Source organism: Rhizobium sp. AC44/96 (assembly GCF_001692185.1).
Classification (GTDB): Bacteria; Pseudomonadota; Alphaproteobacteria; order Rhizobiales; family Rhizobiaceae; genus Rhizobium.
Genome location: NZ_LXKO01000007.1, coordinates 112838 through 160469 on the forward strand (window position 1 = coordinate 112838; position 47632 = coordinate 160469).

At 61.1% G+C, this 47632-nt stretch carries 45 protein-coding genes; 23 read left to right on the forward strand and 22 right to left on the reverse strand.

Annotated elements, in window-relative coordinates; genetic code table 11:
• Positions 1-91: 91 nt before the first annotated feature.
• The gene (locus A6U87_RS08955; RefSeq protein WP_065690909.1) at positions 92-604 is read right to left on the reverse strand and encodes a TIGR00645 family protein; all 513 of its coding nucleotides are present in this window, start codon (positions 602-604) and stop codon (positions 92-94) included.
• A 155-nt stretch (positions 605-759) separates the two neighbouring features.
• Here A6U87_RS08955 and A6U87_RS08960 point away from each other — a divergent pair, with 155 nt between their 5' ends.
• The gene (locus A6U87_RS08960; RefSeq protein WP_065690910.1) at positions 760-2439 is read left to right on the forward strand and encodes a formate--tetrahydrofolate ligase; all 1680 of its coding nucleotides are present in this window, start codon (positions 760-762) and stop codon (positions 2437-2439) included.
• 78 nt (positions 2440-2517) lie between these two features.
• Here the strand turns inward: A6U87_RS08960 and A6U87_RS08965 are convergent, their stop codons facing one another.
• Both A6U87_RS08965 and A6U87_RS08970 read right to left on the reverse strand, forming a co-directional pair.
• Positions 2518-4875, reverse strand: a complete 2358-nt coding sequence (locus A6U87_RS08965; RefSeq protein ID WP_065690911.1) for a TonB-dependent hemoglobin/transferrin/lactoferrin family receptor — start codon at positions 4873-4875, stop codon at positions 2518-2520.
• A gap of 239 nt (positions 4876-5114) precedes the next feature.
• Entirely contained in the window at positions 5115-5930 is an 816-nt protein-coding gene (locus A6U87_RS08970; protein ID WP_244499454.1) for an extensin family protein, read from the reverse strand.
• A 290-nt stretch (positions 5931-6220) separates the two neighbouring features.
• Between A6U87_RS08970 and A6U87_RS08975 the strand changes: the two genes are divergently transcribed.
• The 7 genes from A6U87_RS08975 (at position 6221) to queF (ending at position 12247) form a co-directional block, all read left to right on the forward strand.
• Positions 6221-8410 carry an anthranilate synthase gene (locus A6U87_RS08975; RefSeq protein ID WP_065690913.1) on the forward strand — a complete coding sequence of 730 codons (2190 nt, stop codon included), beginning with the start codon at positions 6221-6223 and terminating at the stop codon, positions 8408-8410.
• A 216-nt stretch (positions 8411-8626) separates the two neighbouring features.
• On the forward strand, positions 8627-9139 hold the full coding sequence (locus A6U87_RS08980) for a hypothetical protein (protein WP_065690914.1): 513 nt from the start codon (positions 8627-8629) through the stop codon (positions 9137-9139).
• 62 nt (positions 9140-9201) lie between these two features.
• Positions 9202-9612 (forward strand): hypothetical protein, encoded by a 411-nt coding sequence (locus A6U87_RS08985; protein ID WP_244499455.1) that lies wholly within the window; start codon positions 9202-9204, stop codon positions 9610-9612.
• Between the two features lie 108 nt (positions 9613-9720).
• Complete coding sequence (locus tag A6U87_RS08990; RefSeq protein WP_065690915.1) at positions 9721-9960, forward strand: hypothetical protein; 240 nt, start codon at positions 9721-9723, stop codon at positions 9958-9960.
• 12 nt (positions 9961-9972) lie between these two features.
• Positions 9973-10698: a DUF2161 domain-containing phosphodiesterase gene (locus tag A6U87_RS08995; RefSeq protein WP_083199330.1), complete on the forward strand. Its 726-nt coding sequence runs from the start codon at positions 9973-9975 to the stop codon at positions 10696-10698.
• 169 nt (positions 10699-10867) lie between these two features.
• Positions 10868-11782 carry a CDF family cation efflux transporter EmfA gene (gene emfA, locus A6U87_RS09000; protein ID WP_065690916.1) on the forward strand — a complete coding sequence of 305 codons (915 nt, stop codon included), beginning with the start codon at positions 10868-10870 and terminating at the stop codon, positions 11780-11782.
• Positions 11783-12247 carry a preQ(1) synthase gene (queF, locus tag A6U87_RS09005; protein WP_065690917.1) on the forward strand — a complete coding sequence of 155 codons (465 nt, stop codon included), beginning with the start codon at positions 11783-11785 and terminating at the stop codon, positions 12245-12247.
• A 68-nt stretch (positions 12248-12315) separates the two neighbouring features.
• On the opposite strand, the gene A6U87_RS09010 is transcribed toward queF, so the two are convergent.
• The gene (locus tag A6U87_RS09010) at positions 12316-13098 is read right to left on the reverse strand and encodes a DUF2076 domain-containing protein (protein WP_065690918.1); all 783 of its coding nucleotides are present in this window, start codon (positions 13096-13098) and stop codon (positions 12316-12318) included.
• Between the two features lie 213 nt (positions 13099-13311).
• Between A6U87_RS09010 and A6U87_RS09015 the strand changes: the two genes are divergently transcribed.
• From A6U87_RS09015 to leuA, 4 genes are all read left to right on the forward strand, one after another.
• The gene (locus A6U87_RS09015; protein ID WP_065690919.1) at positions 13312-13896 is read left to right on the forward strand and encodes an ATP-dependent Clp protease proteolytic subunit; all 585 of its coding nucleotides are present in this window, start codon (positions 13312-13314) and stop codon (positions 13894-13896) included.
• Between the two features lie 87 nt (positions 13897-13983).
• Positions 13984-14712, forward strand: coding sequence for a bifunctional 2-polyprenyl-6-hydroxyphenol methylase/3-demethylubiquinol 3-O-methyltransferase UbiG (locus tag A6U87_RS09020; RefSeq protein ID WP_065690920.1), 729 nt, complete (start codon positions 13984-13986; stop codon positions 14710-14712).
• Positions 14713-14814: 102 nt separating this feature from the next.
• A complete protein-coding gene (locus A6U87_RS09025) occupies positions 14815-15999 on the forward strand; it encodes a benzoate/H(+) symporter BenE family transporter (RefSeq protein WP_065690921.1) in 1185 nt (394 codons plus the stop codon).
• Between the two features lie 329 nt (positions 16000-16328).
• The gene (gene leuA, locus A6U87_RS09030; protein ID WP_065690922.1) at positions 16329-18044 is read left to right on the forward strand and encodes a 2-isopropylmalate synthase; all 1716 of its coding nucleotides are present in this window, start codon (positions 16329-16331) and stop codon (positions 18042-18044) included.
• 58 nt (positions 18045-18102) lie between these two features.
• Here the strand turns inward: leuA and A6U87_RS09035 are convergent, their stop codons facing one another.
• The 4 genes from A6U87_RS09035 to A6U87_RS09050 form a co-directional block, all read right to left on the reverse strand.
• Entirely contained in the window at positions 18103-18939 is an 837-nt protein-coding gene (locus A6U87_RS09035; protein ID WP_065690923.1) for an anti-sigma factor, read from the reverse strand.
• Between the two features lies 1 nt (position 18940).
• Positions 18941-19447 (reverse strand): RNA polymerase sigma factor, encoded by a 507-nt coding sequence (locus tag A6U87_RS09040; RefSeq protein ID WP_065690924.1) that lies wholly within the window; start codon positions 19445-19447, stop codon positions 18941-18943.
• Between the two features lie 167 nt (positions 19448-19614).
• On the reverse strand, positions 19615-20172 hold the full coding sequence (locus A6U87_RS09045; RefSeq protein ID WP_065690925.1) for a tetratricopeptide repeat protein: 558 nt from the start codon (positions 20170-20172) through the stop codon (positions 19615-19617).
• A 131-nt stretch (positions 20173-20303) separates the two neighbouring features.
• Complete coding sequence (locus A6U87_RS09050; RefSeq protein WP_065690926.1) at positions 20304-21212, reverse strand: metallophosphoesterase; 909 nt, start codon at positions 21210-21212, stop codon at positions 20304-20306.
• Positions 21213-21322: 110 nt separating this feature from the next.
• Between A6U87_RS09050 and A6U87_RS09055 the strand changes: the two genes are divergently transcribed.
• Positions 21323-21760, forward strand: coding sequence for an NUDIX domain-containing protein (locus A6U87_RS09055; RefSeq protein WP_065690957.1), 438 nt, complete (start codon positions 21323-21325; stop codon positions 21758-21760).
• Positions 21761-21780: 20 nt separating this feature from the next.
• Here A6U87_RS09055 and A6U87_RS09060 read toward each other — a convergent pair whose 3' ends face one another.
• Positions 21781-22767, reverse strand: coding sequence for a glutathione S-transferase family protein (locus tag A6U87_RS09060; RefSeq protein ID WP_065690927.1), 987 nt, complete (start codon positions 22765-22767; stop codon positions 21781-21783).
• A gap of 271 nt (positions 22768-23038) precedes the next feature.
• Between A6U87_RS09060 and A6U87_RS09065 the strand changes: the two genes are divergently transcribed.
• Both A6U87_RS09065 and A6U87_RS09070 read left to right on the forward strand, forming a co-directional pair.
• Positions 23039-23539, forward strand: coding sequence for a GNAT family N-acetyltransferase (locus tag A6U87_RS09065; protein ID WP_065690958.1), 501 nt, complete (start codon positions 23039-23041; stop codon positions 23537-23539).
• Positions 23540-23610: 71 nt separating this feature from the next.
• Positions 23611-24924 (forward strand): MFS transporter, encoded by a 1314-nt coding sequence (locus A6U87_RS09070; protein ID WP_065690928.1) that lies wholly within the window; start codon positions 23611-23613, stop codon positions 24922-24924.
• 15 nt (positions 24925-24939) lie between these two features.
• Here A6U87_RS09070 and A6U87_RS09075 read toward each other — a convergent pair whose 3' ends face one another.
• On the reverse strand, positions 24940-26067 hold the full coding sequence (locus A6U87_RS09075; RefSeq protein ID WP_065690929.1) for an NAD(P)/FAD-dependent oxidoreductase: 1128 nt from the start codon (positions 26065-26067) through the stop codon (positions 24940-24942).
• Positions 26068-26136: 69 nt separating this feature from the next.
• Between A6U87_RS09075 and A6U87_RS09080 the strand changes: the two genes are divergently transcribed.
• Complete coding sequence (locus A6U87_RS09080; protein ID WP_065690930.1) at positions 26137-26817, forward strand: TetR/AcrR family transcriptional regulator; 681 nt, start codon at positions 26137-26139, stop codon at positions 26815-26817.
• Between the two features lie 42 nt (positions 26818-26859).
• On the opposite strand, the gene A6U87_RS09085 is transcribed toward A6U87_RS09080, so the two are convergent.
• Genes A6U87_RS09085 through A6U87_RS09105 form a run of 5 tightly spaced genes read right to left on the reverse strand, consistent with a single transcriptional unit; the run spans position 26860 to position 34118 of the window.
• Positions 26860-27285, reverse strand: a complete 426-nt coding sequence (locus A6U87_RS09085; protein ID WP_065690931.1) for an N-acetyltransferase — start codon at positions 27283-27285, stop codon at positions 26860-26862.
• A 4-nt stretch (positions 27286-27289) separates the two neighbouring features.
• Positions 27290-29359, reverse strand: coding sequence for a hypothetical protein (locus A6U87_RS09090; RefSeq protein ID WP_065690932.1), 2070 nt, complete (start codon positions 29357-29359; stop codon positions 27290-27292).
• Position 29360: 1 nt separating this feature from the next.
• Complete coding sequence (locus tag A6U87_RS09095; protein ID WP_065690933.1) at positions 29361-32177, reverse strand: DUF4159 domain-containing protein; 2817 nt, start codon at positions 32175-32177, stop codon at positions 29361-29363.
• On the reverse strand, positions 32174-33094 hold the full coding sequence (locus tag A6U87_RS09100) for a DUF58 domain-containing protein (RefSeq protein WP_065690934.1): 921 nt from the start codon (positions 33092-33094) through the stop codon (positions 32174-32176). The genes A6U87_RS09095 and A6U87_RS09100 overlap by 4 nt, the downstream gene beginning before the upstream one ends.
• A 13-nt stretch (positions 33095-33107) precedes the next feature.
• Positions 33108-34118 carry a MoxR family ATPase gene (locus A6U87_RS09105; RefSeq protein ID WP_065690935.1) on the reverse strand — a complete coding sequence of 337 codons (1011 nt, stop codon included), beginning with the start codon at positions 34116-34118 and terminating at the stop codon, positions 33108-33110.
• A gap of 158 nt (positions 34119-34276) precedes the next feature.
• On the opposite strand from A6U87_RS09105, the gene A6U87_RS09110 reads away from it, so the two are divergent.
• Genes A6U87_RS09110 through A6U87_RS09120 form a run of 3 tightly spaced genes read left to right on the forward strand, consistent with a single transcriptional unit; the run spans position 34277 to position 36797 of the window.
• Complete coding sequence (locus A6U87_RS09110) at positions 34277-34900, forward strand: DUF1285 domain-containing protein (RefSeq protein WP_065690936.1); 624 nt, start codon at positions 34277-34279, stop codon at positions 34898-34900.
• On the forward strand, positions 34897-35547 hold the full coding sequence (locus tag A6U87_RS09115; protein WP_065690937.1) for a CoA pyrophosphatase: 651 nt from the start codon (positions 34897-34899) through the stop codon (positions 35545-35547). The genes A6U87_RS09110 and A6U87_RS09115 overlap by 4 nt, the downstream gene beginning before the upstream one ends.
• Positions 35544-36797, forward strand: a complete 1254-nt coding sequence (locus A6U87_RS09120; protein WP_065690938.1) for a CCA tRNA nucleotidyltransferase — start codon at positions 35544-35546, stop codon at positions 36795-36797. Before A6U87_RS09115 ends, A6U87_RS09120 begins: the two co-directional genes overlap by 4 nt.
• A 1-nt stretch (position 36798) precedes the next feature.
• Here the strand turns inward: A6U87_RS09120 and A6U87_RS09125 are convergent, their stop codons facing one another.
• The 3 genes from A6U87_RS09125 to hemF form a co-directional block, all read right to left on the reverse strand.
• The gene (locus A6U87_RS09125; protein ID WP_065690939.1) at positions 36799-36984 is read right to left on the reverse strand and encodes a DUF1059 domain-containing protein; all 186 of its coding nucleotides are present in this window, start codon (positions 36982-36984) and stop codon (positions 36799-36801) included.
• Between the two features lie 113 nt (positions 36985-37097).
• Entirely contained in the window at positions 37098-37358 is a 261-nt protein-coding gene (locus tag A6U87_RS09130) for a hypothetical protein (RefSeq protein ID WP_065690940.1), read from the reverse strand.
• A gap of 102 nt (positions 37359-37460) precedes the next feature.
• On the reverse strand, positions 37461-38375 hold the full coding sequence (gene hemF / locus A6U87_RS09135; RefSeq protein ID WP_065690941.1) for an oxygen-dependent coproporphyrinogen oxidase: 915 nt from the start codon (positions 38373-38375) through the stop codon (positions 37461-37463).
• 177 nt (positions 38376-38552) lie between these two features.
• Here hemF and A6U87_RS09140 point away from each other — a divergent pair, with 177 nt between their 5' ends.
• Complete coding sequence (locus tag A6U87_RS09140; RefSeq protein WP_037058665.1) at positions 38553-38813, forward strand: hypothetical protein; 261 nt, start codon at positions 38553-38555, stop codon at positions 38811-38813.
• A gap of 6 nt (positions 38814-38819) precedes the next feature.
• Here A6U87_RS09140 and A6U87_RS09145 read toward each other — a convergent pair whose 3' ends face one another.
• Positions 38820-40466 carry a Na/Pi cotransporter family protein gene (locus A6U87_RS09145; RefSeq protein WP_065690942.1) on the reverse strand — a complete coding sequence of 549 codons (1647 nt, stop codon included), beginning with the start codon at positions 40464-40466 and terminating at the stop codon, positions 38820-38822.
• A gap of 199 nt (positions 40467-40665) precedes the next feature.
• A complete protein-coding gene (locus A6U87_RS09150; protein WP_065690943.1) occupies positions 40666-41127 on the reverse strand; it encodes a tRNA (cytidine(34)-2'-O)-methyltransferase in 462 nt (153 codons plus the stop codon).
• A 385-nt stretch (positions 41128-41512) separates the two neighbouring features.
• Here A6U87_RS09150 and A6U87_RS09155 point away from each other — a divergent pair, with 385 nt between their 5' ends.
• A complete protein-coding gene (locus A6U87_RS09155; protein WP_065690944.1) occupies positions 41513-43366 on the forward strand; it encodes an ABC transporter ATP-binding protein in 1854 nt (617 codons plus the stop codon).
• Between the two features lie 56 nt (positions 43367-43422).
• Here A6U87_RS09155 and A6U87_RS09160 read toward each other — a convergent pair whose 3' ends face one another.
• A complete protein-coding gene (locus tag A6U87_RS09160; RefSeq protein WP_065690945.1) occupies positions 43423-43665 on the reverse strand; it encodes a hypothetical protein in 243 nt (80 codons plus the stop codon).
• Positions 43666-43826: 161 nt separating this feature from the next.
• Here A6U87_RS09160 and A6U87_RS09165 point away from each other — a divergent pair, with 161 nt between their 5' ends.
• On the forward strand, positions 43827-45746 hold the full coding sequence (locus A6U87_RS09165; protein ID WP_065690946.1) for an ABC transporter ATP-binding protein: 1920 nt from the start codon (positions 43827-43829) through the stop codon (positions 45744-45746).
• On the opposite strand, the gene A6U87_RS09170 is transcribed toward A6U87_RS09165, so the two are convergent.
• Positions 45702-46634: an endonuclease/exonuclease/phosphatase family protein gene (locus tag A6U87_RS09170; RefSeq protein ID WP_065690947.1), complete on the reverse strand. Its 933-nt coding sequence runs from the start codon at positions 46632-46634 to the stop codon at positions 45702-45704. The two genes, A6U87_RS09165 and A6U87_RS09170, sit on opposite strands and share 45 nt — an antisense overlap.
• Before the next feature lie 285 nt (positions 46635-46919).
• On the opposite strand from A6U87_RS09170, the gene petA reads away from it, so the two are divergent.
• Positions 46920-47498, forward strand: coding sequence for a ubiquinol-cytochrome c reductase iron-sulfur subunit (petA, locus tag A6U87_RS09175; protein ID WP_065690948.1), 579 nt, complete (start codon positions 46920-46922; stop codon positions 47496-47498).
• Positions 47499-47632: the final 134 nt, after the last annotated feature.

Genomic DNA, 47632 nt, shown 5'->3' on the forward strand with positions numbered 1-47632 from the left:
CGGTTTGGTCGGTTGCATTGTTGCGCGATTGGCAACAATGCAACCGAGCTGGCTCGGAATCGAATTCGGCAGTGGGCCGAATCAGAAGCTGTCAGCTCTTGTCCGCTGGCTTGGGCTTCTTCATCAGCTGCTCGAGGAAGCCGAGCATCACCGCCGAGACGACGAAGGCAAGGTGCATGACCGTCAGCCACATGATCTTGCCGTCGCTGAACTGGTTGACGTTGAGGAACACCTGGAGGAGGTGGATCGACGAAATCGCGACGATGGAGGAGGCGACCTTGATCTTCAGGCTCCCGGAATCCAGCTTGCCGATGAAAGAGACATCTGCGTCGGTCTCATCGAAGCGGCTGACGAAATTCTCGTAACCGGAGATCATCACCATCACGATCAGACTGGCGACCAGCGCTGCGTCGATCAGGCCGAGCATGGCGAGGATCATTTCGCCCTCATCGAGGACGAAGACGTTGCCTGCGACCTTCAGGAACTTGTAGCCGAAGGAGACGGCATAAACGGCCAGCGACAGCGCCAGCCCGATATAGAAGACGACCAGGATCCAGCGGCTGGAAAGGATGATCCGCTCCACCAGGAGCTCAAGTGATTTCATGTCTTATCCTCGTAATTTCAGAATCAGTGGCTGACAGATAGGCATTGGCTAGGCCCCTGGGCAACGGTGCCGCGCTTCACACTGCCACTGTATTTCGCTGATCGGTTGAAATAAACGTGAAGTCGATACGGCGCAGATGATGGGAGCACAGGGTCATGCAAGCATTCAAGTCCGACATCGAGATTGCCCGCGCGGCGGACAAGAGGTCGATCATCGAGATCGGCGGCAAGCTTGGCATCCCGGCTGCGCACCTGGCGCCCTATGGTCACGACAAGGCCAAGGTCAGCGCCGAGTTCATTGCCGAACAAGCAGCCAAGCCGGACGGCAAACTCATTCTGGTGACGGCGATCAATCCGACGCCTGCCGGCGAAGGCAAAACGACGACGACCGTGGGTCTGGGTGACGGACTGAACCGCATCGGCAAGAAGGCGATCGTCTGCATTCGCGAGGCCTCGCTCGGGCCGTGCTTCGGCGTCAAGGGCGGCGCGGCGGGTGGCGGCTATGCGCAGGTTATTCCGATGGAAGACATCAACCTGCACTTTACCGGCGATTTTCATGCCATCACATCGGCGCACAATCTGCTGGCGGCGATGATCGACAATCACATCTATTGGGGTAACCAGCTGGACATCGACCTGCGCCGCGTGACCTGGCGGCGGGTGATGGACATGAACGACAGGGCGCTGCGCGAAATCGTCTCCTCGCTCGGTGGCGTTTCGAACGGCTTTCCGCGCCAGAATGGCTTCGACATCACAGTTGCATCCGAAGTGATGGCCATTCTCTGCCTCGCAAACGATCTTGAGGATCTCGAGCGGCGGTTGGGCAATATCATCATCGGCTATCGGCGCGACAAGACACCGGTCTATGCCCGCGACCTGAAGGCGGATGGGGCGATGGCGGTGCTGCTGAAGGACGCGATGCAGCCCAACCTGGTGCAGACGCTGGAGAACAATCCGGCTTTCGTGCATGGCGGTCCCTTCGCCAACATCGCCCACGGCTGCAACTCCGTGGTCGCGACCAAGACGGCGCTGAAGCTCGGCGACTATGTGGTGACGGAGGCAGGTTTCGGTGCGGACCTCGGCGCCGAGAAGTTCTTCGACATCAAATGCCGCAAGGCCGGTCTGAAGCCTGACGCAGCTGTCATCGTTGCAACGGTGCGGGCGCTGAAGATGAACGGCGGCGTGAAGAAGGACGAGTTGGGTACAGAGAACGTCAGTGCGCTGAAGAAGGGCTGCTCCAATCTCGGCCGCCACGTCGCCAATGTGCGCAAATTTGGTGTGCCGGTCGTGGTCGCGATCAATCATTTCGTCTCGGATACCGAGGCGGAGATCGCCGCGGTCAAGGAATACGTCTCGCGACTCGGAGCGGAAGCCATCCTTTGCCGCCACTGGGCGGAAGGCTCGGCCGGCATCGAGGAACTTGCCTACAAGGTCGTGGAGATGGCCGAGTCCGGGCAGGCGAAATTTGCGCCGCTTTATCCCGATGACGTGCCGTTGTTCGAGAAGATCGAAGTGATCGCTTCGAAGATCTATCATGCCGGCGAGGTGACCGCTGACAAGGCTGTCCGCGACCAGCTGCACGTCTGGGAAGAGCAGGGCTACGGCAACCTCCCTGTTTGCGTGGCCAAGACGCAGTATTCCTTCTCCACCGATCCGAACCTGCGTGGCGCGCCGGAAGGGCACATCGTGCCGGTGCGTGAGGTTCGCCTCTCTGCCGGCGCCGGGTTCATTGTGGCCATAACAGGGGAGATCATGACAATGCCGGGTCTCCCGAGCTCGCCTGCGGCGGAGCGGATCTATCTCAACGAGCAGGGATATATTGAGGGGCTGTTCTAGGCGGCTCAAAGCAAAAACGCCGCGCTCTGTCGAACGCGGCGTCTGGTGTTTCAAGCTCTTCAGCCTGATCGGCTGGTGTTAGAACTTCTTGGTGAGCGAGATACGGAATGAGCGACCGGTTTCCGTATAGTAGTCAGCATCGGCAACCGTGACGCCGTCCGGCACGTCGATTGCGTTCCAGTACTTCTTGTCGAAGATGTTGAAGACGCCAGCCTGGACCTTCAGGCCTTCGATCTGTTCCGGTTCCCACCAGACAGTTGCGTCGACAAGGCCATAGCCCGGAGCCTTGAAGCCGCCGTCGCTGACTTTGTTGCGTGCCGCAGCCATGGTCACCGAAACATCCGAGCCCCAGGTTTCCGCAGCATATCCGAGGCCGGCGATCGCGCGCAGAGGTGCAACGGAGTTGAGGTAATCACCGGTGTCGGTATTTTCGCCGTGCGCCCAGGCGAACGAACCCCAGGTGCGCCACTTGTCGGCAAAGCGCCATTCGCCAGAGAGTTCGACGCCGTAAATGCGGACGTGGTCAAGGTTTTCGTAGCCCGTGACGCCACCAATAGGGAACTCCGTGCTGGCGCTGGCGTCGACCAGCGTGACGGCTTCGATGAAGTTGCGATAGTAGTTGTTGAACACGGTGCCGGACACTGTGTAGTCCGGGGCATCGTATTTGGCGCCGATTTCGAAGCCGTTGCTTGTTTCCGTCTTCAGGTCAGGGTTGCCGATGACCGCGTAGGAGCCCGGCGAGCCGTAGGTCTGGTAGAGTTCAGTTGCGCTAGGTGCGCGGAAGCCTTGCGACCATTGTGCGAAAAGTTCCAGCTCCGGGGTTGCCTTCCACGCAGCGCGCAGCTTTGGCGAGAAGCGTGAATCGCTGGTGCCTTGGAGATACGCCGTGTCGTAGAGCGGGCTGTCTTCGTAAGCTGCCGTCGATTTCGGCGAATGCTTGTAGTAGTCGAAGCGCAGGCCGGGCGTAATGGTGAGCCTCTCGTCCATCAACTTGATGTCGTCCTCGAGATACATACCGAACACCACGCTGTTGACGTCGGGCATGTCGGAAGCATTGCTGTGGAGCATGCGGCATGCTTGCGGACCGACACTTACGCCGCCAGGAAAGGTGTAGATCGGGACCGTCGACCAGTCGACGTCCGGGCAATTGTCCTTGCCCCAGGAGTATTGATGGGTCTTCTGCCCGTAGAGCTCGCCGCCGAACCTCAACCCATGCTCGACGCCGCCGAGTTCCACGTCCTTGGAGGCATTTCCGCTGACGCCATAGGAGGTCTGCTCCAGCATGTTGTCGCGCTTGTACACGCCCGTCGGCAGACCATAGAACAAGTCCTCACCGCTGGCAGTGCCAGGGTAGCCGATAAACGGAATTGCCGGGATGGCCGGCAGATCGGCTCGACCGTCGCGCAAGCGGATGGCATTGGTCGTGTTGTTCAGGCGCTGCTTCTGCCAGTAGGTTACGATGTTTGCCTGATCGACCCAGTCCGTGTTGTCTGGCGAGATATAGTCGTAGGAGGCGGAAACGCGCTTGCGGTCGACTTCTTCGCCTGACTGCAACGAGCCGGGCTCGTAACTGGACGTCGTACCGCGCATGTTGTCGATGTCTTCGTCGCGGTTGAACAATTCCCCGGTCAGTCCGAAGCGGTGGCCGCCGTCGATGTCCTGGTAGAGCTTTACGAGGGCATTTTTCTGATCGAAGTCGGCCGGATTGGCTTCTGTTCGTGTCGTTGTGTAGCCGCCGATGTCGCCTTGGTTTCCAGTTTCATGGCCTTGCTTGTAGCCGCCCTGGAAGAGCAGCCAGGTGTCTTCGATGTGGCCAGCAACTGCAGCGTTTCCGTTGATGCTCTTGTCGGCGCTGTCATAGCCGGTCTTCACGAGCGCACCGAATTGTTTACCCTCGTCAATCAGGTCCTGGGGGTCGAGCGTTCGCAACTGAACAACGCCGCCCAATGCGCCCGATCCATAGCGGCTTGAATCAGCGCCCTTTGTGATGTCGATCGACGAAAGGCCATCGAAGTCGAACGCGTTCAGGCCGCCCTGCGCCGAGCCGCGCGGGTCTACCAGCCACGGCACGCGGATGCCGTCCAGCGTTGTCAGAACACGGTCATCCTGGAGGCCGCGGATGTTGATGCTGTTGTTCTGTGTGTTGAAATTGACACCTGCATCGATGCGGCGCCCAAGATCCTGGAAATCGGTGACCATGCGCTCCTGGATTTCGGTGCGCTCCACCGTCTCCGTGAGAGGCGACGTTGCCGTCCGCGCGCCCTTGCCTGTCACCGTAATCGGCTTCAGTGGCGTGGCCTGGTCGGCCGACTGTTCAGTTTTCGTCTGTTCCGTCGTTTCTGCCTCCTGTGCAAAGGCAGGCAGGGCGACGCTCATGGCGATCGCGACGGCGGTACCGGCCAGCAAATGCCTGGTCAGCGGTGAATTCGAAGTCATCTAAAAACCCCTCTAAAAAATGCACGCAGAAAATCAGCACGCGTGGCATTGGTGCACATGCGATCGACCTTCAAATTTGTAGATTCCGCTTTGGCAGAAGCCCCGTTGGCGACTGTTAAAAATATAGACAAAAGGAGTCAAGTTTGAAAATGAGTGATTTAGTCAAGTTTTTAAAAGTGTGACAAAACTGTCGTTTTTGGGCGGCGATGGCCGGTGCGCCAAAGCATCTACCTGTGCGGTCAACGGCAGTATCTGTAGCCGTTTGTCCTTTGCAGCACGTCGAGATGAAGATGGGTTTCGTGCGCGGCGTCGCTGCCGGGGGAGAGGACGGTGGTGAAGTAGAGACATGCTGCGGCCGTTGCCGCGCGCTGGAAGGCGCCCTCGAGCGTCGAGTATTCATCGCGCGGCTTCATCGTCAGGCTTTGGCCGTTGTCCAGTTTGAAGTCAGCGATGTCGATGGCATTGCCGTGAGCGTGTTCCGAGATCTTGCCAGTGGAGGCGCCGTTGCGCAGGCGGCAGACATAGGTCGAAGCGTGGGTGATCCCGACGATCTTTCGGCCGGGCATGGCGACGTTCAGAGCGGGCTGCACCATATCCTTCATCCATCGCGCCAAGGCTCGTGCCGTGTCGCAGCGCATGTCAGCGCCCGCGGAGACCGTCACGCCGTCAGCGATCGCCTTCACTTCGACAGGGTGTTCGATGCCGCAACCTTCGCCTTCGGTGACCGCGGGCTTTTCCTCAAACTGAACACCCAGCGTGCGCAGGTCCGCGAGGCAGGCCTTCAGCTTTTCCGGATCCTCCTTCTCGATCGGCGGCGGTGGTGGGGAAGCAACGCTTTCCTTTTGCGTTTCTGCCGGGGTGTTTTCGCCATCCGGTGTGTTCTCGTTCAGCGCCGGCTTCGGTTCGGGCTTGGGAACCTCTTCCGCTTCAGGGCGCGGAGGACCTTGAAAGGGAGCGACGGGGGCGGCTTCGGCGGAGGGTTTCATGGCTGGAAGAGGGCCCGTGGGGGGCAGGGTTGGGCTCATGAGAAGAGCCGCGCTGATTAGAGATGCCATGCCATATCGCCGCATTTTCCACTGCTCCTTGAGATGTTCGCAAAGACGGAACGCATTTGCCCCCGGTTCGGTCGCATCGCTGCGAAGAAATTCGCTTGCGCGCCCAAACGCTTCACGCTAACAATTCCGGCCATGAACATGTCCTTGAACATCGCAATCTGGTGGTGGGCTCGCTAAGGCGGCCTCGACCAATCGTGTCCAAAGACGACGATGAGCCGCCCGGAAAAACCCAGGCGGCTTTTTTTGTTTTAAGGCTGCCTGTCATCCGGGCCCGATAACGGAGTGGAACAATGGTAACGATCCTTCGGGATGACGGAGCGGAAATCTACGAGACCAAGGGTGGCATCACGGTCACGCGGCAGCGCCGGGCGATCCCTTATGGCGACGCGGTCTCCTCCTATATCGACAAGCTCGATGAGCGCCGCGGGGCGGTGTTTTCGTCGAACTACGAATATCCGGGCCGTTACACCCGTTGGGATACCGCCGTCGTCGATCCGCCGCTCGGCATTTCCTGCAACGGTCGCAAGGTCTGGATCGACGCCTATAACGAGCGCGGCGAGGTCATCCTTGGCTTCGTCACCGAACGGCTGAAGACGATCTCCGATCTCGAACTCGGCGCCTCGACGGCACGGCGGCTCGATCTGACGGTGAAGACACCGGATCGCGCCTTCACCGAGGAAGAGCGCTCGAAGATCCCCACAGTGTTCACCGTGCTGCGCGCCGTCACCGATCTCTTCTATTCGCAGGCGGATGCGAGCCTCGGACTTTACGGTGCCTTCGGCTATGACCTTGCCTTCCAGTTCGATGCCATCAACCTGAAGCTCACGCGCCCGACTGACCAGCGCGATATGGTGCTCTACCTGCCGGATGAGATCCTGGTCGTCGACAACTATTCGGCCAAGGCCTGGATCGACCGCTACGACTTTGCCAAGGGCGGTGAGACCACCGAAGGCAAGGCCGGCGATATTCCGGCCGAACCGTTCCAGCGCACCGATGCCATTCCGCCGAAGAGCGATCATCGCCCGGGCGAGTATGCCGAGCTGGTGGTGAAGGCCAAGGAGAGCTTCCGCAAGGGCGATCTCTTCGAGGTCGTTCCCGGCCAGAAGTTCATGGAGCGCTGCGACAGCAAGCCGTCCGACATTTCAAAGCGGCTGAAGGCGATCAATCCGTCGCCCTATTCCTTCTTCATCAATCTTGGAGACCAGGAATATCTGGTCGGCGCATCGCCTGAGATGTTCGTGCGTGTGTCCGGCCGTCGCATCGAGACCTGCCCGATCTCCGGCACGATCAAGCGCGGCGACGATCCGATTGCAGACAGCGAGCAGATCCTGAAGCTGTTGAACTCCAAGAAGGACGAATCCGAGCTCACCATGTGCTCGGACGTTGACCGCAATGACAAGTCGCGCGTCTGCGAGCCGGGTTCGGTGAAGGTCATCGGCCGCCGGCAGATCGAAATGTACTCGCGCCTCATCCACACGGTCGATCATATCGAAGGCCGCCTGCGCGACGACATGGACGCCTTTGACGGCTTCCTCAGCCATGCTTGGGCGGTTACCGTCACCGGTGCGCCGAAGCTGTGGGCGATGCGTTTCATTGAAAGCCACGAAAAGAGCCCGCGCGCATGGTATGGCGGCGCGATCGGCATGGTCGGCTTCAATGGCGACATGAACACGGGACTGACGCTGCGCACCGTTCGCATCAAGGACGGCATCGCCGAGGTCAGGGCAGGGGCGACCTTGCTCAATGATTCCATTCCCGATGAAGAAGAAGCCGAAACCGAACTGAAGGCCTCCGCCATGCTTTCCGCCATCCGCGATGCCAAGGCCGGAAATTCCAGCAAGGTCAGCCGCGACGTTGCTGCCGTCGGTAAGGGCGTCAACATTCTGCTGGTCGATCACGAAGACAGCTTCGTGCACACGCTCGCCAACTACTTCCGCCAGACGGGGGCAACGGTCTCGACTGTGCGTTCTCCTGTTGCCGAAGAGATCTTCGATCGGCTGAACCCGGACCTCGTCGTGCTGTCGCCGGGACCGGGCAACCCCAAGGATTTCGACTGCAAGGCGACGATCAAGAAGGCGCGGGCACGAAACCTGCCGATCTTCGGCGTCTGCCTCGGCCTGCAGGCAATCGCCGAAGCCTATGGCGGCGAGCTTCGCCACCTGGCTTTGCCGATGCATGGCAAGCCGTCGCGTATCCGCGTGCTCGAGCCCGGCCTGGTGTTTTCAGGCCTCGGCAAGGAGGTCACCGTCGGCCGCTACCACTCGATCTTTGCCGATCCCGCAACGCTCCCGCGCGAGTTCATCATCACCGCGGAAAGCGAAGATGGCACGATCATGGGCATCGAGCATGCCAAGGAGCCGATCGCTGCCGTGCAGTTTCACCCGGAATCGATCATGACGCTCGGCGGCGATGCCGGGATGCGGATGATCGAGAACGTGGTGGCGCACCTTGCGCGCAAGGCGAAGACCAAGGCGGCCTGAGGGTGGACGCTGGGCGAGGCCGATTCGACCTCGTTCAGCGTGTCGACCGTCAAGCTAGGGGTCGATCATCGCTTTGGCGGTGTTCCCCCTGTCAACGCCACGACAACGCCTGACCATTTTTGGGTTGGCCCGGCTTTGCCGCGCCTTTCCGTTGACAATCCATCACCCAGACAAGCAACGCTGCCGTCATCTGCTAGATGATGGATCGACGGTTCAATGGCTATGTTCGACTGGTTGACGGGAAACAGATCGGCGCCGCGCGGCGTTGAACGTCAGTCGGTTGTCGCGCTTCGGAAGCAGCTTCTTGCCGTCAATCGGGACAGTGCGCCGTTCGTTGTCCGCGATGGTGCACCGGAAGGAGTCGACCTCGTGGCGGAGTGGAAGATCGTCGATGCCCGGTGGTATGAGATCTTCGCCAAGGCCGCGTTGAATAGCGTCTTCAAGGTCCTGATGAGGTTTGATGAAGCCAGGGGCGAGGTGCGCGCCGTCGACCAGGAGTGGACGGTCGAATGGCGGGCAGGGATACCGTCGCTTTCCCTTTCGGCTGACGCATTTCGCGGTCAGAAATGGGAAATGAGTTTCGGCACCGCCTTCGCATTCCGGGAAGATCTCAGCTACGGCAAGGTCTACGAGTACCGTTTCAAGACGCAAGAGATCAAGACGCCGCTGCGGGCGGCAACCGCGCAGGCTGGATGGGGCTGGAAGGGTGTCGCCTTCGCAAAGCTGTGAAGCGCGGGCAAATTCCGGATCGGGCAGTTGATGCGGTTCGGCTGATGACGAGGGAGACAACATTGAAACTCAAGGTGCTTGGCTTGGCTCTGGCTGTCTCCTCGATATGGTCGTTTGCGGCCTATGGCGATGACTATACGGCCTACAGTAACACGGCGGAGAGCGTGACAGGCGATATCTCCTTCGATGATTTCGGTATCACGTTCGCTTACGGGGAAAGCCTAGCCTTTTCCGATCTTGTGGCCGATCATTTTGTTGTCGACGGCAAGCGGGTCCCGGCATCGGTCTATCGGGTTGAGGAGCCCGGTGATCCGGTGCTTCTCAATGGCAATGCGCTTTGCGGCGCTGGCGATGTCACCTATGTGGCGTCGTGGACTGCAGGCGATGGGCTTTCCGCCATCGCGGTGTTCACGGGCAACCGACCTCCTCGCAGATCCGACGAGATGTGTGCTTCCTACATCTTCCAGGATTGAAGCACAGGGCTGGTCGCGGCGGGTTGCGAAGAGCGATCGTGCAGACGTCGGTTGACTTATGGGGTCAAATCAGAACATTTCGGGAACGATAAATCGGGAAACATTGTCGTGGCAAATGCTGAAAAGTTCATCGTTCTTCCTTATCGCAAGAACCGAGGCAATCTCGTGCCGGGTGAAATGCGCCAGGCGTCGAACCCGATCAGTGCGGAGAAGATTGCATTGTCGATGTCGCAGCGGTTCGTCGGCGTGGCCGCTTACGCGGTCATGGTGGACGAGGAGACAGGTGACATGTCTTCACCTCGACTTCTGGCCCAACACGGCGAGATCGCCGACCTGAACGCTGCGTAGTCTCGCGTTTCCATGGAGACATCGCTTTATCTGCCGGTCAAAGCTTTTCTGGAGGCGGCAGGTTATGTCGTCAAGGGAGAGGTGAGCGGGTGCGATATCGTCGGGCTCAGCGATGCGGAGCCGCCCGTCGTGGTCGTCTGCGAACTCAAGCTTTCCTTCAACCTCGAGCTCATTCTTCAGGCGGTTGATCGCGCGGCGATGAGCGACGAAGTCTGGATTGCTGCGCGCGTTTCGGCCAAGGGGCGGGGACGAGAGGCCGACAAGCGTTATCGCGACCTCTGCCGCCGGCTTGGCGTCGGCATGCTCGGTGTCTCCGATGCCGGCGAGGTCAGCGTGATCGTCAGTTCGGTTTCGCCGATGCCACGCACCAATCCAAAGCGCCGGTCGCGTCTGGTGAAGGAGCACCAGAGGCGGCGCGGCGATCCCGTGGTCGGCGGCGGTTCGCGGGCCCCGATCATGACGGCATATCGGCAGCAGGCATTGCTTTGCGCATCTGCGCTTCAGGACGGGCTGATGCGCCCGCGAGACATGAAATCGCTTGTGCCCAATGCCGGGAGGATCCTGCTCGACAACGTCTATGGATGGTTCGAGCGGAAGGACAAGGGGATCTATGCTCTGACACCGGTGGGAAAGGACGCGTTGTTGCGCTGGCCGCAATCGACGGCCGATCGATCCGTTGTCGAGGACGTCGTCCAAGCGGATGCAATCGAGAGGCAGTCGGCGGCGGGGGATAAGTGAAGCGACAAGCCGCAGCTTTAGCGCCGCCCCTTTGACAAATCGCATATTCTTGCCCATATGGCCCTCATTGACCGCCTGCGCGATTTTCGCGCGGGCGGTTTTGCGTTTGAATGGCATAGTTTCTGCAATTCGTTCGCATCCGCACTGAGACTGGCGCAGAGGGATCGATATGGACAAACAGGGCAATCTCACGGTTCGACGGCTGGCGTTTTGGGGTATTCCCGTTTCGCTCGGCATCATGGGATTGAAGATGGTGGCGTGGTGGGTGACCGGTTCGGTCGCGCTGCTTTCGGACGGGTTGGAATCAACCGTCAACGTCGTTGCGGCGTTCATCGCCTTTTTCGTCATTCGCTATGCGCAGAAGCCGGCCGACCACGACCATCCTTTCGGGCATCACAAGGCCGAGTATCTTTCGGCGGTGACGGAGGGGGCGCTCATCGTTGTCGCGGCGTTGCTGATCGTCAACGAGGCAGTCAGCCATCTTGCGGATCCGCGGATGCTCGAGGCGCCGGTGCTCGGCCTTGCAATCAACTTCGGAGCTGGTGTTCTCAACGCGATATGGGCGCGCCTGCTGATCAGGACAGGGCGCAAGTACCGCTCGGCGGCGCTGACGGCCGATGGCCAGCATATCATGTCGGATGTCGTGACATCGGTCGGCGTTCTCATCGGCTTGCTGCTGGCACTTGCGACCGGCTACGCAATCTTCGATCCGATCCTGGCTATCCTCGTTGCCATCAACATTCTCTATCAGGGCTGGAAGGTGATCAGCCATTCCATCGGCGGTCTGATGGATCGTGCCGTCGAGCCTGAAGAAGAGGAAGCGATCAAACAGGCAATCGCGACGCATGCGACGGGCTCGCTAGGTGTTCACGACCTCAAGACACGCACGGCTGGTGCGGTTACCTTCGTCGATTTCCACCTTGTGGTGCCGGCGGCCATGTCTGTAAGGCAGGCGCACGATATCTGCGACCGCCTTGAAGATGCCATCCGCGCCGTGCATCCGGGCTCCAGCATCGCCATTCACGTGGAGCCGGAGGGCGAAAAAGCCCATGGCATCCGCGTCAAAGTCATCAAGGAGGCTTGAATGCCCAACACAGACGTTTCCAACCTCTCCATGCTGGGCAACCAGACGGAGGCTCCGAAATCGCCCGAGGAGGCGGTGCTGGAGAAAGTGCCGTCGAACCATGCGGGCACCGACTATGTCGTGCGCTTTACCGCGCCGGAGTTCACGTCGCTCTGCCCGATGACGGGCCAGCCGGATTTCGCGCATATCGTCATCGACTATATTCCGAACGAGTGGCTGGTGGAATCGAAGGCGCTGAAGCTCTTCCTGCATTCCTTCCGCAATCACGGCGCTTTCCACGAGGATTGCTCGATCTACATCGCCAAGCGCCTCGTCGAGCTGCTCGATCCGAAGTGGCTGCGCATCGGCGCCTACTGGTATCCGCGCGGTGGCATTCCGATCGACGTGTTCTGGCAGACGGGCAAGCCGCCTGAGGGTGTCTGGCTGCCGGATCAGGGCGTTGCGACCTATCGCGGTCGCGGCTGAGGATGAAAAGAAACGGCGGCCATTCGGCCGCCGTATCTTTTTCCATTCATTGCCGTCGGCTGAGAGCGTCAGACGTCGAAGGTGTCGTCGTTGCCGAAATCCGACTGGTCGTCATCATCGTCCTGATAGTCGGCCTGTTGGAGGCCGGCGTTGTCGTCATCATTGTCGGCGTTGACGTCTTTGTCGTCGGCCACGGTCTGCGTCTTGTCCTTGTCGTCACCAAAATAGTTGTTGATGACGGTTTCCTCGACCGGGCTGCTGCCTAAGGGGTTTGAGCCTGCCAAGGGCGAGCCCAATCCGAGAGACGACATGTGACTGCCGAAGATGCCGCTCAGCGAATTGGCAAGCAACATGCCGCCTGCCACACCTGCGGCCGTTCCAAGGGCACCCTGCAGAAAGCTGCCGCCGGCGGACGGTGCGGATGGCTGCGGATTCCACGGGCCTGCCTGCTGCTGCGGCATGGCGCGCGGGTTTCCGTCAAAGCCACGCTCCTGCTGGATGGCCTGGCGCGGCGCGTTGCCCCACGGGCCGGAAGACTGGGCCGGTGGCGGGGCGGACGCGCTGCCGAAGATCGAACTCAGGAAGCCGCCGCCCTGTTCGGCCTGATGGTGCTCGCTTTCGGCGGCTTCGAGCTGGTGGACACGGCTTTCCAGCTCCTTGATGCGATTGGCGGCGGCCTCCAGCCCCTTTTCCTGGATGATGACGGCCTGCGCCAGATAGTAGGACGCGTAGGGCTGTTCGCGTGAGGCCTGTGCAATCAGGCTTTCGGCGTCCGGGTCACGCGCGGTGGCTGAGGCGGTGCGGACGCGGTCGAAGAGGGAGGTCAGCAGTTGGCGTTCTTCGGGTGACATGGCGCGTCTCCTTGATGGGCACAGGTGGGTCCGTACTGAAGTGAGGTAGGTAGCGATTTGGGCATTTCAAAGCCATGCGGCGTTACATTTCGGTAAGTCCCGGCACCCTAACCATATGTTCACCCGTTCCGTGGCTTGTCTTTTTCTCGCATTGTTTTACGCATTGAGTCGCACTATGTGCGGGGAACCCGAATTCACGTGAGAGAGGTTCGAATGAACGACGAAGACCAGGACGACAAGACGAAGGAACTGCCGCTCGGCAAGGAAACGGAGGCGAACCTTTTCAAGTCGCGTTCCATCTTCATCTATGGACCGATCAATCAGGAACTGGCGCAGAAGGTCTGCTCGCAGCTCGTGGCACTCGCCGCAGCCAGCGACGACGACATTCGCATCTACGTCAATTCGCCCGGCGGCCATGTCGAGTCCGGCGATTCGATCCATGACATGATCAAGTTCATCAAGCCAAAGGTCTGGATGATCGGAACGGGCTGGGTCGCATCGGCCGGCGCGCTGATCTATGTGGCGGCTCCGAAGGAGCAGCGTCTTTGCCTGCCGAACACACGCTTCCTGCTGCACCAACCGTCCGGCGGCACGCGCGGCATGGCGTCCGACATCGAGATCCAGGCTCGCGAGATCATCAAGATGAACGAGCGCCTGAACAAGATCATGGCTGCGGCCACCGGTCAGTCCTACGAGAAGATCGCTGCCGATACCGATCGCGACTACTGGCTGTCTGCTGAAGAAGCGAAGGCCTATGGTCTCGTTTCGCGGATCGTCACGTCGCAGAGCGACATCTGATTTTGTGCTATGAGAAGCGCCCTTGCTTGCCAGAAGGCGGGCGAGGGCGCTTTTTTATTTTCGGCAACCTGACTGCGGAGTTTCATCGTGCCCGATTTGCACTACGACCATCCGCGTCTGGCAATTCTCTATGATCTCCTCTGTGGTTGGTCTGCAGACGGCGACTTCTATCTTTCGCTGGCAGACGGCGAGCCGAAGTCGATCCTCGATCTTGGCTGCGGAACCGGACTGATCTGCGATGCCTATGCAGCACGCGGGCACGATGTCACGGGCGTCGATCCGTCGTCGTCGATGCTCGATATCGCCAGGCAAAAGCCACATGGCGGCAGGATTGAATGGGTCGAGTGTTACTCTCAGGATTTCCGATCTGATAAGCGCTTCGATTTGATCATCATGACAGGTCATGCCTTTCAGGTGTTGCTTGATGAGACCGCCGTCCTTGCCGCTTTAGCCGCTATGCGCGAGCATCTGACGGATGGAGGTCGCATCGTCTTTGAATCCCGCAATCCTGAAATCGACTGGAAGACACGCTGGGACGGAGGTGTGTCCGAGGTCGTTCAAGATGAGCTTGTCGTCCGAGAGACGCGGCACGTAGTCTCGTACTGTGAAGGCCGGGTTCATTTCGAAACCAGCTATCATTTCCCTAGCGAGACTTTGGTTTCAACGAGCAAGCTTGTGTTCCTGTCTCGCGGGGAGATCGAACGGCTAATCCAAGTTTCCGGGCTGCGGACCGAGGCTGTCTATGGCGATTGGGACCGCAAACCATTCGACGAGATGATGTCGGATGAAATGATTTTCGTCGTAAGGCACGCCTAGGTGGACGCGGCCGGCTGGTAGGTACCGAATGGTGCCGATCTGCACTTGCGCGACTCTGCCCGATACGGCTCCATGCAGCATTTCTTTTGCAAGAGTGCTGCCATGCTCAAAGACTTTTCCGTCCAGGCCCTGTTCATGGGCGTCCTGACTGCGTTCGTCGGGTTCGCCAGTTCGTTTGCCGTCGTGCTCCATGGTTTGCAGGCGGTGGGCGCGACGGAGGCGCAGGCCGCGTCCGGCTTGATGGCGCTGTCGATCTCGCTCGGGCTTTGCGCCATAGTCCTGAGTGTCAGTACGCGGCTGCCGGTCAGTATGGCATGGTCGACGCCTGGCGGGGCGCTTCTTGCCAGCACCGGTGTTGTCGAGGGTGGCTTCAATGCCGCCGTCGGCGCCTTCATCGTCTGCGCGCTTCTGATCATCGTTGCCGGACTGTTCAAGCCGCTTGGCCGGGCCGTTGCCGCGATTCCGGCGCCGCTCGCCAATGCGATGCTGGCGGGTGTGTTGATCGGGCTCTGCTTCGCGCCGGTCAAGGCAATCGGGTTCAATCCCTTGCTCGGGCTGCCGATCGCGCTGGCATGGATCGTCGTCGGCGCCTTCAAGCGGCTTTGGGCGGTGCCGGCGGCGCTGGCGGCCTTCGTGCTGGTGGTGGTCTTTGGCGTCGACGTGCCGGATGGGGCGTTGGCCTCGGTCCAGCGGTCGCTGCTGCCGACGATTGAGCTGGTCACGCCTGTCTTCAATGTCCCCGCCTTCATCTCGATCGCGCTGCCGCTGTTCATCGTCACCATGGCGTCGCAGAATATTCCCGGGATCGCGGTGATGAAGGTCAATGGCTACGAGACGAAGCCTGGCCCGCTCTTTGCCGTGAGCGGCATATTCTCGCTGTTCTCGGCACCGTTCGGTGGCCATGCCGTCAATCTGGCGGCGATCACGGCGGCGATGTGCGCCGGCCCCGACGCGCACCCCGATCCCCGTAGGCGCTACTGGGCGGTTATCGTCTGCGGTATCTGCTACCTCATCCTTGGCCCGCTCGCCGGTGCGGTGACGGCTTCTGTCGCGCTGGCGCCGCCGATCCTCATCCAGGCCGTGGCCGGCCTGGCGCTGATCGGGGCGTTTTCGGGCTCCGCCACGGCGGCGTTTCAAGCGCCTGCAACGCGCGAGGCGGCCGCGGTGACCTTCCTGGTCACGGCGTCGGGCGTTTCCTTTGGCGGAATCTCCGGCGCTTTCTGGGGGCTGCTGGCGGGCGGTTTGATGATGGCGCTATCGCAATTTGTGCAGTTGGCAAAAAAATAGGCGAGGGGATTGCCAGTTTTTGGTCCCCCGGCTATACACGCAGCCATGAAGAACACGGGCATCATGATTTCTGAGCAGATTGCACGCGGGCGCATCGCCCTGCGCGACAATACGCGCGCCCTGACATCGCTTCTTCTCCTCGGCCTTACGCGCGGTTGCCGGGTCCGTTGAGGAGCGCCCGGCGGCCGAAAGCCCGCCAGGCCATCGCTCCTCGTGCCAATCCCCAAAATTGATCGACCGGATGCTTTTGCTCCGGATTCGTCATCGCCAAGCGAAGCTCCATGAGCTATTACGCGGCTGGCCGTATGACGGGAAGAGGAAGAGAAGACATGGACACGAAGACCCGCTCCCAAACCAAAGGCATGCCTGACGCGGCGGTGAAGTACCGCCCTTACCCGCAGGTCAACATTCCCGACCGCACATGGCCGTCGAAGACGCTGACCAAGGCGCCGATCTGGTGCTCGGTCGACTTGCGTGATGGTAACCAGGCTCTGGTCGACCCCATGGGCCACGACCGCAAGGCGCGGATGTTCCAGTTGTTGCTGGACATGGGCTTCAAGGAAATCGAGATCGGCTTCCCGTCCGCATCGCAGACCGATTTCGACTTCGCACGCTGGTGCGTCGAACAGGGCAATGTGCCCGACGACGTATCGCTGCAGGTGCTGGTACAGTGCCGCCCCGAACTGATCACGCGAACGTTTGAAGCACTCGAAGGCGCAAATCGCCCGATCGTGCATTTCTACAACTCGACGAGCGAATTGCAGCGTCGTGTCGTGTTCGCCAAGGATGTCCATGGCATCAAGCAGATCGCCGTCGATGCGGCGAAGATGATTTCCGACATGGCGGCGAAGGCAGGCGGCGGCTATCGCTTTGAATATTCGCCGGAGAGCTTCACCGGCACCGAACTCGATGTGGCGCTGGAAATCTGCAACGCAGTCATCGACGTCATGAAGCCGACCCCCGACAACAAGCTGATCATCAACCTGCCGTCGACCGTCGAGATGGCGACTCCGAACGTCTATGCCGACCAGATCGAATGGATGTGCCGCAACCTGGATAATCGCGAGAACCTGATCATCTCGCTGCATCCGCACAACGACCGCGGCACCGGCATCGCGGCCGCCGAACTGGCGCTGCTGGCCGGCGCCGATCGTGTCGAAGGCACGCTGTTCGGCAATGGCGAGCGCACCGGCAATGTCGACGTCGTCACCATGGCGCTGAACATGTTCACGCAGGGCGTCGATCCCGAGATCGACTGCTCCGATATCGTGCGCATGAAGGAAGTGTTCGAATATTCGAACCAGATGCCGATCGGCGAACGCCACCCTTACGTCGGCGAATTGGTCTACACGGCCTTCTCCGGCTCGCACCAGGATGCGATCAACAAAGGCATGAAGGCGATCAAGGTTGCCAACCACCCGGTCTGGGAAGTGCCCTACCTGCCGATCGACCCGCAGGACGTCGGCCGATCCTACGAGGCGATCATCCGCATCAACTCACAGTCCGGCAAGGGCGGCATCGCTTACATCCTGCAGCAGGACTACGGCTTGAACCTGCCGCGCAACCTGCAGGTGGAGTATCGCGAGGAGATTCAGCGGATCACCGACGAAGAGGGCAAGGAATTGCCGTCGAAGCGGATCTACGATCATTTCATCGAGCGTTACGTGACGCAGCCGGAAGGCCGCATCAAGTTCGTCGATCATCACACCTACGCTGATCCGGACCGCAAGGGGGTTCGCATCGTTGCCGCCGAGATTACCGATAACGGTGAGACGAAGCGGATCGAGGGCAAGGGCAACGGCCCGGTTGATGGCTTCATCAATGCGCTCTCGCACTATCTCGGCGTCGAGATGTCGGTGCAGGATTATTCGGAGCATTCCTTGCAGCACGGCTCGAATGCCGCAGCCATCTCCTATGTCGAGACGTCCTATCCGGGCGGAAAGCTCTTCGGTGCGGGCATCAGCACGAATATCGTCGGCGCGTCGCTGGAAGCGATCGTCTCGGCGGCGAACCGTGTGCTTGACCTGAAGGCCGGCAAGGCCTGATCTCATCAGAGAAGGGCAGGCGCAAGGTGGCGCGCCTGCCTGAGATGACGCGGTTGCCTCAGATTTCCGTGGCGATCTGCATCGCGAGCTGGATGAGCGTTGCCTCGGCCGAGGGGCCGACGAGGACATAGGATGTCCCGGCATTGTGCCAGGTGACCAGACCGATTTCGTCGCGGATCGTTTCCTTGAAATCTTCGGTATCGTCCGGCTGGTTGTCCTTGCGGAAGGCGATCGTGGCGGTGTCGCCGTCGGCGCTGGTGTAGATCAGCTGCCCGGCGGGTTTTCCGTCGGCGAGCACGACGCGAGCGCCCTGGAAGGTCCATCCCCCATCAGAGATATCAGGCACGCGGAAAGCCACGCCGACCGTGGTCGTCAACCAGCTGGAGATTTCCTCGGACTGGGAGGCCGGCACTTCCACCAGGTGTCGTGGCTGCCGAGCCAGCAGGCGCTGGTAAGCGGTGATGTCGTCGAGCCATTCGTTGGGCTCCGGCGCTGCCTCGACCGTCTGCGATGATGCGGGAGCACTTCTGTTGTCGGCGACGAGATAGCCGACGCCGCAACCCGCGGCAAAGAGGACGAGCGCCGCGGCAATCGCCTGTGGGCGGCTTGGCGTCAGCTTCAGCGACGGGCGAGAAAGGCGCGGCGCGATCGGCGCCTTTGGCGGCTGCACGTTCTTGATTGAGCGGACGAGGGCGAGTGGCACTGGTTCCTTCAGAACATCGTCCATCCGGCGCTTTCCGAAGTCTGCACCGTGGCGCAGCTTGTCATAGAGCCGCTTCGCGCCGTCGTCCGTTGCAACGCGCTGCTCCAGCTCCAGCTTCTGCTCCGGCGTCGTCTCACCGTCGATCAGGGCGGTCAATTGAGCATCTAGCGGCAGTTTCTTGAAATCGAGCAATTCAGTACCTGTGAGGATAGTGGTCTGCGACGCTGGCGAAATGCAGTCGCGCCAATGCCAGTTGCGACACTATGATGTTGACGCCGACACCCATGATATCGGCGGCCTGCTGATAGGAGTGGCCTTCGACGGCCACGAGAAGGAATGCAGCCGATATGCCTTCCGGCATTTCGGCGATCATCCTGTGGATCATGTCGGTATCGATGACCGAGGCACCATTGCGCGTGGCGTCCCTTATGTCGGTAACATTCGATCTTGCGGCGGCCTGGGGCTTGCGTCTGCGGCTGTCGTCGGTCCACTGCTGGCGTTGCAGCATATAGACCCAGCTTTCCAGGCGACCTTCGCCATTCCACTGGTTGCTCTTCGCGATGGCGCGTTGGCAAGCGGACTGCACCAGTTCGTCGGCGCTCGGCGCGTCGCCGGTGAGGGTCATCGCAAAACGACGCAATCGGGGCAACAGCCCTACCAGGTCGCGTCTGATATCGATGGTCGTCACGGGTTGACGCATGGTCTTTCCAGATTGCCGCTTGCGCGGTCGGGCGAAGTGCCCAGCATGGAATCGAATAATATCTCTCTGTGTCCTTTATGAAACAAACCGCCGATGGTCTGCAAGCGCCGGCTGGCTTATCCTCCGGGTTCTCAAAGCTTTTTTTCGGTTGGGTACTGCCGCTGACATCAATAGGTTCGGTAGCCGTTCAACGTCTGCAGCAGCGAGCGATACGCCCATGTGTTCTCGCCACCGCGATCGCGGATTTCGACGAGTTGCACGCGCGCTCCCTGCACATCACCCTGTTCCATCAAAGCTTGTCCCATATATGACCGTGCGAGAATATAGTTCTCATCGGCCTGCAGCGCCTTTCGGTAATACGACATGCCCAGCTCCATCCGGCCCGCCTTTCGATTGGCATAGCCCAGATAGTTCAGGATGCGGGGATCATCCTGGTTCTTTGCGAGGTGAAGAACCGTGAGTGCATTGTCGTATTGGCCGGCATAGGCGAATTCGCGAGCGGCCTTGTAGAGATCGTCATCGTTGAAGCTGCTCTTCTTAGGGACAACGCATTCCTTGCGCTTCTTGTCCCAGATCTTGCCGTCGGCGCATTTGGTTGTCGTTTCCGTCTTCGGCGGAGGTTTGGTTCCGTCGCTTTCCTCTCCGGCAGCAAAGGCGGGGGCGGAAAAGGCGAGGGCCATGCAGCCGGCAAGAGCAAGACTGCGGAAACGATGAACGGAATACATGCGGTAACTCCTTCAAAGGATGCGCTGATTTCCGGATTGTACGCTCACATTCCCAAATACCAAGAGGCTGACGTGGTCAGCACGTTAAAGTGTTGAATCCTGTCGTTGCCAATATGATTCCGCGAAGCGCGCTAACGCCTGAAAATATCGACGCTTTCCTGGAGTACGTCATCGCCGGTCTCGTTGATGCTGAAGCGCTCGCCCTTGAGTTCCCAGGCGCCGGGCGAGCCGTCGATGCTGAAGAGATTGTAGGCGCCCGGCGGCTTCAGGCCACCGGGCCCCTGCGAGGCGGATGCAATGCCGACGACCGGCACGGGGGCGACCTGCCCACGCAGCCAGTGGACCGTGTTGAGGTGCGTATGCCCGTGAAGCACCAGTTCGGCGCCGCCTGTGGATATGACGGCGCCGAACCGGCGAATACCGATCATTCGCTTGTGGAAGGAGGTCGCGCCCCGGATCGGCGGATGGTGGATCAGCACAACACGGAAGAGGCCGGCTTCTCCTGCCGCGCGCAGCATGTTCACTGTGTCGCGGGCCTGTCTTTCTCCGAAGAAGCCGCTGGCGGCAAAGGGCGGTGTAGCGACCGCCGTCGAGCAGCCGACAATGGCCACTTTGCCGCGCACGCGCAGATAGGGAAAGATATGGCGTCCTTCTTCCCATTCCTCGGGCGCAAGATCGCCGCGTACGTTGTCGTACCATGCGCGCATCGATTTCTCGTAGGCGCCGGGCACGTAGGCGTCATGGTTGCCCGGCACGACCGAGGTGTCAGCAGCCTCGCCAAGTTCCGTCAACCATGCCGCCGCAGCGCGAATTTCTATGCCGCTCGCGAGGTTCACGAGGTCGCCTGTCACCGCCAGGTGGTCGGCCTGTTTGTCGCGAATATCGTCGAGCAGCAGATCAAGCGTGCTGCCGAAAAGGTGCTTGCGCCGGTTGCGATGCCAGTTCACAAAGCCTGTAATGCGTTTGGAAAACAGTTCTCGGACCGAAAGGCGAGGCAGCGGACCGAGGTGGGCATCGGAGATGTGGGCGAGCTTGAACATGGTTGCACACATAGCCCACTACGGGAGCAATTCAAACACAATGGCTTGAACGGATTGATGGAATTGGAAATCGCTTGAAACATATACGCCCCTGGCAGTCGCGCCTGCTGATGCGCATCGTCCATACCTATTTTGCCGTGGCGCGCGGGATGACGATGGGCGTGAGGGCTGCATGCTTTGATGACGCGGGCCGCATCTTCCTCGTTCGCCACAGCTATGTGCCGGGCTGGCATATGCCCGGCGGCGGGTTGGAGCGCAACGAAGTGGCCGAAGAGGCGCTGATCAAGGAATTGCGGGAAGAGGGCAATCTGAAGATCATCGGCCGCCCGAAATTGATCCACGTCTATTTCAACACCGGTGCCAGCCGACGCGACCATGTGTTGTTCTATCGTGTGGACGTGGTGCAGACCGCTCCCCGTGGGCCGGATCGGGAGATCGTCGAATGCGGCTTCTTTGCCCTCGACAACCTACCTCAGGGTACGACCGAGGCGACGTATCGCCGCCTCGCCGAACTGGCGGGCGAACAGGAGCCCGCCCATATCTGGTAACCCCCTGACTTGGCTGCCGTTCAGGCGGCAGCCAAGGTCCCGCGATTGTGCGGTCGATCGAGCTCGAGCACTGGCCCGACCGGTACGATCCCGGTCGGATTGATCGTGCGGTGACTGCGGTAGTAGTGGTGCTTGATGTGGCGGAAATCGACCGTCTCGCGGATGCCTGACGTCTGGTAGAGATCGCGCAGATAGCCGGAAAGGTTCGCATAGTCGTCGATCCGGCGAATGTTGCACTTGAAATGCCCGACATAGACGGGATCGAAGCGCACCAGCGTGGTGAAAAGGCGCCAGTCGGCCTCCGTCAACCGGTCGCCGAACAGGTAGCGTCCCTTGCCCAGCCGTTCGTCCAGCATGTCGAGCGTCTCGAACAGCTTGACCACGTTCTGCTCGTAGGCTTCCTGGGTCGTGGCAAAGCCTGCCTTGTAGACGCCGTTGTTCACCGTGTCATAGACGATTGCGTTCACGTCATCGATCGAGGCCTGCAGGTCGCCGGGGTAGAAATCGGCTGTCGAGCCGGTCAGACCGTCGAACGCGCTGTTGAACATGCGGATGATTTCGGACGACTCGTTGTTGACGATCGTGCCGGTTTTCTTGTCCCACAGCACGGGGACTGTCACGCGACCCGAATAGTTGGGATCGGCCTTGGCGTAGATCTCCCATAGCCATCTGGAGCCAAACAGCTGGTCGCCGGTCGCGCCGTCGCCGGTCTTGAACTCCCACCCGTTCTCCAGCATCAGCGGATCGACGACAGATACCGAAATCAGGTCCTCGAGCTTCTTCAGTTTGCGAAAGATCAGGGTGCGATGGGCCCACGGGCATGCGAGCGAGACGTAGAGATGGTACCGCCCGGCTTCCGCCTTGAAACCGCCGATCCCGGACGGGCCGGCCTGTCCGTCCACCGTGACCCAATTGCGGAACTGCGAGGCCGCGCGTTTGAAATGGCCCTTGGTTTCTATCGTGTCGTACCAGACGTCCTGCCAAACGCCGTCCACCAGTCTGCCCATTGATCTGTCCTTCAATTCGTTCGTTGCAACGGAAGATATCGCAGCGCGCGCATCTTTACAGGGCCGCAAAGATTGAACAGTGCGTCACGTCGGCCACCTGGGGCCGATTTTTCCATTGGACGGCAGAAAATTTTCCTGCTATCGGCCATTTCACATTTTGGAACCCGATTTGATGTTTGCACCAAGAAACCTGCGACGACGCTGATGCTCCCGAACGCCTGACGGCGTGTTCGAGAACCTATCAATGCGTTTATCCGGTTTCTGTCTCATCATGCACAAGCACGATCTGGTCTACCTCACTGAGGATGCGTCGCACGACGCTGCTATCGAACATATCAACGAAGAAGCGTTTGGCCCCGGCCGACATACGCGTGCGGCTGCCCGCATTCGTGAGCAGGGTCCCCACGATCTTTCGCTGTCCTTCATCTGCGCCGACGATGGCGAGACGATCGCGTCCGTGCGGATGACGCCTGTCGTCGCCGGCGCGGTCAAGGGGCACCTGCTCGGGCCGCTCGCCGTTCGGCCATCCCACAAGAGCCGGGGCATCGGCCGCGAGCTCGTGAGAATTGCCGTCGAGGCCGCGAGACGGAAAGGCTCCGAGGCCGTCATCCTCATCGGCGATCCGCCCTATTATTGCCCGCTCGGCTTCGAGAAGGTTGCCTATAATGCGCTGACCTTCCCGGGCCCCGTCGATCCGGGCCGCGTCCTTGTCGTGCCGCTTGCCGACGATACACATACGCGGCTGAAGGGAACTATCGGCTGGCGCAAATAGCGCGCATGCGGTAATGCCTTATCGTCTGAAGCGCGCTTCGCGTGATCTTTCAGAGGCTTGGGGGAGGGCGCATGGCGGGAATATCCATGGACGAGGCACTGGATCGTGCCGGCACGGGCGCGTTTCAGCGGCGATTGATGGGTATCTTCGGCCTCGTCTGGACGGCAGACGCGATGCAGGTTCTGGCAGTGGGGTTCACTGCTGCACCAATCGCGGCGACCTTCGGACTGACCGTGCCGCAGGCACTGCAGACGGGAACGCTCTTCTTTCTCGGCATGCTGATCGGGGCCGTCGTCTTCGGACGCCTGGCCGACAAGGTCGGCCGGCGCTACGTGCTGATCCTGACCGTCGCCTGCGATGCGCTTTTCGGAACCCTGTCGATCTTTGCCCCGGATTTTACTAGCCTGCTTGTCCTTCGCTTCCTGACAGGCCTTGCAGTCGGCGGCACGCTGCCGGTCGATTATGCGATGATGGCGGAGTTTCTGCCTGCGAAAAGCCGCGGCCGCTGGCTGGTCGCCCTCGAGGGGTTCTGGGCGATCGGAACACTGATCGTTGCGCTTGCTGCCTGGGGTTTCAGCGTTGCCGGCGTTCAGGATGCCTGGCGTTACATCTTCGGCGTCACCGCGGTGCCGGCGCTGCTCGGCCTGACCTTGCGCTTTTTTGTCCCGGAATCGCCGCTCTATCTGCTGCGGACCGGCCGGGCGGAAGATGCAAAGGCAATCGTCAACCGGGTGCTGACCTTGCACGGAAAGGCGCCTCTTGCGGCGCGCGAAGAGATCGTTGCCGCGCCGCATGCCGCCGGCGAAGGAATATTTTCTGGTCCGCTGCGGCGTCGCAGCCTGCTGATCCTCATGATCTGGTTCCTGGTGTCCATTTCCTATTATGGCGTCTTTACCTGGATGCCGGCCAAGCTCGCCGGTGATGGATTCGGTTTCGTCCGCGGCTATGGCTTCCTTGTCTTCGTGGCTCTGGCGCAGGTGCCGGGCTATGTTCTTGCGGCCTACGGTGTTGAAGCCTGGGGCAGGAAGCCCACCCTGATCGGCTTTTGCCTGCTATCGGCACTCGGATGCCTCCTGTTCGTCCTGTCGGGCAGCGATGTCCTGATCGGTGCGTCTCTTCTGATCATGAGCTTTGCGCTGCTCGGAACATGGGGCGCGCTTTATGCCTATACACCGGAACTCTATCCGACAGCCTCGCGGGCGACGGGCATGGGGGCGGCGGGCGCCATGGCGCGTCTCGGCGGGCTGCTCGCACCGTCGCTGATGGCCTTCGTCGTTGCCGAGGGCCTTGGCGTTGCCATCGGGCTTTTTGCCGGCCTCCTCGTCATTGCGGCCATCGCCGCTACGGCGATCGATGCGGAGACGCGCCGGACAGCCCTGGCCTAGTCACAGAGCTGTCGATCAGGTCTTTTTGGCACTGAAGAAATCGACCAGACTGCGCGGCGCTTCGGGCCCGAGGCACATCTTGAGGATCTCCGCCGACTCCGCGGCTTCAGCGGCGCTGCGAACAAAGAGGTCTGTCTCATACGCCATTAGTGCAGCTTCAATATCGCCCGGATTGGCGGCGATCGCCTTGCCGAGTTCGGCGGCGTCGAACATGGCGAGATTTGCGCCTTCGCCAGAGGGCGACATCAGATGCGCGGCGTCACCGAGCAGGGTTACTCCCGGTACCCGGTCCCATTTGTGGTCGCTCGGTAGTGCATGGATCGGGCGAAGCGCCGGGTCGGTCTCGCCATCGGTAATGAGGGCGGTCAGTTCGGGCGCCCAGCCGGGGAACTCCTCCGCGATCCGCGCCAAGGCCGTTATACGGTTGGAAAAGTCGATCTGGGTGAACCACTCCTGCGGCCTGTTCAATTGCACGTATGTGTGCAGCACACCGTCATGCTCGCGGTGGGCTGTGATGCCTTTTCCCGGTGCCAGGGCATACATAGCGCCGCCGCCGACTGCCTTCGCACTCGCCTTGTGCCTCGTGTCGCTATCGACCAGGTATGTCTCGATGAACGAGGTGCCGGTATAGGCAGGTCTTGCCCCGGAAAGAAGCGGACGAACTTTCGACCAGGCGCCGTCGGCCCCGACGAGGAGGTCCGTCACGACCGTTGAGCCGTCGGCAAAGCTCAGAGCATGCTGCCCACCGCCGAGAGGCGAGGCCTCGATGAGCTTGCTTCCCCAGCGGACGGTGTCGGCCGGAAGCGCGTTCAGGAGGATGTTGCGTAGGTCTCCCCGGTGTACCTCGGGGCGACCGCCCGTGCCGTCGTCGTGGTCGTCCAGCAGGACGATGCCGTTTTTGTCGAGTACGCGCGACGCTTGCCCGCCAGGATGGATGATCTCGAGGAAGTGGTCGAAGAGACCGGCTTCCTTCAACGCGGCTTGGCCATTGTACCCGTGTATATCGAGCATGCCGCCCTGCGCACGCGCATCTGCCGATACTTCCGCCTCGTAGACGGTCGCAGCGATGCCGTGAACGTGGAGAATGCGGGCAAGCATCAAACCGCCGAGACCGGCTCCGATAATCGAGATTGGTGTCTTCATTCTACTTCCTTCATGAATGGAATGTCATTCCATAGTTGGAATGCCGTTCCATTCATGTCAAGATCAGGCATGATCAAAACAGCTCATGGCAAGCAACGGCGGGAAGACTCCCTTTCCCGGGACCGCATCGTGGAAACGGCGATTGCACTTCTGGACAGCAGCGGTGAGGGCGCCCTCACGTTCAAGGCGCTGTCCGAACGGCTCGAAACCGGGGCGGGGGCGATCTATTGGCATATCGACAACAAGAATGATTTGCTGATTGCCGCATGCGACGCGGTGGTTGCCCGGACGCTGGGCGCGCAGCCGGAGAATGCCGTCCCGGAGGCGGCGATCCAGGCACTCGCGCTTGATATGTTCGATGCGATCGACGCTCACCCGTGGGTCGGTGCGACGCTTGCGCGCGCTGCAGGGCAATTGCCAACGGTGCGGATTCTTGAACGTATCGGTCAGCAGGTTCGCGCGCTCGGCGTGCCTGATCACGCGCAGTGGGCCGCTGTATCAGCGCTGTTGAGCTACATTCTCGGTGTCAGCGGCCAAAACGCGGCCAATGCCCAGTTGGCTCAGGCGCGCAACCTCGATCGGTCCGATTTCCTTGGCGAAATGTCGTCCGCCTGGTCCAGACTGGATCCGGTCGAGTACCCATTCACGCAGAGTGTGGCGGCGCAATTGCCTGATCATGATGATCGGGGGGATTTTCTCGCCGGCATTGATTTCATCCTCAGGGGCATCATCGCGTCACGATCTTGCTGATGCCGGCGGAGAGCCTTCGGAGGCCGCATGCAATGACAACGCTCAGGACTGGCCGAGTTTCTTGCGCAGGAACGTGCGGGTGCGACCGGCGGGAAAGTCGGGAAGTTCGCCAAAGATCTCGTATCCCTGCTTGAGGTAAGCGCGGAGCGCCTGGGGATTGAACGTGTCGATCCATGCGCCATGGCAACCGCGGGCCGTCGCCTCGTCCTCGGCGCTGGCGAGGATCAGGCCGGCCATTCCCTTGCCGCGCTGCTGATCGGGAATGTAGAGCCACTGCGTGAACAGCCAGCCCCAGGCCGTGTAGCCTGAGAGCCCGCCTGTCACGTTTCCGTCGGTATCGCGGATAAGCACGGTCAGCACTTGGCGCCCAGCCGGTCCTACGTCGGCAGTATTGAAGGCTGACAAGCCGTCTCCGATCACCGCCAGATCGTCGGGCAGGGGCGAACTGGTGACTTCGATCATCGTCATGGCGTCATCGACCTTCGCGCCACCACATCGCACCAAAGGCCAGCAGCAGGACGCCGACGCCCGCAAAGCCCGCGAAGAGCGGCAGGGTGTTGATGCCCTTCAGCACTGTCTCGTTGGTCAGGCGGATCTGCATACGCTGGTCGTCCGCGGCGCGGATCTGGCCGCGGACCGGCAGAATCGGCGGGACTTCGATCGCACCGCTGGTGGTGGAGACGCGGGCGATCAGGCCCTTGGTCTTGTCAGTGATCGGCTTCAGATTGTTTGTGGTCGAGATCATCGCCTTGAATTCAGGCGCATCCACAGCACCGATATGGACCAGTGTCGTCAGGTCGCCATTGTGGATCTCGAACAGCCCGATTTCGTCCATCCTCTTCTCGGCCTTGTAGAGGCCAGGCTCGGCTTGCGTGAGCGGGAGGGTCTCCATCCGGCCGGACGGATAGCGTACGGTCGCGTTGCCGGGATTGTCGCCGATGGTCTGGCGAGTGATCTCAAGCGTGCGGCCTGAAGCGCGCGCCGTCAGCGCCTCTTCTTCCAGCGCCGGCTCCTTCATCAGCCAGTGCGCTATGCGACGGTAGAGGGAGACGTGGGGGCCGCCGCCCTCAAAGCCGCGCGCCCAGAGCCAACCCTGGTCGGAAAGCAGCATTGCGACACGGCCCTGTCCGGCTCGGTTGAGCACCAGCAGCGGATGATTGTCGGCGCCCACCATCACGGTCTGGCCTTGCGGCGGCTCGACATCGACGCTGCGGAACCAGCGGCCCCAATGCGGCGGCTCGTCGGCCGAGCCGTCGAGGCCTCGTGTGACCGGGTGCTTGCGGCCTTCCTCGGAAAGGCGGGGATAAAAGGCCTTCTCGATCATCTGGCCGGTCGGCGCGGCAGGCAAGACGGAGGAGAGCGGTGTCAACGCAATCGAATCCTGCCCGGCATGTTCGGGGCCGGCTGCGATCAGCAGCGCACCGCCGTTTTCAACATACTGCGCGATGTAGTCGTAATAGAGGATCGGCAGGACGCCGCGATGCTGGTAGCGGTCGAAGATGATCAGGTCGAAGTCCTTGATCTTGTCGACAAACAGCTCGCGCGTCGGGAAGGCGATCAGCGAGAGTTCGTTGATCGGCGTTCCGTCCTGCTTTTCCGGTGGGCGCAGGATGGTGAAGTGGACGAGGTCGACGGCGGCATCTGACTTCAACAGGTTGCGCCAGGCGCGCTCGCCGGCATGCGGCTCCCCGGACACCAGAAGAACGCGCAGGTTCTCGCGAATGCCGTCGATGACGTGAACGGCGCGGTTGTTCGCGTCCGTGACCTCGCCGGGAACGGCTGCGACCGAAAACTCTAAAACATTGCTGCCGCCACGCTCGACCTTGAAGGAGAAGGGCGTGTCCTGCCCGGGCGTCGCCTGCAGGGTGGCAATCTCGTTTCCGTTGAGCTTGACCGTGACGTCGGCGGTGCCTCCGGGGCCTGGGCCATCGTCGAAGACGCGCAGCACCAGTTGCTGTTCCTCGTTGACGATGCCGAAGCGCGGCGCCTTGACGACTTCGATGCGGCGGTCGAACTCATTTGCCTTGCCGGTGATCAGACCGTGTATGGGAGCGTCGAAGGCAAGCGCCTGGTTGACGCCGGGGACGTCATGAACCTCGCCGTCGGTCAGCATGATCGCGCCGCCGATGCGGGCGGGCGGAACGTCTGCGATGGCGGCCGAGAGCGCGTTGAACAGGCGGGTGGCGGGAGCGTCAGAATTCCGTTCTTCGTTCACATCGACGAAACGCGGCTCGATCTGCGGAAAGCGGGCGACCTGCTCCTTCAGTTGCGCCAGCGCCTCGTCGGTCATCTTGATGCGCTCGGGTGTTTGCTGGCTCTGACTGCGGTCGACGATGACGGGCACGACCGTCGACAATTGTTCGCGGTCCTCCTGCAGCAGGACAGGATTGGCGAGCGCGGCAAGCAGGGCACAGGCCGCGGCGAGGCGGACCCAGGCTCCGCGCATGCGGCGCCAGACGGCAAAGGCGCCGATCAGCGCGGCTACGAGCGCAAGTGCGGCCAATAGCGGCCAGGGCAGGAAAGGATGAAAATCAAGCGTCATATCATTGCCCCAGCCGTTCCAGCAGGGCCGGGACGTGGACCTGATCCGTCTTGTAGTTGCCGGTGAGCATATACATCATGATGTTGACGCCACTGCGGTAGGCGTATTCGCGCTGGGTTTCATCCGGCGGGATGGTCGGAAGCAGCGGCTGTCCGCTTTCATCGACGGCCCAGGCCCCTGCGAAGTCGTTGCTGGTAATGAGGATCGGGGAGACACCATCGGCGGCGCCCGCGGATTTCGCGTTCGCACTGCGATTGTCCTGTCGTGCTTCGATCCAGAGAGGGCCGCCGGCGTACCGGCCTGGAAAGCTGGAAAGGAGATAGAACGACTTCGTCAGAACGTGGTCCGACGGTACCGGCTCCAGTGGCGGAATATCGAGATTGGCGAGAATCTCGCGCAGGCGCGCACTATTCGCACTGGTGCCGCCATTGTCGTTGGTTCCGACGCCGTCGAACTGATCGCGGGTGTCGAAGAGCACCGTACCGCCGTCGCGCATATAGGCGTCGATCCGGTTGATTGCGGCTGCCGATGGCATCGGCGCCGTGGCGGAAACCGGCCAGTAGATGATCGGATAGAAGGCCAGCTCATCCTTGGCGGGGTCGAGGCCGACGGGTGCCCCCGGCTCGAGCGTGGTGCGGTAGGTCAAGAACTCGGTCAGCCCTTCAAGTCCGCGTTCGGACATCTTGTCGACATCGGGTTCGCCGGTCACGACATAGGCCAGGTGGGTGTTGTCTAGTCGCTGCAGGATGACGTCGTCGCCAGGTTGCGAGTCGTTGGCGCGCAGTTCGCCTGGCTGCACGAAGAATGCTGCCATGACGGCAAGCAGGATGGCTGCCGCTCCGGCGGTCCGGCGCATGCGCGGCAATCCATTGTTCATGACCAGCATGATGAAACCATCCAGAAGCAAGAGCAGGAAAGCCGCCAGGAAGAGCGAGGGTTTGGCGGACCAGCTCTCGCCGCCGATCAAGCCCTCGCGAATGACGTTGGCTCCCTGTGTATCCAGTGGCTTGAGCTCCGCGCCCGTCGGGAGCACGTTCAGCGATACGAAGCCGTCTTCGGAGCCGTACAGCCCGGGCGGGTTGTCGAAACCGGCAACAGGTTCGGTTTTCGCGTTCGGCAACAATGGGCGCGCTGAGCCGGTTTCGGTCGACAACGCACCGTTTGCGGTGAGCATCCGGAACGGTGGCAATGCTTCCGACACGCGAAGACCCTTCGCGGCTTCCGACGTTACGCCGCCGGAGCGGGACATCTGTACGAGCCTGCGAAGCATATCGACGAAGGTACCGGAAATCGGGAGATCAGACCATGTGGCTTCGGCCGTGACATGGAACAGGACGATCTGTCCGGCATCAATCGGCTTGACGGTGACCAGCGGTGTCCCGTCCGAAAGGCTCGCCCATGTCCGTTCAGCCAGGTCGGGCGTCGGTTCCGCGAGGACTTGGCGCTTGACGGTCACATCGGTCGGGCGCGGGATGCCGGCAAAGGGACCGAAGGCCGGAAATTCGGCGAGCGATTGCGGTTCGCTCCAGGAGAGCGTGCCGCCCAACGCGCGTTCGCCCTGTCGCAGAATGACCGGTATCAGCGGATCGTCCGCCGGGGCTGCCGCCATGCGCGAACCGGCGAAGCGCAATAGCATACCGCCGTTCGATATCCAGCGCTTCAGCGGTTCATAGGTCTCCTCCGGCAACCGCCCGATGTCGGCCATGACGATGACGGAGGGATTATTTGCGAGGAGCTTCGGAATGGCGACCGCGAGGTCGGAATCCGTCGGCTGGATGAGATCCGCATATGGCTGAAGCGCGCGCTGGATATAGTACAGCGGCGACAGAAGCGGCTGGAAGTTATCGGCGCTCTCACCGGACAGTAACACGACACGACGCCGCTTGAACGCATCGTCAAGCAGATGAACGGATGCGGCCGTTCCGGCGTTGGTCACCGAAATGCGGGCAAAGTCATTGCGCATTTCGAACGGCGCCGAGACCGAGCTCGTGGCGACGGTCTGGCCGGATCCGAAATCTGCGCTGCCATTGGCAATGGCGCGGCCTTGCGTATCCAATGCGCTAAGAGCGAACGAGGCCGGCTTTGAACCATCGAGCCTGGTCAGTTTAACATTCATCGAGTCCGCTGCGTTGGCCGCCGATGTGATGGCCACGATGCCCGAGGTGTCGCCGGTGATCAGCCGCAATTGCGCCGGTTGCAGATCCGAGAGCTGGCGAACGATCGTGTCGTTGTCCTTTGAGGCTGCACCGTCCGACAGGAAGGCGAGCGTACCGGGATGGACACCGTTCAGGGCAGCACGCAGCGCGTCGAAGGCGCGCTGGCGATCGGGCACGAGTGGTGCCGGTTCGGCAGCGCGCAGCTTGTCTCGGGCGGCCTGGGCAGTGCCCGGCACGGCGTCGTTGGTCTGGTCCGCGGTAAAGGCGATCGCGACGGGCGTGCCCGCCGCCTCGGCGTCATCAATCAGCGCATCGGCGGTCTTGACGCGACGCTCCCAGTCGGGGGAGGTCGCCCAGCCGTTGTCGACGAAGAGCACCAGCGGACCGCCAGAGGCGAGCGTGCCGGTGCGCGGATTGAACACGGGATCGGCGATGGCGAGGATCACCGCGGTTGCGATCAGCATGCGAAGCAGCGTCAGCCACCACGGGCTTTGGGCTGGCGTTTCCTCGCGCTTCAGCACGGTTGCGAGGATCTTCAGCGGTGGAAAAACCTCCGCCTTCGGACGTGGTGGCGTCAGCCGCAGCAGCCACCAGATGACGGGAAGTGCTACAAGAGCACCCAGGATGGCGGGATAGGCGAATGCGAAGGGAAGGGCGTTCATAGCTGCCCTCCGTGCGTGGCCTTAGCCGGCATGCCGGAGAGGTACATGTGGACAGCCACCAGCGCCTCCGACGCAAGATGATCCGTGCGATGGCTTATGAATGTCCAGCCGAGATGGCGCAGCGCCTGGCCGAGATCGTCGCGTCGGGCGAGATAGGCGCGGGTGTAGGCATCGCGAACATTTTCGGCACGGCCGGAGGTGAGCTTGAGGCCGGTCTCCGGGTCGCTGAATTCGGTTCGTCCGCTATAGGGAAACAGTTCTTCGGCCGGGTCCGCGACTTCGATGACGTGACCGCGCAGACCGCGCCGCGCCAGCGGGCTGAGGCGCGCCATGACAGCCTGCGCGTCATCGAGAAAGTCACCGATCAGCACGAGATCGCTCCAGCCGCGGATCATCGAGGTTTCCGGCAGTCCGCCGGTGAAGGGCGCATGCATCAATGCCGCGGCGAGTCGCTCGGCGGCATTGCGCGCCGAAATCGGCTCCATCACGCCTGGGCAGCCGACGCGTTCGCCGGAGCGGGACAGGATCTCGGCAAGCGCCAGCATGATGACCAGTGCGCGGCTTTCCTTCGAGACGGTGCCGAACGTGGATTTGTACATCATCGACGGCGACATGTCGGCCCACAGCCATATCGTGTGGGCCGCTTCCCATTCGCGATCGCGAATGTAGGTATGGTCGTCGCGAGCGGATCTGCGCCAGTCGATGCGCGCCAGGCTTTCACCCTCGGTATAGGGGCGAAACTGCCAGAAATTCTCGCCGATGCCGCGCTTGCGGCGGCCGTGCCAGCCGGCGATCACCGTGTTGGCGATACGCTTGGCCTCCACCAGACAATCCGGCACCAAACTGGCGCGCTGCCTTGCACGCGCAAGCGCATCGCTGCCTGAGGTCGGATTGACGATCTGTCCGATAGATGCCACGCGTGAGGCTTCCTTATCCCTTGGCCTGCTTGACCAATCCACCGATGACATCGCGAACGGACATGCCCTCCGCGCGAGCCGCGAAGGTCAGCGCCATGCGGTGCTGCAAGATCGGCTCGGCGAGCGCGTGGACATCGTCGAGCGACGGCGCGAGGCGGCCCTCGTAGAGCGCGCGGGCGCGGGCGCACAGCATCATCGCCTGGCCGGCACGCGGGCCGGGGCCCCAGGCGACATTCTTGTCGGTCGAGGCGTTGCCCTGGCCGGGACGTGCCGAGCGAACGAGCGCCAGGATGGCATCGACCACCTTGTCGCTCACCGGCATCTGGCGGATCAGGGTCTGGATCTCGATCAGACGCTCGGCGCTCAGCACGGTTTCCGGCTTCGTCTCGCTGAGACCGGTCGTCTCGAGCAGGATCTGTCGCTCGGCGGCAAGCTCGGGATAGTGAACGTCGACCTGCAGCAGGAAGCGGTCGAGCTGGGCTTCGGGCAGCGGGTAGGTGCCTTCCTGCTCCAGCGGGTTCTGCGTCGCCAGCACATGGAACGGCGTCGGCAGGTCGTAGCGCTGGCCGGCAACCGTGATGTGGTACTCCTGCATCGACTGCAGCAGGGCCGACTGCGTGCGCGGCGAGGCACGGTTGATTTCGTCTGCCATCAGCAACTGGGCGAAGACCGGTCCCTTGACGAAGCGGAAGGAGCGGCGGCCGCTGTCATCCTGGTCCATCACCTCGGAACCGAGAATATCCGAGGGCATCAGGTCGGGGGTGAACTGGATGCGGTTTGCGCCGAGGCCGAGCACCTCGCCAAGCGTCGTGACGAGCTTGGTCTTTGCCAGGCCCGGCACGCCGACCAGAAGTGCATGGCCGCCGGAAAGGACGGCGAGGAGCGTATTCTCGACAACGCTCTCCTGGCCGAAGATCACCTTGGAGACCTCTGCCCGGACGGCGGCGATATCGGCAAGCGCTTTCTCTGCTGCGGCGACGATCGCCTTTTCATCGAGGGGGGCTTCAGTCTTCATCATACCCATCAGGCATCTCCAGCGGCTGACATCATTCGTCGCGAATCGGCGGACTTACACGTGTGCCTCATACCCGATAGAGTTATGAAGATGTTGCGGGCTGACAAGTTCGTTTCGAATGACTATCTCGTGACGATACTGGGTTAAGCGTAAACCGGGACGGAAGAATGGCAGCCGAGGATATCAAGGCGACGACGGATGCAGCGGATTTGGCCGCGTTGATCGCGCGCGCCGCGGGCGATACCGGCAGCGGGAAGCGCGGTCTTCCCCCCGTTGACCGTTGGAATCCGCCCTTCTGCGGCGATATCGATATGGAAATCCGCGCGGACGGTACGTGGTTCTACATGGGTACCCCGATCGGTCGGGCACCGCTGGTGCGACTGTTTTCGACGGTGCTGAGAAAAGATGACGATGGAAGGACTTACCTCGTAACTCCTGTGGAAAAAGTCGGCATCAGGATCGCCGATGCGCCCTTCGTCGCGGTGGAGATGAATGCCTCGGGCGAGGACGGCGAACGGCAGCTGACCTTTCGCACCAATGTCGGCGACGTCGTCGAGGCGGGAACGGAGCATCCGCTCCGCTTCGTGATCCAGGGCGACAACAAGGAGCTGAAACCTTATCTGCATGTGCGCGGCCGGCTCGAGGCTCTGGTTTCTCGCGCCGTCATGTACGAACTCATCGAACTTGGCGAAATTTGCGATGTCGATGGTGTAGCGATGTTTAGCGTGCGCGCCGGCGGAGAGATCTTCACCGTCATGCCTGCCGACGAACTGGACCTGCTATCCCGATGACCGATCTGTTGAGCAATCGCAGCGCTCTCTATTCCGCTTCAGAATTTCGCCGTCGCGCGCTTCATCAAAGCGGTGGGCCGGTCGAGCTCTCCTGGCGTGACCACGGCGACCATATTCTCAATCCCGATATCGTTGCGAAGGTCGAGACGTTCAAGCTGCGGGATGCCGCCGTTCTGGTGCCAGTAGTCGACTACGGTGACGATGCCCGCGTGATCTTCACGCAGCGCACCTCGACGTTGCGCGAACACTCTGGGCAGATCGCCTTTCCGGGCGGCAAGATCGATGGCGCCGAGGAGACGCCGGAGGACGCTGCTATCAGGGAAGCCGAGGAGGAAATCGGGCTTGCGAGTTCCTTCATCGAAACGGTGGGGCGGCTGCCCAACTATCTGGCATCGACAGGATTCCGGATCACCCCGATCCTCGCCGTCGTCAATCGCGGCTTCGAGCTCAAGCTCAATCCCGATGAGGTCGCTGATGTCTTCGAGGTGCCGCTGTCCTTCCTGATGAACCCTTCCAACCACAACCGCAACAGACGGGCGGTCGATGGTCTCGATCGGCATTTCTACAGCATGCCCTATGAAACGCGCACGATTTGGGGCATCACCGCGGGCATTGTTCGCACGCTCTATGAAAGGCTTTATGCATGACCAACCTTGCTCACGAGGCATGGTTCAAGGACCCGGCGCTCGGGCGCGTTCTTGCACTCCTGAACGCGGATAGTGGCGAGGGCCGGGTTGTCGGCGGGGCGGTTCGCAACAGCCTGATGGGGATGCCCGTCAGCGATATCGACGTTGCAACGACGTTGACGCCGGACACGGTCATCCAGCGTGCGCAGGCGGCCGGAATCAAGGCTGTTCCGACGGGTGTCGACCATGGAACTGTGACGCTGGTGATCGGCGGCAAGCCGTTCGAGGTGACGACGCTCAGGGCCGACATGGAGACGGACGGTCGTCGGGCGAAGGTTGCGTTCAGCACGGATTGGCAGACGGACGCCGACAGGCGGGATCTGACGATCAATGCCCTTTACGTCGATGAAAAGGGAGACGTGATCGATCTCGTCGGCGGGCTTGCCGACATCGAGCGTCGCAACATCCGCTTCATCGGCGATGCGGCGACGCGGATTGCCGAGGATTATCTCAGGATCCTGCGCTTCTTCCGCTTCTTTGCCTATTACGGCTCGGGGAGGCCTGATGCCGACGGGTTGCGCGCTTGCGCGGCCGCGCGTTCGAAGCTCAAGACGCTCTCCGCCGAACGGATCTGGTCGGAGATGCGGAAGCTTCTGGCCGCGGAGGATCCGGGACGGGCGCTGTTGTGGATGCGCCAAGTGGCGGTGCTCACGGAAATCCTGCCGGAGACGGAAAAGTGGGGCATCGATGCGATCCCATCGCTGATTACGACGGAAAAGGCACTTGGATGGAAGCCTGATCCGCTGCTGCGGCTCGCGGCGATCGTTCCGCCGGATGGCGAGCGGCTGGAGAAGATGGCTGTCCGGCTGAAGTTTTCGCGGGCCGAAGCGGAGTTTTTCAAGCGTTGGTCGAGCGTCACGCCTCCCAGCGACGACATATCATCCGCGGCATTCGACCGGCTGCTTTATCGCAACGGTGCCGAGGGGATAACGACCCGGCTGAAGCTGGCTCTGGCGGTTGCCCGGGGCAAGGTCGAAGGCGATATGAACGAGATGGCACGGTCGGCGCGGCTCGGGAAGCTGCTGGAACATGCCATGCGGTGGGAGAAGCCAGCCTTTCCGCTGAGCGGAAGCGACATGCTTGGCGCCGGAATTCCCGCAGGCAAGCGGGTCGGCGAGACCCTATCTCTCCTTGAAAACCAGTGGATCGAGGAGAATTTTGCTCCTGACCGGGCGGCGCTGCTCGCCCGGCTTTCTCAACTGGTAAAGTAAATCAGGCGGCCGTCGCTTCGTTGCGGATGCGCGCCTTGATGTTGTCGACCATGTTTTCGCGGATGATGGTTTCGCCGTGTGCCGATTTCATGTGTTCGACCGCGCGGCGGACAACTTCCGCATCATCATTGGCCCGGGTATGCCAGTTGCAACCCGGTACGAGCGTTCCACATTCGAAAAGTCTCATTCCTTCCTCCTGCCTGAATTCAACGAGTTCATGACGCTGTCGCGCCATGGGTGAATGTTCGAAGTGGTGAGAAGGTTCCGGCCGGTGCCGCACCGGCCGGTTTGATGACGGCGCTATTCGGGCATTGCCCAGGCGCGATAGCAGGCGTTGTTGGCGGTGTTATTCTGTCCTCGTACCAAGCCCGCCAGCTCCTCCGGAGACCTGCCTCCGGCCAGTTGAAGCTTTACCTGTTCGATATAGCAGGAAAGGGGCAGGTCGGAGCCGCTTTTTGCTCTCAGCTCTTCGGCAAGCCTCTGCAGGAACTCCGGTGCACCGATTGGACGGGATGTCTCCTGGACATCCGCCGATGCCGGCGATCCACTCTGTATCGTCATGACAATCCTCCTCCGATTGTTACGTACGAACACCTCTGAAATTAGTATTCCATGTGCAGAATTGAAAGCCTCTCAACGCTTTTTTCGATCACTCCTCCGCTATCACGGCCAGCGAACCGTCGGGGGCAGGGATGAGAGGATGGACTCCACGTTCCCGCCCGTTTTCAGGCCGAAGATCGTCCCACGATCGTAGAGGAGATTGAACTCAACATAGCGCCCACGGCGAATCAATTGTTCTTCACGATCCTGGTCTGTCCACTGTTTATTGAAGTTCGAGCGAACAATCCGTGGATAAACCATGGAGAAGGCGCGACCGACGTCGCGGGTGAAGGCGAAATCGGCATCCCATCCTCCGGCTTCGTCGCTCGAATGGAGCCAGTCGTAGAAGATGCCGCCGATGCCGCGGGGCTCGTTGCGATGCTTCAGGAAGAAATACTCGTCGCACCATGTCTTGTAGGCAGCATAGTCGGCGACAGTGGAGTGGCTGCGACAGGCGATTTCCATCGCCTTGTGGAAGAGCCTGCTATCCTCATCATCCTGCGTTCGGCGCCGGTCGAGAACAGGGGTGAGGTCCGCGCCGCCACCGAACCAGCGACTTGAAGTGACCACCATGCGCGTATTCATATGGACGGCCGGAACATTCGGGTTGACCGGATGGGCGATCAGCGAAATGCCGGATGCCCAAAAGCGCGGGTCGTCCTTGGCGCCAGGCATCTGGGCGCGAAGGTCGGGTGCGAACTCGCCGAAGACGGTAGACGTATGCACGCCGACCTTTTCGAAGACGCGGCCTTCCATCATCGACATCCGGCCGCCACCGCCGGCGCCGTTTTCGCGCTGCCAGTCCTTGGCGACGAAACGTCCCGGCTGGCGGTCCGACAGCGGGCCTTCCAGTTCATCTTCCAGCGTTTCGAAAGAGGCGCAGATCGCATCCCGGAGACCTTCGAACCATGTCCGGGCCGCGGTCTTCTTGTCTTCTATGTCTTCGGGCAGCCCGATCGGCAGTTCCGGTCTTTCCATGTCGTCTCGTCTCCGGTGAGCGTGCGTCATCCGACGCGACTCGTACTTTCGTCATTATCGCCCCTGATAGCAGTTGCGCAGGGTTATCGCCAACAGCGGCCGCGGTCTGAGCCTGCTTCAGATTCGACTCGCAAAAAGCGACTTTCGATATTACCTTTTCCTGTAGAGGTAAGGTTTATGACGAAGATCCCAGGACCTCCGTCCTTTGACGGCTTGAAGCGCAGGATTGCAACTCATCGGGCCGAGGGTACGCCCCGGAAAAACGACCGCTTCGTGCGGCAGACCTATTGTCTCGCTCTGCTCGACGCCCGGGCCAAGGCGCGCGAATGGTTCGACGAATATCCGAAAGCCGCCTACTGGACCGAAGTGGAGAGCTGGCGCCAGCTCGACGGCGATCAGATCGAGTTTACAATGCGCCGCCTGCCATCCGCCGATTAATCAGAGCTATTCCGCCGCCTTGCGGACGCGGCTTTCGATAAGCAGGCCGCTTTCGTCGAGGATGGGGTGTGCGACGGAGACGATGTGGGCGTTGATGCGCTTGAGGTCGCGCAGCATGTCCAGATGCAGGGAGCTGGTCTGCAGGCTGTCGGCGCGACCGTCGCGCAGGCGCTCGAGGTGGCGCTCGGACGATTGCTTCTCCATGCGGCGAACCTCGACCTTCACCTCCATGATCTGCTTTGCGAGATTGAAGTCGCGGGTGACGAAGATCGTCTGGGCGATGCGCAGGTTGTCGATCGTCAGGTGGAAGAGCTTGGTCAGCTCGGCATAGCCGTCGTCTGAGAACTTGAGGCCGAGCGAGACCTTCTTGCCGACCTGCGGCAGCAGGCCCTTTTCGATGATGTCGCCGATATGCTCGAGGTTGATCGCATAGTCGATGATCACGATCGAGCGCCTGCCGTCTTCCTCGCTCAAGCCGCCGCGGCCGAGCTTGGACAGGTAGATCTTCACCTCCTGCTGCAGGCTGTCGACGCGTTTTTCCAGCGCCGGGATTTCGGCGAGCTTGGACAGATCGTTCTTCTCGAAGGCGGTGGCGGCACGCAGCAGCATCCGCTCGATCAGGTCGCCGACGCCGAGCACCTCGCGGGTGGCGCTGGCAAGGGCAACGACTGGCGTCGAAAGTTCGTGGAGGTCGAGATATTTCGGGCCGGTGTCCGGTGCCGCGTCCTCGGGAACGAGCCGCAGCATCAGCCGAGACAGGATGCGGGAGAACGGCCAGGCAAGTGCTGCCAGGAGCAAATTGAAGGCAAGGTGAACATCGACCGGCAGCTTCGCGGGGTTCAGCGGCAGCATGCCCAACAGATCGGCGCCATAGCCAGCCAACGGCAGGGCGATCAGGCAGCCGATTGCCCGAACGATCAGGTTGCCGAGCGTCACCCGCTTGGCGGACGCCGGGCCTGAGAGCGACGCGATGACCGGCGGGATGGCGCCGCCGAGATTGGCGCCGAGCACCAGCACGATGATCAGCCCGGCCGACAGGATGCCGGTCGAGGCCAGCGACAGGATAAGCACGACCGCCGCCAGGCTGGAGGACGACACGAAGGCAACGCCGGCGGCAAACGCCAGGGCCACCGGCCAGGCATTGTCGAGCAGCCCGATGAAGGCCGCCAGCGCCGGCGACTGGCGCATCGGCTCGGTTGCGCTGCTGAGCAGGTGCAAGGACAGCAGCATCAGCCCGATCCCGATCAGCGCCGTGCCGCCGCCCTGGCGGGCCGTCGAGCCGCTGCGGTAGAGTACGATGCCGGCGAGGATGACGAGCGGCGACAGCCACTCGATGCCTGTTGCCACGATCCAGGCCGTCACGGCCGTCCCGACATTGGCGCCGAGCAGCACGATCTGGGCCATGCGCGGCTTGACCAGTTCACGCTCGACGAAGGAGGCCACCATCAGCGCGGTTGCGGTGGAGCTCTGCAGGGCCACGGTCGCCACGAAGCCGGACAGGAACGAGCGAAGTCCGCTGCGCGTGCCGGAGGCAAGCCCGGTCCTCAGCCGCGCCCCAAAGGCCCGGGAAACGCCATCCTTCACCTGCGCGAGGCCGAACAGCAGCAATGCCACGGCGCCGAACAGATTGATCATGACGATTGTCGATTCCATGCCGTCTTTTCGTTTCCCTGCCTGCCGGCTATCCTGCGCTGAGGCGAATCTATGGCATAGCCAAGTTATTGAAATTGCGTCGTTGCGCCGTTTTATTTGATTGCTCGGCTAAAAACTATACGCCCGTCTGGCGAATTCACAACGCCATGCGCGACATATTGTGGAGCCTAACCGGCATTTGTGGAGATGCGGCGGAAGGTCAACCCCAGACGGTTTGCCGCATTGCCTCTCCGACGATCATCGCGGCCGAAACGGCGACATTGATCGAGCGCTGGCCCTCGACCATCGGCACCAATATCCGGGCATCCGCCCTGTCGTGGACCTGATCGGGGACGCCGGCGCTTTCTCGGCCGAAGAGAAGAACATCATCAGAACGGAAGGCGAAATCGGTGTAGCGCCCGGAAGCCTTCGTTGAGGCCAGCACCAGCCGGCGCCCGCTGGATTGCAGCCAGGTTTCGAAATGGCTCCAGGAGACATGGTGGGTGAGGGCGGCGGTTGCGATGTAGTCCATGCCGGCGCGTTTGAGGTTGCGGTCCGAAATGTCGAAGCCGGCCGGCTCGATGATGTCGACGGCAAAACCGAGGCATGCGGCAAGACGCAGGATCGTGCCGGTATTTCCTGGAATATCGGGCTGGTAGAGCGCAAGTCTGAGGTCTGTCATCGTGTATGCCGTCTTGTTCGATTTTGTTGCGAAACTGGTATTTCAACTGCGATTTTCGTGCAACAGCCTGTCTTTAACCCCGAAACCTTCAATTTTGGCGTCGTAAAGGGCTGGAATTCTCGGTGATTTCGCGCTATCGGTGCATATCTTCAATCGTCAGCAGGGAGGCTATGATGATTACAATGCGATGCACGCGCCTCTCGCCCGTGACCCCGCGACTGACGATCCGGCACTCCTAAGTGCCCTTTCTTTCCTGATTTTCCTTTTCTGATCCATTGCGCGGCTGTTGTGGCCTCGCCCCTTGAACGTCCGGTTCCCATATGAGCCTTCAGCGCGTCCTTGCGCGGGCTCTGGGCCGGGACGCTGAAGTTTCGGAGCATTTTTTATGTTTGGCTGGTTCGAACAGAGACTCAATCCCTTTCCGAGCGAGGATCCCAAGGTTCCTCCGAAGGGGCTCTACGCCTTCTGCTGGCACTATACCAAGCCGGCGGCCCCATGGCTCGGCATGATGGCCGTGCTGACGATGCTGATTGCCATCGGCGAAGTGGCGCTCTTCCAGTTCCTCGGCAACATCGTCGACTGGCTGACGCATGCCGACCCCGCGACGTTCCTCCAGAGCGAGGGACACCGGCTCGTCTGGATGGGCGCGCTGATCCTCATCGGTTTGCCGGTGGCGGCTGTGCTGGACTCCTTGATCATGCATCAGGTCCTGCTCGGCAACTACCCGATGATCGCGCGCTGGCAGATGCACCGCTTCCTGATGCGCCACAGCATGACCTTCTTTGCCAACGAGTTCGCGGGACGCGTTGCAACGAAGGTGATGCAGACGTCGCTTGCCGTTCGCGAGACGGTGATGAAGATCCTCGACGTTTTCGTTTACGTCGTCACCTACTTCATCTCCATGATCGTGGTGATCGCGGCGGCCGACTGGCGATTGATGATCCCGATCCTGGCGTGGCTCGGCATCTACATCGGTATCGTATCCTACTTCGTGCCGCGGCTTCGCAAGATCGCCGCCACGCAGGCCGATGCGCGTTCGATGATGACCGGCCGCGTCGTCGACAGCTACACCAACATCGCGACGGTGAAGTTGTTCTCGCATGCGGGCAGGGAAGAGACCTATGCCAAGGAGGGCATGAACGAATTCCTGCAGACCGTGTATCAGCAGATGCGCAAGGTCACGATGTTCCACGCGGCGGTCTATATTAACAACTGCGTGGCGCTCTTCGTCATCTCCGGGCTGTCGATCTGGTTCTGGCTGAACGGCGGGATTTCGGTCGGGGCGATCGCCATTGCGATCGGTCTTGCGATGCGCGTCAACGGCATGTCGCAGTGGATCATGTGGGAAGTCTCGGCGCTCTTCGAAAACATCGGTACCGTCTATGACGGCATGGAGATGATGACGAAGAGCCACGACATCGTCGACAAGCCCGGTGCGCCGCAGCTGAGTGCCAAGCGGGGAGCGATCCATTACGATCGGATCGGTTTCCACTATGGCAAGGGCAAGGGCATCATCGAAAACCTGTCGCTCGACATCAAGGCGGGCGAGAAGGTGGGTCTCGTCGGTCGCTCCGGCGCCGGCAAGACCACGCTGATGAACCTGCTTCTGCGCTTCTATGATCTGGAAGCCGGGCGCATCACCATCGACGGGCAGGATATCGCGCATGTCTCGCAGGAGAGCCTGCGCGAACTGATCGGCGTGGTGACGCAGGATACCTCGCTGCTGCATCGTTCCATCCGCGACAACATCGCCTACGGTCGTCCGGATGCCACGGATGCCGAGGTCATCGAGGCTGCCAAGCGTGCCAATGCCTGGGATTTCATCGAGACCCTGGTGGACATGCAGGGGCGCAAGGCGCTGGATGCGCAGGTCGGCGAGCGCGGCGTCAAGCTTTCGGGCGGTCAGCGCCAGCGTATCGCCATCGCCCGCGTTTTCCTGAAGGACGCGCCGATCCTGGTGCTGGACGAGGCGACCTCGGCGCTCGATTCCGAAGTCGAAGCCGCGATCCAGGAAAACCTGTTCGCGCTGATGCAGGGCAAGACGGTGATCGCGATCGCCCACCGGCTGTCGACGCTGACGGAAATGGACCGCCTGATCGTGCTCGACAAGGGTCGGATCGTCGAGGCGGGCTCGCACGTCGAGCTTGTTCACCAGGGGGGCATTTATGCCGATCTCTGGAACCGGCAGTCCGGCGGCTTTCTTGCCGATCACGAAGACGCCGAAGAAGCGGCGGAATAAAAACAAGGCGCCCTCCCTGGGATATCGGGAGGGCGCCTTTTTATAGTGTGGTGCGTTCAGTGCCCGTCAGCTGAAAGGCTGTCAGCCCAGTCGATGACGCGGTGTCCCTCAACCGCCATGCTGTTGGTCGAGGCGAGTGCACGTAGTGCGGCGAGGCGTCGTTCTTCCTCGCGGTCAATCCAAGCGGTAATTGCCTCCGTAACGATCTGATCGTACGGCAGGTGAAGCTGTTCAATCATGGCGTCCAGTTTTTCCGCCAGAGGTAACGGAATACTCGACGTAAGCGTCTTCGTTTGCATCGCGGCAGTCTCCCGTGAAACTCTACAGTATGCCGAGATTGTGGCGAGTTATACTTCATTCAACGGCGATGCCGTTGATGTTACCGATCATTACCAAAATATAAGGTTGTCCGGCGGGAGCATTCCTTTCCCGTTCCGGCATATATGCCTATATCGCAATTATGCTGTTAAATCGAATCTTTAGTACTTTCGAAAATTGGATTGATCCGTTCCGGCCGCGCGACAATATACAGCCGCCGCGCTCGACTCTCGGATTCATCTCTTTCTATATCGGCCAGGCGAAGGCACCGTTCATCGCCATGCTGGTTCTCGGCGGCATGTCGGCCGCGATCGAGGCGGCGCTTTTCTGGTTCGTAGGGCGGGTGGTCGACATTCTGGCGAGCATCACGCCCGCCGCCGGCTGGAGCGGACTTCTCCAGGCGCATGGCGCGGAACTGTTCGGCATGCTGATCCTCATCGGCATCGTCCGCTTCGTGGTGGCGCTGCTGATTGCGCTTGTCGATCAACAGGTGATTACTCCGGGCTTCTACAATCTCGCGCGTTGGCAATCCTATCTGCACGTCTCGCGCCAGTCGCTCTCCTTCTTTCAAAGCGACTTTTCCGGGCGGATCGTCACCAAGGTCTGGTCAGCAGGGCAGGCGACGGGCGACCTCGTGACGTCATTGATGGAGAGCGTTTGGTTCGTCGGCATCTATGCGGCGACCACGCTGGTGCTCGTTGCCCGGCTCGATCTCTCGCTTGCCGTCGTGGTGTTGGGGTGGCTTTTCGCCTTTGGGCTGCTGGCGCGCTATTTCGTTCCCCGCATCCGCTATCACTCGCGTGAAACCGCGGAGGCCGCATCGATGCTCAACGGCCGGATGGTCGATGCCTACAGCAACATCCAGACGCTGAAGCTGTTTGCAAGGGACGAAGAGACCGACCGCTACATGCGGCAGGGCTTCGATTTCTACCAGGAAACCGTGCTGCGCTTCACACGCTTCATCACCGGCGTGCGTGCCTCCATGGCGCTGCTCTCCGGCCTGATGATCGTTATGATGGCCGGGCTCAGCGTCCATCTGTGGCTGCAAGGGCTCATCAGCTCCGGTGCCGTGGCCTTCTCGCTGGCGCTGGTGCTGCGGTTGAATTTCCTTCTGGGGCGACTGATGACGCAGTTCAACGGCATCATGCGCAATCTCGGAACCATCCAGAACTCGGCTGAGCTCATCTCCAAGCCTCTCGGGCTGGTCGACAAGCCGGATGCCCCCGATCTCGTCATCGCGCATCCGGGCATCCGCTTCGAGAATGTTACCTTCCATTATGGCAGGACCAGCGGTGTGATCGACGATTTTTCGCTGACCATCCGGCCGGGCGAAAAGGTCGGCATCGTGGGACGATCCGGCGCCGGCAAGTCGACGCTCGTGAACCTGATGCTGCGCCTCTACGATCTCGAGGGTGGGCGCATCCTGATCGACGGCCAGGACATTGCCGACGTCAAGCAGGAGTCACTGCGCATGCAGATCGGCGTTGTCAGCCAGGATACCTCGCTGCTGCACCGGTCGGTTCGGGACAACATCCTGTTTGGACGGCCCGATGCCGGCGAGGCTCGTCTCATCGACGCAGCGCGCCGGGCGGAAGCGCTCGGTTTCATCGAAAACCTTCAGGACCAGCAGGGACGCAAGGGCTTCGACGCTCATGTCGGCGAGCGCGGTGTCAAGCTCTCCGGTGGGCAGCGCCAGCGGATCGCAATTGCCCGCGTCATGCTCAAGGATGCGCCGATCCTCGTTCTCGACGAGGCGACTTCGGCGCTGGACTCCGAAGTGGAAGAAGCGATCCAGTCCAATCTCCATGGGATCATGGAGGGCAAGACCGTGCTTGCGATCGCGCATCGGCTTTCGACGATTGCCGCCCTGGACCGCCTGATCGTCGTCGACAAGGGCAGGATCATCGAGGAAGGAACTCACGAGGCGCTGCTTCAGCAGGGCGGTCTTTATGCGGAACTCTGGGCGCGCCAGTCGGGAGGCTTCCTGGCCGCCGATTACGAGGACGCAAAAAGTCCGTCAGCGCTCGATGGCAATCTCGGCCATGAGGCCAAAGTGATTTGAGCCGATGCTGTCATCCATCCGCGTGACCGATGTCAGCCGCAGCGGTGGACGGGCAAGGACGTGATCGATGGCGATGCCGACGGCGCCTGCCCGGATAGGCCAAGTGGCGGGCTCCGGAAAGACCGTGTTGAAGCCTGTCGCACGCATGAACCTCTGGATATGCGGATCGATTATCGCCGAGTTGAAGTCGCCCGCCAGCAGAAGCGGCCCGTCGGTCTCGGCGACGATCTTGCGCAGATCGGTGAGTTCATCGAGCTGAAAATCATCGAAATAGGGTTTTGCCAGGTGAACCGAGGCGAAATTGATCTTTGTGCCGTCGACGTCGATCGCCGTCTGGATTAGCCGATTTGGCCAGAGATCGCCGATGCTGCTGACGGATTGCGTGAGGAACGGTCGCTTGGAAAGGACCAGCGTGTCGCAGCCATCCGTGTCGGTGCCGCACCCGATGCGATAGGGATACGCCTGTGAAAGGCGCGCGATTTCAGGACGCAGGGGTTCTGCTTCGAGAATGTTGACGATGTCGGCATCCGAGGCGATCACCGCGTCGGCGATCCGAGCCCCGTTCCCGAGATTGTCGTTCATGATGTTGAAGGACATGAGGCGCAGGACGGGCTGCGTTGCGGCTGATGCCGGTGCGGCTTCGAAGGCCTTCAGCATGAACAGTCCATGGCCGAGCAGGAAGACGCCGACGGCGAGCAGGAGATAGGCAAACCAGTGTCGCTTGATTGCCAGCAGCACAAGCGTTGCCAGCACTGCGGCGAGCGCAAAATGAGCCTGGAAACTGTATACGAAGGCAAGCAGCCACGTATGCGTGACGTATCGCAGAGATATTGTTGCAAGCAGCAGCGATACGAGGACACTTCCCACACAGAATAAAGTGTCTTTCATCGCCGCGCGCCGAGAGTGGAACAACAATATGTCCGGGGCGTAGCATAGGCTTGATTTTGGTGCAACGCAGCAATGTTGCAAGCATGTGATTGTCTTCGAAAATCAACCCAAAATTCCCGCGACATTGTGCCCACATGCCCTTGCCAAGGCTGGACATAATTTGCGATCAAGCTTAGAACGCGCCGGATTGGTGGGGAATCTATGTTCGAATTGTGTCGCGACAGATTCGCCGCCTTGAGGGGATGGGGCGGAGTTCCGCAAAATTTGCGCAGAGGATGGTAAGCCGTGAGCGAACACGAAACGACAGGCGAGGTCACGGGCGAGCCCACTCGTCGTGATTTCCTTTATCTCACCACTGGTATGGCAGGCGCGGTGGGCGCCGTTTCGGTTGCCTGGCCGTTTATCGATCAGATGCGCCCCGATGCTTCGACATTGGCTCTTGCTTCGATCGAAGTCGATGTGTCGAGCCTTGAGCCCGGCATGTCGCTGACCGCCAAGTGGCGCGGCAAGCCGATCTTCATTCGCAATCGTACGCCTGAAGAAGTGAAGGCCGCCGACGACGTTGCGCTGGCAGATCTCAAGGATCCGATCGCACGCAACGCGAACCTGCCGGCAGACGCGCAGGCAACCGGCGTCGATCGTTCGGCCGGCAAGGACAAGGAAAACTGGATCGTCATGATCGGGTCCTGCACCCATCTCGGCTGTGTCCCGCTCGGCCAGGCCGGCGAATACAACGGTTGGTTCTGTCCCTGCCATGGCTCGGTCTACGACACGGCCGGCCGCATTCGCAAAGGTCCGGCACCGCAGAACCTTGCGATTCCGACCTATTCGTTCGTTTCCGATAAAGTAATCAAGATCGGTTGAGGGGGACTGATTTATGAGTGGCCATTCCAGCTACGAGCCATCAACCGGCCTTGAGAAGTGGATCGATGCACGCCTGCCGCTGCCTCGTCTCGTCTATGACAGCTTCGTCGCCTACCCGGTTCCGCGTAACCTGA

Bases quoted from the DNA above. Each gene is read 5' to 3' on its own strand.
- hemF (WP_065690941.1), bottom strand. From the start codon at position 38,375: ATGGAAAGACCGGAACTGCCGATCGGGCTGCCCGAAGACATAGAAGAC.
- A6U87_RS09115 (WP_065690937.1), top strand. From the start codon at position 34,897: ATGACCGATCTGTTGAGCAATCGCAGCGCTCTCTATTCCGCTTCAGAA.
- leuA (WP_065690922.1), top strand. From the start codon at position 16,329: ATGGACACGAAGACCCGCTCCCAAACCAAAGGCATGCCTGACGCGGCG.
- A6U87_RS09110 (WP_065690936.1), top strand. From the start codon at position 34,277: ATGGCAGCCGAGGATATCAAGGCGACGACGGATGCAGCGGATTTGGCC.
- A6U87_RS09170 (WP_065690947.1), bottom strand. From the start codon at position 46,634: ATGAAAGACACTTTATTCTGTGTGGGAAGTGTCCTCGTATCGCTGCTG.
- A6U87_RS09150 (WP_065690943.1), bottom strand. From the start codon at position 41,127: ATGACAGACCTCAGACTTGCGCTCTACCAGCCCGATATTCCAGGAAAT.
- A6U87_RS09095 (WP_065690933.1), bottom strand. From the start codon at position 32,177: ATGAACGCCCTTCCCTTCGCATTCGCCTATCCCGCCATCCTGGGTGCT.
- A6U87_RS09070 (WP_065690928.1), top strand. From the start codon at position 23,611: ATGGCGGGAATATCCATGGACGAGGCACTGGATCGTGCCGGCACGGGC.
- A6U87_RS09145 (WP_065690942.1), bottom strand. From the start codon at position 40,466: ATGGAATCGACAATCGTCATGATCAATCTGTTCGGCGCCGTGGCATTG.
- A6U87_RS09160 (WP_065690945.1), bottom strand. From the start codon at position 43,665: ATGCAAACGAAGACGCTTACGTCGAGTATTCCGTTACCTCTGGCGGAA.
- A6U87_RS08970 (WP_244499454.1), bottom strand. From the start codon at position 5,930: ATGGCATCTCTAATCAGCGCGGCTCTTCTCATGAGCCCAACCCTGCCC.
- A6U87_RS09040 (WP_065690924.1), bottom strand. From the start codon at position 19,447: ATGCGTCAACCCGTGACGACCATCGATATCAGACGCGACCTGGTAGGG.
- A6U87_RS09055 (WP_065690957.1), top strand. From the start codon at position 21,323: ATGCGCATCGTCCATACCTATTTTGCCGTGGCGCGCGGGATGACGATG.
- A6U87_RS08995 (WP_083199330.1), top strand. From the start codon at position 9,973: ATGGAGACATCGCTTTATCTGCCGGTCAAAGCTTTTCTGGAGGCGGCA.
- A6U87_RS09130 (WP_065690940.1), bottom strand. From the start codon at position 37,358: ATGACGATACAGAGTGGATCGCCGGCATCGGCGGATGTCCAGGAGACA.
- A6U87_RS09085 (WP_065690931.1), bottom strand. From the start codon at position 27,285: ATGACGATGATCGAAGTCACCAGTTCGCCCCTGCCCGACGATCTGGCG.
- A6U87_RS08980 (WP_065690914.1), top strand. From the start codon at position 8,627: ATGGCTATGTTCGACTGGTTGACGGGAAACAGATCGGCGCCGCGCGGC.
- A6U87_RS09045 (WP_065690925.1), bottom strand. From the start codon at position 20,172: ATGTATTCCGTTCATCGTTTCCGCAGTCTTGCTCTTGCCGGCTGCATG.
- A6U87_RS09080 (WP_065690930.1), top strand. From the start codon at position 26,137: ATGATCAAAACAGCTCATGGCAAGCAACGGCGGGAAGACTCCCTTTCC.
- A6U87_RS08960 (WP_065690910.1), top strand. From the start codon at position 760: ATGCAAGCATTCAAGTCCGACATCGAGATTGCCCGCGCGGCGGACAAG.
- A6U87_RS09075 (WP_065690929.1), bottom strand. From the start codon at position 26,067: ATGAAGACACCAATCTCGATTATCGGAGCCGGTCTCGGCGGTTTGATG.
- A6U87_RS08955 (WP_065690909.1), bottom strand. From the start codon at position 604: ATGAAATCACTTGAGCTCCTGGTGGAGCGGATCATCCTTTCCAGCCGC.
- emfA (WP_065690916.1), top strand. From the start codon at position 10,868: ATGGACAAACAGGGCAATCTCACGGTTCGACGGCTGGCGTTTTGGGGT.
- A6U87_RS09050 (WP_065690926.1), bottom strand. From the start codon at position 21,212: ATGTTCAAGCTCGCCCACATCTCCGATGCCCACCTCGGTCCGCTGCCT.
- A6U87_RS09105 (WP_065690935.1), bottom strand. From the start codon at position 34,118: ATGGGTATGATGAAGACTGAAGCCCCCCTCGATGAAAAGGCGATCGTC.
- A6U87_RS09140 (WP_037058665.1), top strand. From the start codon at position 38,553: ATGACGAAGATCCCAGGACCTCCGTCCTTTGACGGCTTGAAGCGCAGG.
- A6U87_RS09165 (WP_065690946.1), top strand. From the start codon at position 43,827: ATGCTGTTAAATCGAATCTTTAGTACTTTCGAAAATTGGATTGATCCG.
- A6U87_RS09015 (WP_065690919.1), top strand. From the start codon at position 13,312: ATGAACGACGAAGACCAGGACGACAAGACGAAGGAACTGCCGCTCGGC.
- A6U87_RS09125 (WP_065690939.1), bottom strand. From the start codon at position 36,984: ATGAGACTTTTCGAATGTGGAACGCTCGTACCGGGTTGCAACTGGCAT.
- A6U87_RS09155 (WP_065690944.1), top strand. From the start codon at position 41,513: ATGTTTGGCTGGTTCGAACAGAGACTCAATCCCTTTCCGAGCGAGGAT.
- A6U87_RS09010 (WP_065690918.1), bottom strand. From the start codon at position 13,098: ATGTCACCCGAAGAACGCCAACTGCTGACCTCCCTCTTCGACCGCGTC.
- A6U87_RS09120 (WP_065690938.1), top strand. From the start codon at position 35,544: ATGACCAACCTTGCTCACGAGGCATGGTTCAAGGACCCGGCGCTCGGG.
- queF (WP_065690917.1), top strand. From the start codon at position 11,783: ATGCCCAACACAGACGTTTCCAACCTCTCCATGCTGGGCAACCAGACG.
- A6U87_RS08965 (WP_065690911.1), bottom strand. From the start codon at position 4,875: ATGACTTCGAATTCACCGCTGACCAGGCATTTGCTGGCCGGTACCGCC.
- A6U87_RS09060 (WP_065690927.1), bottom strand. From the start codon at position 22,767: ATGGGCAGACTGGTGGACGGCGTTTGGCAGGACGTCTGGTACGACACG.
- A6U87_RS09090 (WP_065690932.1), bottom strand. From the start codon at position 29,359: ATGACGCTTGATTTTCATCCTTTCCTGCCCTGGCCGCTATTGGCCGCA.
- A6U87_RS09065 (WP_065690958.1), top strand. From the start codon at position 23,039: ATGCACAAGCACGATCTGGTCTACCTCACTGAGGATGCGTCGCACGAC.
- A6U87_RS08975 (WP_065690913.1), top strand. From the start codon at position 6,221: ATGGTAACGATCCTTCGGGATGACGGAGCGGAAATCTACGAGACCAAG.
- A6U87_RS09025 (WP_065690921.1), top strand. From the start codon at position 14,815: ATGCTCAAAGACTTTTCCGTCCAGGCCCTGTTCATGGGCGTCCTGACT.